36 protein-coding genes (1 of these 36 cut by a window edge) are annotated in these 47,232 nt (G+C 62.1%); 16 read left to right on the forward strand and 20 right to left on the reverse strand.

Annotation, left to right across the window (positions count from 1 at the left end; genetic code table 11):
- Positions 1-977 carry the 3' portion of an ABC-F family ATP-binding cassette domain-containing protein gene (locus VGG47_RS11105; RefSeq protein ID WP_331538460.1) on the forward strand. The gene continues 646 nt to the left of window position 1, outside the view, so 977 of the gene's 1,623 nt are visible here — the last part of the coding sequence; its start codon lies beyond the left edge, outside the window; its stop codon occupies positions 975-977.
- Positions 978-1,109: 132 nt separating this feature from the next.
- On the opposite strand, the gene VGG47_RS11110 is transcribed toward VGG47_RS11105, so the two are convergent.
- On the reverse strand, positions 1,110-3,383 hold the full coding sequence (locus tag VGG47_RS11110) for a PAS domain S-box protein (RefSeq protein ID WP_331538463.1): 2,274 nt from the start codon (positions 3,381-3,383) through the stop codon (positions 1,110-1,112).
- 338 nt (positions 3,384-3,721) lie between these two features.
- Positions 3,722-4,168 carry a DUF4865 family protein gene (locus VGG47_RS11115; RefSeq protein WP_331538465.1) on the reverse strand — a complete coding sequence of 149 codons (447 nt, stop codon included), beginning with the start codon at positions 4,166-4,168 and terminating at the stop codon, positions 3,722-3,724.
- Positions 4,169-4,494: 326 nt separating this feature from the next.
- On the opposite strand from VGG47_RS11115, the gene VGG47_RS11125 reads away from it, so the two are divergent.
- Both VGG47_RS11125 and VGG47_RS11130 read left to right on the forward strand, forming a co-directional pair.
- A complete protein-coding gene (locus VGG47_RS11125; protein ID WP_408841936.1) occupies positions 4,495-6,243 on the forward strand; it encodes a tetratricopeptide repeat protein in 1,749 nt (582 codons plus the stop codon).
- Between the two features lie 320 nt (positions 6,244-6,563).
- Positions 6,564-7,874: an MFS transporter gene (locus tag VGG47_RS11130; RefSeq protein WP_331538467.1), complete on the forward strand. Its 1,311-nt coding sequence runs from the start codon at positions 6,564-6,566 to the stop codon at positions 7,872-7,874.
- 159 nt (positions 7,875-8,033) lie between these two features.
- Here the strand turns inward: VGG47_RS11130 and VGG47_RS11135 are convergent, their stop codons facing one another.
- The 3 genes from VGG47_RS11135 to VGG47_RS11145 form a co-directional block, all read right to left on the reverse strand.
- The gene (locus tag VGG47_RS11135) at positions 8,034-9,404 is read right to left on the reverse strand and encodes an amidase (RefSeq protein WP_331538469.1); all 1,371 of its coding nucleotides are present in this window, start codon (positions 9,402-9,404) and stop codon (positions 8,034-8,036) included.
- Between the two features lie 222 nt (positions 9,405-9,626).
- A complete protein-coding gene (gene hisD / locus VGG47_RS11140; RefSeq protein ID WP_331538471.1) occupies positions 9,627-10,934 on the reverse strand; it encodes a histidinol dehydrogenase in 1,308 nt (435 codons plus the stop codon).
- 127 nt (positions 10,935-11,061) lie between these two features.
- Positions 11,062-12,138: an Ldh family oxidoreductase gene (locus VGG47_RS11145; protein ID WP_331538473.1), complete on the reverse strand. Its 1,077-nt coding sequence runs from the start codon at positions 12,136-12,138 to the stop codon at positions 11,062-11,064.
- A 151-nt stretch (positions 12,139-12,289) separates the two neighbouring features.
- Between VGG47_RS11145 and VGG47_RS11150 the strand changes: the two genes are divergently transcribed.
- The 3 genes from VGG47_RS11150 (at position 12,290) to VGG47_RS11160 (ending at position 15,310) form a co-directional block, all read left to right on the forward strand.
- A complete protein-coding gene (locus VGG47_RS11150; protein WP_331538475.1) occupies positions 12,290-13,213 on the forward strand; it encodes a LysR family transcriptional regulator in 924 nt (307 codons plus the stop codon).
- Between the two features lie 272 nt (positions 13,214-13,485).
- The gene (locus tag VGG47_RS11155; RefSeq protein WP_331538477.1) at positions 13,486-14,814 is read left to right on the forward strand and encodes an MFS transporter; all 1,329 of its coding nucleotides are present in this window, start codon (positions 13,486-13,488) and stop codon (positions 14,812-14,814) included.
- Between the two features lie 103 nt (positions 14,815-14,917).
- A complete protein-coding gene (locus VGG47_RS11160) occupies positions 14,918-15,310 on the forward strand; it encodes a cupin domain-containing protein (protein WP_331538479.1) in 393 nt (130 codons plus the stop codon).
- 158 nt (positions 15,311-15,468) lie between these two features.
- Here the strand turns inward: VGG47_RS11160 and VGG47_RS11165 are convergent, their stop codons facing one another.
- From VGG47_RS11165 to VGG47_RS11175, 3 genes are read right to left on the reverse strand one after another with little or no spacing between them, the layout of a single operon-like run.
- Entirely contained in the window at positions 15,469-16,491 is a 1,023-nt protein-coding gene (locus VGG47_RS11165) for an amidohydrolase family protein (RefSeq protein ID WP_331538481.1), read from the reverse strand.
- A 21-nt stretch (positions 16,492-16,512) separates the two neighbouring features.
- Complete coding sequence (locus VGG47_RS11170) at positions 16,513-17,835, reverse strand: MFS transporter (RefSeq protein WP_331538484.1); 1,323 nt, start codon at positions 17,833-17,835, stop codon at positions 16,513-16,515.
- Positions 17,836-17,865: 30 nt separating this feature from the next.
- Positions 17,866-18,546, reverse strand: coding sequence for an RraA family protein (locus VGG47_RS11175; RefSeq protein ID WP_331538486.1), 681 nt, complete (start codon positions 18,544-18,546; stop codon positions 17,866-17,868).
- Between the two features lie 112 nt (positions 18,547-18,658).
- Between VGG47_RS11175 and VGG47_RS11180 the strand changes: the two genes are divergently transcribed.
- The gene (locus VGG47_RS11180) at positions 18,659-19,552 is read left to right on the forward strand and encodes a LysR substrate-binding domain-containing protein (RefSeq protein WP_331538489.1); all 894 of its coding nucleotides are present in this window, start codon (positions 18,659-18,661) and stop codon (positions 19,550-19,552) included.
- Positions 19,553-19,705: 153 nt separating this feature from the next.
- On the opposite strand, the gene VGG47_RS11185 is transcribed toward VGG47_RS11180, so the two are convergent.
- The 3 genes from VGG47_RS11185 to VGG47_RS11195 all read right to left on the reverse strand — a co-directional run bounded on the left by VGG47_RS11185 (position 19,706) and on the right by VGG47_RS11195 (position 24,712).
- Entirely contained in the window at positions 19,706-21,073 is a 1,368-nt protein-coding gene (locus VGG47_RS11185; RefSeq protein ID WP_331538491.1) for an MFS transporter, read from the reverse strand.
- Positions 21,074-21,208: 135 nt separating this feature from the next.
- Positions 21,209-23,581, reverse strand: coding sequence for a tetratricopeptide repeat protein (locus VGG47_RS11190; RefSeq protein WP_331538493.1), 2,373 nt, complete (start codon positions 23,579-23,581; stop codon positions 21,209-21,211).
- Between the two features lie 243 nt (positions 23,582-23,824).
- Complete coding sequence (locus tag VGG47_RS11195) at positions 23,825-24,712, reverse strand: EamA family transporter (RefSeq protein WP_331538495.1); 888 nt, start codon at positions 24,710-24,712, stop codon at positions 23,825-23,827.
- A 53-nt stretch (positions 24,713-24,765) separates the two neighbouring features.
- On the opposite strand from VGG47_RS11195, the gene VGG47_RS11200 reads away from it, so the two are divergent.
- The 5 genes from VGG47_RS11200 (at position 24,766) to VGG47_RS11220 (ending at position 30,587) form a co-directional block, all read left to right on the forward strand.
- The gene (locus VGG47_RS11200; protein WP_331538536.1) at positions 24,766-25,728 is read left to right on the forward strand and encodes a LysR substrate-binding domain-containing protein; all 963 of its coding nucleotides are present in this window, start codon (positions 24,766-24,768) and stop codon (positions 25,726-25,728) included.
- A gap of 272 nt (positions 25,729-26,000) precedes the next feature.
- Positions 26,001-26,147, forward strand: coding sequence for a hypothetical protein (locus tag VGG47_RS11205; protein ID WP_331538497.1), 147 nt, complete (start codon positions 26,001-26,003; stop codon positions 26,145-26,147).
- 32 nt (positions 26,148-26,179) lie between these two features.
- Positions 26,180-27,298: an amidase gene (locus tag VGG47_RS11210; RefSeq protein ID WP_331538539.1), complete on the forward strand. Its 1,119-nt coding sequence runs from the start codon at positions 26,180-26,182 to the stop codon at positions 27,296-27,298.
- Positions 27,299-27,445: 147 nt separating this feature from the next.
- On the forward strand, positions 27,446-29,098 hold the full coding sequence (locus tag VGG47_RS11215; protein ID WP_331538500.1) for an FAD-binding dehydrogenase: 1,653 nt from the start codon (positions 27,446-27,448) through the stop codon (positions 29,096-29,098).
- A gap of 271 nt (positions 29,099-29,369) precedes the next feature.
- Entirely contained in the window at positions 29,370-30,587 is a 1,218-nt protein-coding gene (locus tag VGG47_RS11220) for an outer membrane beta-barrel protein (RefSeq protein WP_331538502.1), read from the forward strand.
- 107 nt (positions 30,588-30,694) lie between these two features.
- Here the strand turns inward: VGG47_RS11220 and VGG47_RS11225 are convergent, their stop codons facing one another.
- The 5 genes from VGG47_RS11225 to VGG47_RS11245 form a co-directional block, all read right to left on the reverse strand.
- A complete protein-coding gene (locus VGG47_RS11225; RefSeq protein ID WP_331538504.1) occupies positions 30,695-31,651 on the reverse strand; it encodes a DUF979 domain-containing protein in 957 nt (318 codons plus the stop codon).
- A complete protein-coding gene (locus VGG47_RS11230; protein ID WP_331538506.1) occupies positions 31,648-32,319 on the reverse strand; it encodes a DUF969 domain-containing protein in 672 nt (223 codons plus the stop codon). The genes VGG47_RS11225 and VGG47_RS11230 overlap by 4 nt, the downstream gene beginning before the upstream one ends.
- A 252-nt stretch (positions 32,320-32,571) precedes the next feature.
- Positions 32,572-33,108 (reverse strand): winged helix DNA-binding protein, encoded by a 537-nt coding sequence (locus VGG47_RS11235; protein WP_331538508.1) that lies wholly within the window; start codon positions 33,106-33,108, stop codon positions 32,572-32,574.
- A gap of 23 nt (positions 33,109-33,131) precedes the next feature.
- Entirely contained in the window at positions 33,132-36,734 is a 3,603-nt protein-coding gene (locus VGG47_RS11240; RefSeq protein WP_331538510.1) for a hydantoinase B/oxoprolinase family protein, read from the reverse strand.
- 397 nt (positions 36,735-37,131) lie between these two features.
- Positions 37,132-38,187, reverse strand: coding sequence for an alpha/beta hydrolase (locus VGG47_RS11245; RefSeq protein WP_331538512.1), 1,056 nt, complete (start codon positions 38,185-38,187; stop codon positions 37,132-37,134).
- 654 nt (positions 38,188-38,841) lie between these two features.
- Between VGG47_RS11245 and VGG47_RS11250 the strand changes: the two genes are divergently transcribed.
- A complete protein-coding gene (locus VGG47_RS11250; RefSeq protein ID WP_331538514.1) occupies positions 38,842-39,165 on the forward strand; it encodes a DUF6525 family protein in 324 nt (107 codons plus the stop codon).
- Between the two features lie 86 nt (positions 39,166-39,251).
- Here VGG47_RS11250 and VGG47_RS11255 read toward each other — a convergent pair whose 3' ends face one another.
- The 3 genes from VGG47_RS11255 to VGG47_RS11265 all read right to left on the reverse strand — a co-directional run bounded on the left by VGG47_RS11255 (position 39,252) and on the right by VGG47_RS11265 (position 42,192).
- Positions 39,252-39,545, reverse strand: a complete 294-nt coding sequence (locus VGG47_RS11255; protein WP_331538516.1) for a GYD domain-containing protein — start codon at positions 39,543-39,545, stop codon at positions 39,252-39,254.
- A gap of 496 nt (positions 39,546-40,041) precedes the next feature.
- A complete protein-coding gene (locus tag VGG47_RS11260) occupies positions 40,042-41,637 on the reverse strand; it encodes a gamma-glutamyltransferase family protein (RefSeq protein ID WP_331538518.1) in 1,596 nt (531 codons plus the stop codon).
- A 207-nt stretch (positions 41,638-41,844) separates the two neighbouring features.
- The gene (locus VGG47_RS11265; protein WP_331538520.1) at positions 41,845-42,192 is read right to left on the reverse strand and encodes a DUF952 domain-containing protein; all 348 of its coding nucleotides are present in this window, start codon (positions 42,190-42,192) and stop codon (positions 41,845-41,847) included.
- 248 nt (positions 42,193-42,440) lie between these two features.
- Here VGG47_RS11265 and VGG47_RS11270 point away from each other — a divergent pair, with 248 nt between their 5' ends.
- The 3 genes from VGG47_RS11270 to VGG47_RS11280 all read left to right on the forward strand — a co-directional run bounded on the left by VGG47_RS11270 (position 42,441) and on the right by VGG47_RS11280 (position 46,541).
- Positions 42,441-43,421: a Gfo/Idh/MocA family protein gene (locus VGG47_RS11270; RefSeq protein ID WP_331538522.1), complete on the forward strand. Its 981-nt coding sequence runs from the start codon at positions 42,441-42,443 to the stop codon at positions 43,419-43,421.
- A gap of 204 nt (positions 43,422-43,625) precedes the next feature.
- A complete protein-coding gene (locus tag VGG47_RS11275) occupies positions 43,626-44,990 on the forward strand; it encodes an NAD-dependent succinate-semialdehyde dehydrogenase (protein WP_331538524.1) in 1,365 nt (454 codons plus the stop codon).
- Positions 44,991-45,041: 51 nt separating this feature from the next.
- A complete protein-coding gene (locus tag VGG47_RS11280) occupies positions 45,042-46,541 on the forward strand; it encodes a CHAD domain-containing protein (protein ID WP_331538526.1) in 1,500 nt (499 codons plus the stop codon).
- A 135-nt stretch (positions 46,542-46,676) separates the two neighbouring features.
- Here the strand turns inward: VGG47_RS11280 and trpA are convergent.
- Positions 46,677-47,232, reverse strand: a 556-nt coding sequence (gene trpA, locus VGG47_RS11285) for a tryptophan synthase subunit alpha (protein WP_331538528.1), incomplete at its 5' end; no start/stop codon positions are given.

A 47,232-nucleotide genomic window follows, 5' to 3' on the forward strand; every position in this document is an offset into this window, starting at 1 on the left:
ACGACCGCGCCTTCATGAACCGCGTCATCAACAAAGTCATCGAAATCGATGGCGGCAGCCTGACGAGCTTTTCCGGCGACTATGAATTTTACGAGCAGCAGCGGGCGCTGAATGAGAAGCATCAGCAGGCCCAGTTCGAGCGGCAGCAGGCGATGCTGGCCAAGGAGATCAATTTTATCGAGCGCTTCAAGGCCCGCGCCTCGCACGCCGCCCAGGTGCAAAGCCGCGTCAAAAAGCTCGAGAAGATCGACCGGGTCGAGCCGCCCAAGCGGCGCCAGACACTGGCCTTCGATTTTCCCCCCGCGCCGCGTTCCGGCGAGGACGTAGCCAATCTGCGCGGCGTTCATAAGCGCTATGGCAGCCGGGTGATCTACGAAGGGCTGGATCTGCTGGTGCGACGGCGCGAGCGCTGCTGCGTGCTCGGCGTGAACGGTGCGGGCAAATCCACGCTGCTCAAGCTGGTGACGGGCACGACCGCACCGGATGCCGGCACCGTGACCCTGGGTGGCAGCGTCAAGATGGGCTATTTCGCGCAGCACGCCATGGATTTGCTGGATGGCGAACGCACCGTGTTCGAGATGCTGAACGATGCCTTCCCGCTCGCCGGCCAGGGGTCTTTGCGCGCGTTGGCCGGAGGCTTCGGCTTTTCCGGTGACGAGGTCGAGAAAACCTGCCGCGTGCTCTCAGGCGGCGAGAAGGCGCGGCTGGTGATGGCGCTGATGCTGTATGACCCGCCGAATTTCCTGGTGCTGGATGAACCGACCAACCATCTCGATATCGCGACGAAGGAAATGCTGATCGGCGCGCTCTCGCAGTATGAGGGCACAATGCTGTTCGTCTCGCATGACCGCCATTTCCTGTCTGCCTTGTCCAACCGGGTTCTGGAACTAACGCCGGAGGGCATCCACCAGTATGGCGGCGGCTACACCGAATATGTGGCGCGCACCGGGCGGGAGGCGCCCGGGCTGCACGCCTGAGCCAGAAGAAAGCGAAGGCTACTTTTTGTGAACAAAAAGTAGCAAAAAAGACTTTATGAATGCTGGGTCATGGGCGTTGGCGCCGACGACGCCCATGACCCAGCTTCGCCAAAAATTTTTGCGCCGCTTTTTTTAAAAAGCGGCCGCTTTCTGACGTTGCTCTAACGGCACAGTGAACCGAAAGATGGTGCCCCGTGGTTCATTTGCGGACGCCCACAGCCTTCCGCCTTGAGCCGCGATGATCGAGCGGCAGATGGCCAAGCCGAGCCCCATGCCCTCGGGCTTGGTCGTATAGAATGCCTCGAAAACGCGCTCCATCTGCTGCGGGTCAAGCCCTGGGCCGGAATCCTCTATGGTGACAAGAACGCTGCCTGAGACATCTCTTTCGCTGCTGATCCGCAGCTCGCGCGCCCCTTCGTCGACCCCGCTCATGGCTTCGATGGCATTGACGATCAGGTTGAGGATCACCTGCTGCGACTGGACGCGGTCCCCACACACGAATTCCAAACCCGTCGCGAGCCCGGTTCGGAGCAAGACACCGTGGCTCAGCATTTCGCTCCGACTTAGGGAAATGACGTCGAGAATGGCTTCGTTGAGATCGAAGCACTCCTTGCGCGGGGGCGCCTTCTTGGTCATGGCCCGGATCCGCTCGATGACATCGCTGGCCCGTCGTCCATTCTCGATGATCCGGCCAGCCGCCTGCCGGACCTCCTCGAGAGCGGGGGGCTGAGCCGCCAGCCAGCGCAAGGCGGCATGTGCATTGGTCACGGCGGCGGCGATCGGCTGGTTGACCTCGTGGGCGATCGAGGCGGTCAGCAGTCCCATCATCGCGACGCGGTTGGCGTGCGCGAGCTCCGCTTGCGCGACGCGCAACGCTTCGGAGGCCAGCATCTGCTCCGTCAGGTCGCGGATGATCACGAGTGCTGCCTCCACCCGCTCCGCACGCAACCTTAAAGGCGAGCAAGTGACCACCCGGTAGCGCTGCCCGGCAGGATAGGAAAACCACGCCGCGTAACTGACCTCTTCCCCAGCGAAGCACCGATCCAGGTTCGGCTTGACGATGTTCGCAAAAGCCTCCGCCCCCAGCAGATCAGCGGCGTGCTTCCCGACGACCTTTTCGGCCGACATACCGAAACTCCGCCCGTAAGCCGGGTTGACGCGCTGATATCGATAGTCCCTTTCAAACATGCAGATTCCATCGGGCGAGCTCTCGAACACGTGGGCGGTTAGATACTCTGCCCATTTGCGGTCGGTGATGTCCTCGCACACGATCAAGAGGACGGGGCTTTCCTTGAGCAGCATCGCTTTGCCCGTTTCGCGGACCCACAATGTCGAGCCGTCCTTGCGCACCTTGCGCAGTTCCCAGCTCACGGCGCGGCCGCGTTGGTCGAGGCATCTCATCATATTCCGTTGCGCCGCGGCGCGATCCTCTGCATGAAAGATCTTCAGCACGGTATCGCCCGCCAACTCGTCGACAGTGTAGCCGAGTTTCTCAGCCCCGAAGGGATTTGCGGACAGAACGGTCCCGGTGGCGTCCAACATAAAGTACATGGTCGGATTATTCTCGAATACGGCCCGCCACTTCTCCTCGCTCTCCCGCAGCGCCTCCTTCGCCCGGTTATGATCGATCAAGTTGTCCCTGAAAATCTGGACTGCCGCCGCCATCGCGCCGATCTCGTCGTTCCGACCGACCCCGGGCACTTCAACGCCGGCCTCACCTTTGGCAAGCGCTGCCATGGCGCTGGTCATGCGCCTCACCGGCACCGTGATGCTGCGCGTAAGCAGCAAACCCATCAAAATCGCGGTGACGAGCGAGGCTGTGCCGCCGAGGATCGCGACCGTGTATGCGGTCGCATACGCCTGTCTCTGCACGGCGGCGCGTTTTGCTAAGACAGCGCGCTCAATCGCGTCGACTTCATCCACTTTGGCACGGATGAGGTCCATCACGGTCTTGCCGGCCCGCGCGCCCTCCAGGCTGCGCGCTTCCTCGCGCGTCTCCGGCCTCGCCATAAGCGTGATCTCCTGCTCGGCGATCGCCCGCCACTGCTTGACCAGTGTGTCCAGTTCATCGAGCCGGCCCTCCTGGGCCGGGTTGCCCAAGGTGAGCCGCCTGGCTTTCTGGAACGCCATCGTAAAGGCGTCCCCACCCTTATGGTAAGGATCCAGAAAACTCTCATCGCCGGTGACCAGATAACCGCGCACCCCGGTTTCCTGATCCAGCATCGCCCTCATCATCGTGTGTTGAGCATCCAACACGTCGGCGGTGTGGACACGCGAGCCCGTGACCCCTTCGATGACGGAAAGTCTGCTGTAAGCGAGCGTCCCGCTCACAAATATGACGGCGACCACGGCCGCAAACGCGACCGTGAGCTTGCGCGAGATCGACAAGTTCGCAAAGGTGGACATCTGCCCCCCTAAGGCCCAGCTACGAAGCGATGAAAATGAACCGTCTCACAATGGCTTGTCCTGCGCAAACATTGGATCAAAAATTCGCGATTATGCTCCAGGCCGGCTTTCCGAACAGAAGAAAGCAGCCGCTTTTTGAAAAAAGCGGCGCAAAAACTTCTTTTATGCTGGGCCATGGGCGTTTGCGCCGACAACGCCCATGGCCCAAATTAGCAAAGTTCTTTTGCTACTTTTTGTTCACAAAAAGTAGCCTTCTCCTTCGCTTGGCCCTTGCAGGCTCAATTAGGCCAGGCAATCGCTCATGCAAACAACGCTAGAGAATGATTGCTGTACAGAAATTATCCTTTCGCGTGATAGCCAACCTCGAACCGCCGCCCCTTCACGGTCTCGCCAAAAGCCAAATCGACCTTGGCGCCGAATCGGGGATCTAACGTTTTGATCACCGGCACGTCATCAGGCAGATCGCCACAATCACCCAGAGTGGCCATCGCGACGCTCCCCGTCGGCAGTTTTATTGCCGTGGGCAGAAGCAACAGCACCTCAGGTCGGCCGAATGTTTGGCAAAGCGCATGAAAGAACGCTCCTTCAAGGAAGGAGATGGCGGCGGCCGGGGTGTTCCAAAGATAAAAGGTGCCGTACGCTGGATCCTGAGGATCCACCATGAACCATTTATGAGCCAGGCCTTGCATCCCGTCGAAAAGAGGCCCTCGCTCTGCGATGCGCTGGCGAACCGCCTGAACGTCATCTTTGGTCTTGAGGCTGATCAGATAGTGCATCGCAATCATGGAACCTCCTAACTGCCTGTTGGCGTAATTCTAAGTGGATTTTATTGTTCGATCGATGCCACACCTTAAGCGATCGCCTATCGTCCGAGAATGGTTCCGATGCGCAACGCGGTGATGCACTAAGTGCGCAACCGGAACATCCGGCCCTGCGATGGCGCTTGCTTGGGCAGGCGGCCTGCATTGGAGGTTGTAAAAGCTTTTTACTATAGCGTAGGGAGGCCGCTATTTGGCGGAGGGAGACGATGGAACCGAACCGCAAACAGTGTCGCGCACAAGTCCAAACGCCCGCGACGCCACTTCCGCTCGCGTTATCAAACCCGCAAAAGATGTTGGAAACCGGGCTTGCCCACCATCGAGCCGGGCAACGGGCCGAGGCCGAGCGGCTCTACCGTCAGGTGCTGGCGGCGGATGCAAGCCATGCCGACGCCCTGCATCTGCTCGGCGTACTCGCCCATCAGGCCGGACAAAACGACCGCGCCGTCGGGATGATTGCCCAGGCGATCGGGATAAGCCCACAAATCGCCGCCTATCACGCCAACCTGGGCACCGCCCTGAAGGCCCTGGGGCGCCTCGACGAGGCGGTTGCCGCCTACAACAATGCGCTGCGCTTGAAGCCGGATTTTGCCGAAGCCCATGTCGATCTGAGCAATGCTTTGCAGGACCTCGGGCAGCTCGACGACGCCGTTGCCGCCTGCAAAAATGCCCTTCGCTTGAAGCCCGACTTCGTCGTGGCCCACTATAACCTGGGCAACATGCTGAAGGCCCTGGGATGCCTCGATGACGCCGTTGCCTCCTACAACAACGCCATCAGTTGTAAACCGGATTTCGCCGAGGCCCATTGCAGCCTGGGCACCACCCTGAAGGCGTTGGGACGCCTCGACGAGGCCATCACCGCCTACGACAATGCCATCCTCTGCAAACCGGATTTCGCCGAGGCCCACTCCAACCTGGGCACCGCCCTGCAGGAATTGGGGCGCCTCGACGAGGCCGTTAGCGCCTACAACACCGCCATCCTCTGCAAGCCGGATTTCGCCGAGGCTCACTCCAACCTCGGCAACACCCTCAAGAATTTGGGGCGCCTTGACGAGGCCATCGCCGCCTACAACACCGCCATTGGCTGCAAACCTGACTACGCCCAGGCCCATTTCAACCTCGGGATCGGATTGCTGCTTGCCGGTGATTTCTCTAACGGCTGGACAGAATACGATTGGCGCTGGCGGGGCGGCGTCAAGGAGCAGAAACCCAAGGACGTCTCCACGCCCGAGTGGCGGGGCGAGGACCTCAACGGGCGGACGATCCTGTTGCATGCGGAGCAGGGGCTGGGTGACACCATCCAGTTCTGTCGCTATGCGCCGCTGGTCGCAGCGAGCGGCGGGCGGGTCGTGCTGGAAGCGCCACGCTCCCTGCTGCGGCTTCTCGCCGGGCTGCAGGGCGTGGATCGCCTGATCGCGACCGGGGATCCCCTCCCCGCTTTCGATTTCCACTGCAAGCTGATGAGCTTGCCCAATGTCTTCGGCACCACGCTTGCCACGATTCCGGCAAGCATTCCATATCTTCCCGTCGAGGCGGCGCTCCGCCAGCACTGGCAGCAGCGCCTCGGCCCCGTCGCCGGGCGACGGGTCGGAATCGTCTGGGCGGGCAATCCCAAACATCAGAACGACCGCAACCGCTCGCTGCCCTTCACAGCCCTGGCGCCGTTATGGAACATTCCCGGCATAGACTGGTATAGCCTGCAGGTCGGTGAGAGGCGGGCCGATCTCGATGCCGCCCTGCTTGGCACGATCGAAGACCTGTCGCCGGACCTCGACGATTTCGCCGAAACCGCTGCCGCCATCTCGCAGCTTGACCTCCTCCTCACGGTTGACACGGCGGTCGCGCATCTGGCCGGCGCCATTGGCTGCCCTGCCTGGGTGATGCTGCCTTTGGCGCCCGACTGGCGCTGGTTGACCGAGCGCCAGGACAACCCGTGGTACCCATCGGCACGATTGTTCCGCCAGGCTGAGCGCGGCGCGTGGGGAGGCGTGGTTCACAACATCGCCGCAGCCCTGGCTGAGCGATGGAACCTGAAAAAGTAAGCGAAGGCTACTTTTTGTGAACAAAAAGTAGCAAAAAAACTTTGCTATGCTGGGCCATGGGCGTTGGCGCCGACAACGCCCATGGCCCAGCATAAAAGAAGTTTTTGCGCCGCTTTTTTCAAAAAGCGGCCGCTTTTCTCTCTTAGAAAAGTCCGCCTGCCACATCGCCTTCAGTTTTGTTGGCTGAACCGCCCGCTGAGAACGCCGCTGAAATACAAAAAACCGCCGCTGCCAAACGATATTATGTTAAAGGTCGATCGGATACAAAAAAAACCCGCTTCGTCCAACGGGACAAAACAAACAACCTTCAAGGGGAAAAAATGTCCGTGCCGATACCAACCTCCGTAAGAGTCCGGAAAATCCAGCGCAGCGCGCTGACCATGCTGCTGATCTCTGGCTCGATCAACTACATCGACCGTGCGACGCTTGCGGTCGGCAATCCGCTCATCCGCCACGATCTCGGCCTATCGATCGCGGATATGGGCTTTCTGCTCTCCGCCTTCCTCTGGGCCTATGCTTTTGCCCAGTTGCCCTCGGGCGCGCTGGTCGATCGCTTCCGCCCCCGCGTGCTGCTCACCGCAGGGCTCTCGCTCTGGTCCCTGGCCCAGGTCGCGAGCGGCCTGGTCGGGAGTTTCGGGCAATTCTATGTCGCCCGCCTGTTCCTCGGCGCCGGCGAGGCGCCGCAATTCCCGACCGCGACACGGGTGACGCGCGACTGGTTCAATCCGCGGAGCCGAGGAACGGCCTCGGGCATCTGGAACAGCGCCGGGCCACTCGGCACCGCACTGGGCGTGCCGCTGTGCACAGCCCTCATGCTTGCCTTCGGGTGGCGCTGGATGTTCATCATCATGGGGCTGCTGGGCCTCGTCGTCGCCGTGATCTGGTTCAGGCTCTATCGTAATCCCACGGAGGTTACGCTCACGGAAGGCGAAGTCGCCTATTGCACCGAGGGCGACCCCGCGAAGCGGCGCAGTCCGGTGACGTTCCGCGAATGGAAGATGCTGTTCAAGTTCCGCACCACCTGGGGTATGATCATCGGCTATTTCGGCTGCATCTATATGACGTGGATCTACTTGGCCTGGCTGCCCGGCTATCTTGAGATCCAGCGCCATATGAGCGTGAAATACACCGGCATCGCCGCGGCAATCCCCTTCGCCTGGGGCATCGCCGGCTCGATGGCCGGCGGCTACCTGGCGGACCGGCTGATCCGCTCGGGGCAAACCGCGCTCAACAGCCGCAAGATCCCCGCCTCGCTCGCTTTGGTCGGCACAGCCGGCTTCACCATCGCGGCGGCCTATGTGCAGAGCAACATGCTTGCCATCGCCTGCATCTCGGCGGCGATCTTCCTGCTCTACGTGACAAGCACCTGCTCCTGGGCTCTGAGCTCGGTCGCCGTGCCGCCGAACCTCACCGCTTCTGTCGGCGCGATGATGAATTTCGGCGGCTATCTGGGCGGGGCCCTCGCGCCGACCGTGACCGGCCTGATCGTGCAACAGACCGGTTCCTTCGTCGCCGCCCTCGTGGTCGGCGCCGTCATCGCGCTCGTCTCAGCATCATCCTACATGTTCATCGTCCACCACGAGATTTCGGACGACCATCTCGACGTGCTGCACGCCTCGCTCGCGGAATAAGCGAAAGGGAAGGCTACTTTTTGTGAACAAAAAGTAGCAAAAAAACTTTATTTATGCTGGGCCATGGGCGTTGTCGGCGACAGCGCCCATGGCCCAGAGGAATAAAAGTTTTTGCGCCGCTTTTTTCAAAAAGCGGCTGCTTTCCTCTCCCGATACGCGTCACATTTGCGGTACGCTCGTGTGCCAATCGGTCGCGGCTTGATACGCCATACCGATTTGCAACGCTGTGTCTTCATCGCCGCCCCGGCAAATCACCTGAATGGAGCAAGGCAGCCCTTTCGCATCGAAACCGCTCGGCAGGGCCAAGCCGCAAAGCTCCAGCAGGTTCACGATTCGCGTGTAGCGGATCGGCGGATTGTCGTGGTTCACTTCCGTCACGGGAATGGCGGTCGTCAACGTCGACGGCGTGAGAAGCGCGTCAATGCCGTGCATCGCTTCCAGGAATACGCGCTTCCAGTGGTCGCGCTGCCGGAAGGCCTGAATATATTCAGTGGCGGAAATCGTTGTTCCCTTCAGCAGGCGCGGACGAACCGAACTATCAACCGGCAATGCCATGTCCCGTGCCTGAGCGCCGTATTCGGCCGCGGCCTCGGCGAGCATGATGGCGCTGGCCGTCGACGCGAAATCATCAAAGTCGCAAGGCATCGTCATGGTCACGATTTCCGCGCCGAGACCTGCCAGCACCTCCAGCGCTGTTTCATAAGCAGCGCGCACATCCGGCTCGACGTTTCCAAAATCCTTTTCCGCGAGCCGCGCAACACGAAAACGGCGCAGACTGGACAGTTTCTGTGCGTCTTGCTGCGGCGCGCTGATCGCCACGCCTCCGTCCGGGCCTGTCAGCACTTTATAAAACAAGGCCGCGTCCGCTGCGGACACGGACAAAACACCGACGCTGTCGAGCGTGCGGCTCAAAGGCAGCAAACCCTCCGCACTGATTTGGCGCACCGTCGGCTTGAGACCGGTAATGCCGCAAAAGCTGGCCGGAACGCGGATCGATCCGCCGGTATCGGTCCCCAGCGCGAACGGCGCCATGCGTGCGGCGACGGCGACGGCCGACCCGCTGCTCGATCCGCCCGGAACCCGATGCACCTTCATGTCCCAAGGGTTCCAGGGTGTCCCCATGTGTTCGTTAGTACCCCACGCCCCCAGCGCCACTTGCACCATATGCGTCTTGCCGATGATAACGGCGCCCGCGCGGATGAGGCGCTGGACCACATCAGCCGTCACAGCCGCAATCCGGTCGGCAAACAAGGGCGAACCGCCGGTCGTGACCTTGCCCTCTATGTCGACAAGATCCTTGATCGCGATGGGAATCCCATGCAGCGGGCCGAGGGCGTAACCTGCCCCGATCATCTTTGCAGCCGCCTGCGCCGCTGCCCGCGCGTCGGCCTCGAAAACCTCGGTGTAGGCGTGAAGTCTGGAATCCAGGCTGGCAACCCTGTCCAGATATGCCTCCAGAACCTCGACGGGCGACACCTTGCCGGAATGGATGGACTGCGAAAGTGATGTGAGGTCCGATGTATAGAGCATGCGCGTTCCTGTGAGAGAATAAAGCCTACAGGGGTGGATGTTACGGACAGCCGATCCGGCAAGAAAGAGGGAAGCGGGCGCTTTTTGAAAAAAGCGCCGCAAAAACTTTTAACTATGCTGGGCCATGGGCATTGTCACCGACAACGCCCATGGCCCAAATTAACAAAGTTTTTTTGCTACTTTTTGTTCACAAAAAGTAGCCTTTCCCTTACCTGCGCTAGGTCAGGAGGCGGTGCCACCGTAGGGAATGTTGCCGCCCCCGTAGCGGCGAACGCGGATATTGGCCTGCTCCCCATGCCCGACGAAGCCCTCCAGCGCGCAGAGACGGGAGCAATAGGCGCCGATGCTGGCCGCGGCGGCGTCGGTGACGACCCGCTGATAGGTGCAGGTCTTCAGGAACTTGCCGACCCAGAGCCCGCCGGTGTAACGCGCCGCCTTTCGGGTCGGCAGCGTGTGGTTAGTGCCGATCACTTTGTCGCCAAACGCGACATTGGTCCGCGGCCCGAGGAACAGCGCGCCGTAGTTGCGCATGTTCGTCAGGAAATAATCCGGATCCCGCGTCATCACCTGGACGTGCTCCGAGGCGATCCGGTCGGCGACTCGCACCATCTCCTCGTCGCTTTCGACGACGCAGACGCCGCCATGGCGTTCCCATGCCTGCCGGGCGATCGGCGCGGTCGGCAGGATCTCGAGCAACCGCTCGACCTCGCGCATGGTCTGCCGTGCCAGCGTCTCGGAGGTGGTGAGAAGGATTGCCGGCGAATCAGGGCCGTGCTCGGCCTGGCCGAGCAGATCGGTGGCGCAGAGCTCCGCATCCACGCTGTCGTCGGCGATCACGAGCGTTTCCGTGGGGCCGGCGAAGAGATCGATGCCGACCCTGCCGAACAGCTGCCGCTTGGCTTCGGCGACATAAGCGTTGCCGGGGCCAATCAGCATGTCCACCGGCGTGATCGTCGCTGTGCCCAGCGCCATGGCGCCGACGGCCTGAATCCCGCCGAGGCAATAGATCCCGTCGGCGCCGGCCAGATGCTGCGCCGCGACGATGGCCGGCGCCGGTTTGCCGTGGAACGGCGGCGCGCAGGTGATCACGCGCGGCACGCCCGCGACCTTGGCGGTAATCACCGACATATGCGCGGAGGCCAGCAACGGATATTTTCCACCCGGCACGTAGCAGCCCGCGGCCCCCACCGGGATATTCTTATGTCCAAGGATCACGCCTGGCAGCGTTTCCACCTCGATATCCTTCAGGGCATCCCGCTGATGCTGCGCAAACCCCCTGACCTGCGCCTGCGCGAAGGCGATATCCTCGAGATCCCGCTTCGTGAGTTGCGATAGGCAGGCTTCGATCTCTTGTGCGCTCAGGCGGAAATCATCGCGCTCGAACTTGTCGAATTTCAAGGAGAGCTCACGAACCGCCGCATCCCCGCGCGTGGCGATATCCGTGAGAATGCCTTCGACCGTCTCGCGCACCTGACGATCGACCGCTGCGGTCTGGGTGTCATCGGCACCCTGCTTAAGCCATTTTTCCATGACGTTCTTCCGGATATGTTAAGAGAAGGAGAATGCTGGGCCATGGGCATTGTCGGTGACAACGCCCATGGCCCAGCATAACAAAAGTTTTTGCGCCGCTTTTTTTAAAAAGCGGCTTCTTTCTTCATCAGGAGCTTGTCAGGCAGACCAACTTTTCGAGTGCCAGCCGGTCCGCCAGCTGATCGAGTTCGTCCACTATCGTGGCGCCGATCGGAATGCCGGCGGCGTATTCGGCACGCCTTGCATGGCTCTGTTCGCCCGGCAGCCAAATGCGCTCAACGCCCGGCATCCGCTCGCTGTCGTGGATGTCACGAACCAGCTTGTCGACAGCCTGTTTGAAGTCCGCCGGCGCACCGAAGGCGTTGAGGTCAATCACAAGAATGGCCTGCCCGGTATTCGTTGGCGTCACATGGTCTTGATTGAAATCGACGACGTCACGCCCCATCGCGGCACCATGCAATGTACCGGCCAGCAGGCCCACGATGAGGGCGAGGCCATAGCCCTTGTGGCCCCCGATCGGCAGCAGGAAACCCTCATGCGCGCGTGTCGGGTCCAGCAACGGCCGCCCCTGCCGATCGATCATCCAGCCTTCGGGCATGGCCTCGCCACGCTTGGCTTTGGCTTTCACTTTGCCGTACGCCGCCACGGTCGTGGCCATGTCCAGGACCACGGATGGTTCGCTGCCCGAGGGGATGCCGACCGCGATCGGGTTGGTCGACAACAGCATCTCCATGCCGCCCCATGGCGGCAGGTGGTTGGCATTGCCCACGGCAAAATACATGCCGATCATATCATGTTCGATCGGCATGCGCGCATAGAGCGAGGCTGGCCCCGCGTGATTGCTGGCACGCGTACCAACCCACGCGACCCCCGCCGTGCGCGCCTTCTCAATCGCCAATTTCGCGGCAAAGGACATCACCAGATGGCCCATTCCATTGTCGCCATCGACGACCGCCATCGCGGCGCGCTCAGTGACGACCCGGATGTTGGGGCGCGGGTTCATCCCGCCCGTCTGCAACCGCTTATGGTACTGCGGCAAGCGAATCACGCCATGCCCGTCCGAACCTTGGAGGTCGGCCTCGGCCATCAAGGCGGCGACCGTGCCGGCATCAGCTTCCGGCAAGCCGGAATGGCGCAGCACCGACCGAATGAACGCCTGCAACGCTCCGGCATCCACCAATCTGTGCTTCTGATCTTTTTCCATGATATCCCGTGCGCTCCCTATTTCGCCATGCCTGATCAGCCATTAGATGGCTGGTTCTCCCAACTATTGTCGGGGGCAGGATTATCGTCCAATATCAATTTTTCAGCTGACATATCATTCTGCTATCCGGCGGATCGCGAGGAACGCCTTGATGAACCTGCGTGCCATGAAATATTTCGTTGCTATCGTGGATGCAGGCAGTTTGACCGCAGCGTCCGGGGCGATTTCTATCGCCCAACCGGCGCTTACCCGGCAATTGCGGGAGCTCGAAAAAGATCTTGGCGTGCAGTTGCTGCATCGGACACCGCATGGCGTGCATCTGACACCGGCCGGTGCCACTCTGTATGAAGCCTCATGCCGCATCCTCGCCGACACGCAGCAGGTTCGCGAACAACTAACCGGCCGTCAAAATAATGCCCGAAAGGCGGCGGTGGTCCTGGGCATCTCACCAACGCTGGCGCGCTTGCTGGTGCCGGGCGTGTTCGCGCGGTGCCGGAACTCGCCCGACGACGTGAAGCTGACGATACGCGAGGCCTTCACACCGGTTTTGCTCGACGGCTTGGAACGCGGCGTCATCGACATCGCCATCGTTACAAATCCTGAGCCGAGCCGCACGCTGACGATGCACACGCTGCTGGGAGAGCCGTTCGCCCTGATGACACCCGCCAGCAAGCGGTTGAGCCAGGTGATTTCACTCAGCGAGTTGGCGCGCATCCCCGTTCTGATGACCACGCTCCATCGCGGTCTCGTCGAGTTGCAGCTGGCACCTTTAGGTGGCCGGCTGAACGTGCAGTCGGAGATCGATTCTGTCGACGCCATTCGCGAGATGGTCCTGCAAGGTCAGGGCTCTACGCTGATGCCGGTATCGGTATTCACTGACCCGCATGCGCGCCCCCCAGTGATGATGTCGGTTATTTCAGGCGCCCCTTTGAATCGCATTCTCGTCATGGCAACCCGCACCAAACATGAGAAAAATTTTGCTCTGTCCATGCTCAAGGATGTCATCATCGCGGAACTCGCCGAATTGACCCAGGCTGGCACCTTCAATTTGGCGCCGTTCCATCAACCCTCCTAGAGAAAAGCGAAGAGAAAGGCTACTTTTTGTGAACAAAAAGTAGCAAAAAAACTTTGTTAATCTGGGCCATGGGCGTGGCGATGACAACGCCCCTAGCGTCATAGCTTTCCGGTATGGGGCCAAACATATTCAGTATTTGATCATGCCCCGTCGAAATGCAATGCCAACAATACTATAGGGTTGATCGTAGGGCGCGGCTAAACATCGTCCAGCATATAAACTAGACGCGACTCCGAGATTTAAAACAATAAAACGAGTTTTGGAAAACGCCCATGAGCACGACAAGTGAGATTTCTATAAATTCTGTCGGTGAGCGCCGACTATATTCCAAGATCTTTTGGCGCATCATTCCATTATTGATGATCTGCCTGTTGTTCTCATGGTTCGATCGAATCAATGTCGGATTTGCCAAATACGACATGCAGCACTCCTTTCCGCTGAGCAACACAGCCTACGGTTTGGGTGCCAGCCTGTTCGTGGTGGGCTATATTCTGTTTGAAGTGCCCAGCAATCTGCTGTTGTCGCGGGTTGGAGCGCGGCGCCATTTTGCGCGCATTTTGATTGTCTGGGGCCTGGCTTCTGCAGCGATGATGTTCGTCCATAACACGACTGAATTTTACACGTTGCGTTTCATCATCGGAGGCGCCGAAGCCGGCTTCACGCCCGGGATATTCCTTTATCTCTCCACCTGGTTTCCTGAGCAGCGGCGCGGCCGGATCTATGGCGTGCTCTACCAGGCCGTGGCATTCTCTGGCATCTTGGGCGCCCCACTTTCGGGCCTGATCCTCACGCGCTTTGCCGGACTCGGCGGGTTGCCCGCCTGGAATTGGGTCTTTCTGCTCGGCGGCATCCCCTGCGTATTACTCGGTTTTGTTGTCCTGTTTTGTCTCGAAGACCATTTCGAGAGCGCGAAATGGTTGTCCACCGGAGAAAAGGATCAGCTGCGCAAAGAGCTGGTGGTACATATCTCTGACGTTCGGGCGCGACCGGCCAGTTCGACGCTCGAAGCTCTGCGCTCATCAGGCTTCCTGGTGGTCTCGCTGGTGTGGTTCCTGACGCAAATTGCCGCATTCGGCATGAACTATTGGATTCCCTTTATCGTTCGCGCCGCGGGCTTTTCGAACCGGGAGATCATTGGCTTGATCACGGCGGTCCCGTATCTTTGCGGCGCCATCTCAATGCTTGCGGTGGGGGTGGTCGCTGATCGCATCGGCAATCGGCGCATGGTGTTTTTCTCCTGCCTGATTATGACGGGTATCGGCTTCCTCATGGTCGGGCTCTTTCCTCATAGCTCCGTGTTTTTGATCGTCAGCCTGGGGCTGATCGGCGCCGGCGTGTTGACCGCCTATACAACCTTCTGGTCGCTGCCGCCGAAAGTTGTGACCGGAGCGGCCGCCGCCAGCGGTATCGCCGTGATCAATTGTATCGGCCAGCTGGGCGGCATCGTCAGCCCCATCATGGTCGGTAAAATTATCGATGTCACCGGGAGCATAACACCAGCACTGTACTTGATCACGGGCGTGTGCGGGGTTTGCGCGCTGGTTACGCTCTTCCTGTTCCCACGCGCGCTGCGGCGCATCGAACGACCTGCGGCGACATAAGGCCCGGTTGAAACCGCTTGATCACGTCTCCAAAGGGAAATTGAAAATGGATGTCGTTGCTGTATTTCAGGGATTTCCGCCGCGCGTCGGAACGGTTGTTCATATGGAACAGCAGCCCGTGGCCGATCGCGGCAATGGCAACCGGACAATCCCTCTGATCGGCCCGGGCAGTGGCGCCCTGCAGATGATCAATGGCATCACGGAGATCGCCCCAGGCAGCGCGATCCAGGAACATTTTCACAATTGCGAGGAATCGATCCTCATCCTCTCCGGCAATGCCATCGCCGTCATCGACGGCACGCCGCATCAGATGAAGGCTGCGGATGCAAGCTGGGTGCCCGCCGGCGTCCCGCATTTTTTCAAGAACGCGTCCGATGTCGAGCCTCTGCGTATCTTCTGGACCTACGCCTCCGTCGAGGCAACGCGGACATTGGTTGCCTCCGGAGAGACCAGGCCGATCGCCGCCGAGCATCGCAGGCTCGTTCAAACGAGCTAGAAGCGAAGGCAAAGACTACTTTTTGTGAACAAAAAGTAGCAAAAAAACTTTGCTATGCTGGGCCATGGGCGTTGTCGGTGACAACGCCCATGGCCCAGCGGACCAAAAATTTTTGCGCCGCTTTTTTTAAAAAGCGGCTACTTTCTTCCTGCCTCCCCTTACCATGACAATTGCCGCTCCAGCTGCGCCGACAACCGGCCATAAACGCGGCGCGCGTTGCCCCCAAAGATCGCTGCCCGGTCGGCCGGGGTCAGCCACGCCACCCCTTCGATGTAGCGGCGCGTGTCATCGTATTCGTGGCCGGTCTCGGGATCGACCCCGCGCACCGCACCGAGCGTCTCGGAGGCGAACAGGATGTTCCTGGTCGGGATCACCCGCGCCAGCAACTCGGTTCCCGGCTGATGATAGACGCAGGTGTCGAAGAACACGTTTCCGAGCAGGAGTTCCGTCAACGGTGGCCGCCCCATGTCCTGCGCGAGCCCGCGAAAGCGCCCCCAGTGGTAGGGAACCGCGCCGCCGCCATGGGGAATGATGAATTTCAGCGTCGGGAAATCGCGGAACAGATCAGAGGTCAGGAACTGCATGAAGGCGGAAGTGTCGCCATTCAGATAGTGCGCGCCGGTGGTGTGGAAATTCGGATTGCACGAGGAGCTGACGTGGATCATCGCCGGGACGTCGAGCTCCACCATCTTCTCGTAAAGCGGATACCACCACCGATCGGTCAGCGGCGGATCTGTCCAGTAGCCGCCCGACGGGTCGGGATTCAGGTTGCAGCCGACGAAGCCGTATTCTGTCACGCAGCGCTCCAGTTCGGCGATGCAGTTCGCGAGCGAGACGCCCGGCGCCTGCGGCAGTTGGCAAACACCGACGAAGTTGCGCGGAAACAGCCGAACGACGCGATGGATCAGCGTATTACTTAGATCCGCCCATGCCGCGTTGCCTGCTGCATCGGATTCATGATGCGCCATGCCGGCCGCACGCGGCGAAAAGATCGTCATATCGACGCCGCGCGCACCCTGCACCCGAAGCTGGCCGGTGATGACGCTGGCTCTGATTTCGTCGTCAGAAATCTGCGGGGGCGGCATGGGCGCCGCACCTCGGCCCGCCGCCACCTGCCGGCGCCGCCACTCCTCATGCGCCGGCGGCGAAGTCGTGTAATGGCCGTGACAGTCAATGATCATGATGGGTCCTTTCGTTGGTGGTCACAGCCGTCTGGCAACCGCGTCCGCGGCGTCGTTGCTCGCCGGCCGTGGGGCGACGCGCATCAGGAAGGCGATAATGGCGGCCAAGAGCAGGAAGGCGGCAAGCGCGAGCAGCGCCGCCTGGAAGCTGCCGGTGGACTCCTTCACCCAGCCGATCATCCACGGCCCGATCAGCCCGCCGAACTGGGCCACGCTGTTGATGAGCCCGATGGCCGCGGCCCCCGCGGTGCCCGTCATCATCGCCGATGACAGACTCCAGAACAGCGGATTGCCGGCATAGATTCCGAAGCCCGCGACGCAGAGCAGCAGGTAGGCGACGACCACGTTCGGGCAAACGGCGCTGGCCGCGAGTGCTGCGCTGCCGAGCAGGTACACGGCGCCGAGATGCTTCTTGCGATCGCCGGTGCGGTCGGAGCTGTGGCTCACGACAACCTGACCGACGACGCCGAGCAGCGCCGGGATCGCCGCAAGCAGTCCAACCTCTAAGAGGCTCATATGTCCCATCGCGTTAATGATCTGGGGAGTCCAGATCAGCAACCCGTAGATGCCGACCAGCGCACAGCCGAAGAGGATCGAGAGGCTCCAGACTCGTCCGTCAGAAACCACGTCGACGAGGCGGAAACGCCGCACGCGTTCCGCGGCCGCGCGCTCCGCATCGAGTGTGTTCTGCAGCCAGCTGCGCTGTTCGGCAGTCAGCCAGCTTGCTTCGGCGGGGCGTTCGGTCAGCAGCGCGAAGAAGGCGATCCCGAGCAGAACGGTGGGCAATCCTTCGATGATGAACATCCACTGCCAGCCGTGCAGGCCGAACAGATCGTTGGTCGAGGTGATCAGGAGTGCTGCCAGCGGGCTGCCGAAGATCGCCGACGCCTGGCCTGCGATGATGTAGCCGGCGATGGCACGTGCCCGATAGGCGACCGGAAACCAGAGCGTTACATAGAGCGCAAAGCCGGGAAGCGCGCCGGCTTCGGCGATGCCGAGCAGGAAGCGGATCACGTCGAAGCTTGCCGGTCCCCGGACAAAGGCGGTGGACGCCGCGACAAGGCCCCAGAAGATCAGGATGACCGGGATCCAGATGCGGGCGCCGACGCGGTTGAGCATCAGGTTGCTCGGCAGGCCGAGCAACATGTACCCGAGGAAGAAGATGCTGGCGCCGAAACCGAATATCGACGGCGTAAGCCCGAGATCATGGTTCATCCGCAGCGCCGCAAATCCGATATTGATCCTGTCCAGATAGCTCAGGAACATTCCCGCGAAGAGCAACGGGATCAGTCGCCAGTAGACGCGACGCATCGTCGCCTTCTCGAGGCTTGCATTCGAAGACATTGTTTCCTCCTTAGTTTTTTTGCGGCCGTGTCAGCCGCCGTCAAATGCGCATCCGAGGCGTTTCAGCGTCTCGTCGACCCAGGCGCGGTCCTGCGGAATGCCGGCGCGAATGGCGGCCAGGGTCTTCTCCTCCGCCACGTGTTTCGCAGACGCCGCGGCATACACGGTCTCGGCATGCTGGAACGGAACCGCGACGATCCCGTCATCGTCGCCGAGCACCAGATCGCCCGGCTCGATGATCATGCCATCCAGCGCCACGGGTACGTTGATCTCGCCGGGGCCGTCCTTGTACGGGCCGCGATGCGTAACGCCCGCGGCGAAAACCGGGAAATGCGCGGCCCGGATCGCCCCAGCGTCGCGGATCGCGCCGTCGATCACCATGCCGGCGACACCTCGCGCCGCCGCATGGCTCGCCATGATCTCGCCGAAGAGCGCATTGGTCAGGTCGCCGCCGGCATCGACGACGATGACGTCTCCCGGGGCCGCGATGTCGATTGCCTTGTGGATCAATAGGTTGTCGCCCGGGCGCGTCTTCACCGTCAGCGCCACGCCCACCATGACCCCACCGCCATGCATCGGCCGGAGCCGCGCGCCGCCGGCCACCATGCGCGCCATCACATCGCTGACATTCGCAGCCGGCAGTTTGCGGAAGCGGTCGACGAGGCTTGCCGGCACCTGACGATCACGGCGATTGATCCTGAATCCGAGCATTTTGGTATTCCCCCAATGTTTCAGGGATAGGACACAAAATCAGTTATAGAGTCCAATACGATCTTGACCGGTGATTTATCCGGTTTTTATATAAGCTATGGAACTGCGTCAGTTGCGCTACTTCGTTGCCGTTGCCGAGGAGCTCAGCTTCAGCCGCGCCGCCGAACGGCTTAACGTCAGCCAACCGCCCCTCAGCATGCAGATCAAGGCGCTTGAGGAGGAGCTCGGCGCGATGCTTTTCAACCGGACGCGACGCAAGGTGGAGATCACCCATGCCGGCGTGCTGCTGCTCGATTCCGCCCGGAAAGTACTCGGGGAGCTGCGCCGGACCGCTGAGGTGGTCGCCCTGTCGGCCAAGGGTGAGGCCGGGCTCATCCGGCTCGGCTTCACCGGCTCGGTGCCGATGCTCGACATGTTCCCTCGGCTGATGCGCGCCTTCCGGGACCGCTACCCCGAGATCGGGATCGAACTCCGGCACATGTCGACCGCACAGCAACTCCAGGCCCTGCTCAACGGCGAGCTCGACATCGGCATCCTGCGGCCGCCTTACTATTTCCAGGCTGGTCCCGGTCTGATCGCGCACCGGATCTGGCGGGACGAACTCGCCGTCTTCCTCCCGCCGAACCACCCGCTTGCCGCCACGCGCGGTGCGCTCAGGCTGGCGCAACTCGATGGGCAAACCTTCGTCAGCGTTGCACCCGACATCGGCTGCGGCATGTACGACCATTTCGTGACCCTATGCAGCCAGGCCGGCTTGGCACCGAAAGTTGCCCAGCATGCCCGCGAACTTGGTTCCGTTCTCGGTCTTGTTGCCGCCGGCATCGGTATCGCCATTCTGCCGCAATGCTATACGCGCATGGGCATCTCCGACGTGATCAGCCGCCCACTGGCGGATCCTGATGCGGTGAGCGAGCTTCTGCTCACGGTCAAGGCGAGTCCAGTCGCGTCCCGGATCCAGCGCTTCGTCGATATCGCGCGCGAGGAAGCGGCAATGCTTCCCGCGTAAGGCAAGCCAAAGAGAAGGCTACTTTTTGTGAACAAAAAGTACCAAAAAAACTTTATAAATCTGGGCCATGGGCGGTGTCGCCGACAACGCCCGTGGCCCAGCGGAGTAAAAATTTTTGCGCCGCTTTTTTTAAAAAGCGGCTGCTTTCTTTATTTACTTGCTTTTCCCATACCTGGCGACGCTGACGAAGGCCGCGACGAAGGCGAAGGCGGCGCCGGTCAGGAGGGAGATTCTCGCGCCTTGGGCGCCGGCGACATGGGCGAGGATGAGGGCGACCGAGGCCGCGCCTAGTGCCTGGCCGAGGAGGCGGGCGGTGCCGAGCATGCCGCTGGCGGCACCGGAGCGAATGCGCGGGGCCGAGGTGACGATCGTGCGGTTGTTGGGCGCCTGGAACGTGCCGAAGCCGGCGCCGCAGAGGGCCATGCGCCAGGCGATATTGGCCGCGCCGGCATGGGCGGGGACGAAGGCGAGGAAGAGCAGGCCGACGACCAGGAGCAACAGGCCGACGAAGCCGAGGAGGGCGGAGGAGAAGCGGTCCGAGAGGCGGCCGGCGATGGGGGCACAGACCGCGACCGCCAGGGGCCACGGGACGATGAGGAAGCCTACTGCGGTGGGGCTGAAGCCGAGGCTCGTCTGCAGCATGAAGGGCAGGGAAACGAAAGCGAGCATCTGGGCGCAGAAGGAGCAGACCGAGGTGCCCATTGAGAGGGCGAAGACCGGGATCTTGAGCAGGTCGATCGGAAGAAGCGGGGCTGGGCGGTGGGCTTGGCGACGGATGCACCAGAGAGCGGCGGCGAGACCGATTGCGACCTCCGCCACCGACCGGGGCCAGGCGCCGCCGCGCGAGAGAGAGTCGATGGAGGTGAGCAGCATGCCGAACATCACCGCCGCCAGGAGCGCGGAGATGATGTCGAATTTTTGCGGGGCGCGGCGGCTGTCAGGCAGGGTTTTCGCGCCGAGGACGTAAGCGATGATCCCGAGCGGGACATTGATGGCGAACAGCCAGTGCCAAGAGACTATGGCGAGCATGATTCCGGCAAAGCTAGGGCCGATGGAGGAGGAAATGCCGACGGCGAGCGTGTTGAGGCCGAGCGCCTGGCCGAGCTTGGCGGTGGGAAAGATGTAGCGGATGAGGGCGGTGTTGACGCTCATGATGCCGGCGGCACCAATGCCCTGGAGGATGCGGGCGGCGGTGAGAAGGTCGAGCGACCATGCGCAGGCGCAGCAGAACGAGGCGACGGTGAAGACGGCGACGCCGGTGCTATAGACGCGGCGGTAGCCATAGATGTCGCCGAGTGCTGCGAGCGGCAGCAGCAGCATGACGATGGCGAGCTGGTAGAGGCTGACGATGGCGATCGACTGCGAGGGGGTGGCGTGGAAATCCCCCGCGATGGTCGGCAGCGCCACATTGGCGACCGAGGCGTCCATGACCGCCAGGACGAGGGTGGTGATGATCGCGCCATAAGCCCAGTAGCGGCGGGGAATGGACATGCCGTCCCGCTCGATTGCCTGCTCCGTCAAACCCACACCCCTCGCCTGTTGCGCCATACATGGTGTCATAGCCGCGAATGTGTGGGAGCGAGAACAGGAGGGCCCGCAGGAGGCGCGATATATGCCCCGGCCGGACGATGGCGGGGCTGGATTTGCCAACGGGGGTTATGGTGACGTCACGCGGTCATCCGCCGGGTCCGACCGTTCGCTCTGTGTGGTTTGGCACCAATTCTGCCACATGGAGCGATAGGCTGCCTCGACCTGGCGAGCAAAGCTTTTGCCGTCACAAAGAGGGGAGGATGCCATGCGTTGCCGCTGGCCGGCGCGCAGCGCCGCAAGCCCGCCTTTGTCCGCAGCCAAGGAAGCGGCAATGCGGATATAATCCTCCGGCGAGGAGGCCGCCCATTCGGTTCGTTCAATGGCCCGCAGGAAGCCCAGCGTCTGTCGTGACACCGCCTCGGTACCCGGCAGCGTGACGACAGGCAGCCCCATCCACAGCGCTTCGCAACTCGTCAGCCCGCCGGAGAAGGGGAATGGGTCGAGGGCAATGTCGATATCCCCGTATTCTTTCAACATAACTTCGTGGGGCGACTGGCCGCGCAGGATCAGCCGGTCCAGCCCGATCCCCGCCGCGGCGAAGTCGCTCGTCAGTTGTTGCCGTGTACCCTCATCGGCTAGGGATTTCCATTTGAGACATAGCTGAGAGTCGGGAACCGCGTGCAGGACCTGTGCCCAGAGCCGGATGACTTCGGGGCCAACTTTCGTCAGGTTATTGAAACTGCCAAACGTCACACCACCCCCAGCCAGGGATGGCGGAGCCACTGGTTGCGGCGCGTAGTCTGGTGCCTCGTAGCAGAATCGGCTCCCCGGAAGACGGAGAACGCGTTCACTATAGAAACGCTCCTGTTCCGGCGGGATGGTGTCTTCATCAGAGAGGATATAATCCATGGTCGAGAGGCCGGTGGTCCCCCAGAAACCAAGCCACGTTGCCTGAACCGGTGCCGCCCGGCCGGCGAACATCACGAGCCTGTTGCCTCCCGTATAGCCGGAGAGATCGACCAATATGTCGATACCGTCCGCAATGATTTGCGCTGCGGCTTTATCATCCGGAAGACCAACCAGGCTGCGCCAGTGATGGGCCGCACCGCGCAGCTTTGCGGTCACGTCATCTTCGTCGCGGCTGTTGCTGTAACAGTAGATTTCAACGGCGTCGGGGTCGTGGTTCGGCAGTACCGGACTCAGAAAATAACCGACGGGATGGCTCCTGAGATCTGCCGAGACATAGCCGATCCGAAGCCGACGTCGGGGCTCGGCCGCATTCATGAACGAGGCTCGGGGCTTGGCGACGATTTGATCCGCGAAGCGCCGGGTCGCTTTTAGGATGCTGTCTTCGTCGTTTCCCGGCTGATAGTACAAGCACATCACCAGGTTGGAGTGTGCCTCGGGGTAGTCCGGCTTAAGACGGAGGGCGGTGTTGAGGGCAGAAATAGAGCCGTCGCGCTGCCCTAGGTCATGGAGGACGACGCCCAGATTGTAGTGAGCCTCAGCTAAGTCCGGCTTAAAGCGGAGGGCGGCATTGAAGGCAGCAGCAGCGTCGGCAAGGTGGCCCAAATCCTTCAAGGCGGCTCCCAAGTTGGAGTGGGCCTCGGCGTAGTCCGGCTTAAGACGGATGGCGACATTGTAGACGGCGACCGCATCGGCAAGGCGCCTCAGGTCACGTAAGATGACACCCAAGTCCGAGTATGCTTCGGCGTCGTCAGGCTTGCAGCGGATGACATTGTTGTAGGCTGCAACGGCCTCATCGAGGCATCCCCGATCCTTTAGAGCCCTGCCTAGGTTGAAGTAGGCCTCGGCATAGTCCGGCTTAAGGCGAACGGCATTGTTGTAGGCCATAATGGATTCGTCGAGGCGGCCCAGGCTATACAAGATGGCACCTAGATGGTGGTGGGTGTCGGCGGCATCCGGCTCAATGCGGATGGCATTGTTGAAAGCCACAATGGCGTCTTCAAGGCGGCCCAGCTTTTGCAGGGCGTTGCCTTTATTGGCGTAGGCCTCGGGGTAGCCCGGCTCAAGCCGGAGGGCGGCGTTGTAGGCCACAATGGCGTCTTCGTCGTGGCCCTGCTCTTTTAGGGCGTTGCCCTTGTTGTAGTGGGCACTCGCATAGTCCGGCTTAAGAAGAATGGCGGTGTCGAAGGAGGCAATGGCTTCGTCCAGCCTTCCCAATTCTTGCAGGGCGCAACCTTTGTTGGAGTGATAGGCCGCGGCCGACGGCGTGATTTCGATTGCTTTGTCAATAAATTCGACCGCTTTTTCATTTTGCCCGACCCGATGGGCAATGAGGCCAAGAAGATGCAGAGCGTCGGCATGGCGAGGGTCAACCGCCAAAACTTGACGGAAAAACCACTCGGCCTCCGCCAATTGCCCGGTCTGGTAGCATCGAAAGCCGTCCTCCATCGCCCCCCGCAAGTTCGGTAATGCAGGCCGCCGCAGAGCAGATGCAGTCTTGGTTTGTGCTCGACGCTGTTGGCGGTTCATCATCACCTTCCTTCGACTTCGGCTACTGGGAACGGTAGGGAAGTATTGCAATGTCCCGCAACAATCAAACTGACCCGGCCAAGCCGGCCGGGTGTGTCTGCGTTCGCCTCCTGCTCAGGCAAGCGAAAGGGAAGGCTACTTTTTGTGAACAAAAAGTAGCAAAAAAACTTTATTAATCTGGGCCATGGGCGTTGTCGGCGACAACGCCCATGGCCCAGCATAACAAAAGTTTTTGCGCCGCTTTTTTCAAAAAGCGGCCTCTTTCCTTCGTTGCCATCCGGGGATCAGCGAGCACCCCAGCCCAGCCAGAACCAGCAGCGCCGCCAGCAAGTCGCGCGGTCCGAAGCGCTCATCCAAAAGCACGGCCGATAGAGACATCCCGAATATTGACACCAAGAGGGAGAGAGGCGCCACGCGGCCAGCCGGGTGCCGGGATAGCAACCACGCCCAGATCCCCGTCGCGGCCAAGGTCGACCCGATCGCGGAGTAGGCTATCGCCGCTGCCGCGATAGCCGGCATCTTCAGGGCCGCCAGGGCGCGAATTGGCGAGCCTTCCAACCCCCAAGAGGAAACCAGAAGAGGCAGCGCCGCTACGGCCGCCATCCATATGGCAATGGCCAGCGGATGGGAGCTTCGGCCAATCCGGCGCAGCAGCAGATTTCCCGCAGCCCAGGACAACGCGGCTGCAAGAATCAAGACCAGGCCGACGAGCGGCACGCCCCCCGGGCCAACGCCACGGCCGAGGGCCAACAGGGCAATGCCTAGGCCCGCCACGGCCGATCCCATCAGGTTCCGTCGGCTTGGATGCTCCCCGAACACAAAGGCTGCCAGCCCGATCGTGAAAAACGCCTGCATCTGCATCGCCAACGACGCGATGCCAGGGGACAGCCCGGCCGCGACAGCAAGAGTGGAAAGCCCGAACTGGCCCAAACCTATAAGACCACCAAGCGCCAGCAACGGACCCCAGCCGCAGGGGCGGGGTACAAACGGTGTCAACGTTGCGACAACCAGGAAGCGAAGCGCCGTCAACAGCAACGGCGAAAGTCCGGCATCGAGACCGAAACGGACGGCAACGAAGTTCGCGGCCCAAATGAAGGCGACGAGAACGCCGAGGAGAAGATCGCCGATAGGCATATGCAGAAGACCCTGTCAGTATAAATCTACATTGCAGCCAACCACAGTTGATCATGGATAAGAAACGATATCTTCGAGGCCTTAGCCAAAGCACAGCTTATAGCGATGCCGGCCGCGACACCCTCCACATCCCCCTGGAGGCCGTGCGTATTTTCGAAGCGGCGGCCCGTCATCTCGGATTCAGTGCGGCAGCAGAAGAACTCGGCGTCACGCAATCGGCCGTCAGCCAACGGATGAGGCGCTTGGAAACGGCGCTGGGCGTCGCTCTGTTCCGGCGGCTTCCGCAGGGCCTGCGTTTGACTGAAGCGGGGCAATCCTACCTGCTTGACGTGCGGCCAGCCCTGCAACGTCTGCGCGCCGCCTCGGGGCGGGCTGCCATACAGGGAGCCCGTCGACTAGGCGCGGCGGAACGTGTCTTGGCGATCGGCACCACATCCTCGATCGCCCTTCTTTGCCTCGCACCCCGCCTTGCCGGATTCCGCGAGGCCTTTCCGGACGTTGTTCTCAGTATCAAAACAAACATGGCGCTCGTGGACCCTGCGGAGGCGGGGCTCGATTGCTGCCTGCGATACGGCGCCGGCGACTGGCCCGGTGTGGCGGTGGAACATTTGGCGGGGGAAGAGCTGTTTCCAATCTGTGCGCCGAAGCTCATCCCGGCCGACTCGCCGCTGCTCGGCGCTGCCGATTTATGCGCGTTGCCTTTGGTGCACGACCTGGGGCCGGTGACCTGGGTGGAGTGGCTCGCTGAGTTTGGCGCGTCACCGCCGCGACAAGGCGAAGCGCTTGCCGTTACCGACAGCGCGTTAGCACAACGGGCCGCCGTCGAGGGCATCGGCGTCGCTCTTGGCCGATCTCGACTGGCCTACTGGGCGCTGAAAGAAGGGCGACTCATTCGGCCCGTGCGAGATGCCATACCGTCGCCGTTCAGCTATTTTTTGGTCCGCCCCAAAGATCGCCGCAATGACCCGTTGATCCATAGGTTCAGGGATTGGCTGTTGGCCGAGATATTCGTGTGACTGCCGGTGGGAAGCGGTTAAGCGAAGGGGAAGGCTACTTTTTGTGAACAAAAAGTAGCAAAAAAACTTTTACTATGCTGGGCGGGGCGTTGTCAGCGACAACGCCCATGGCCCAGCATAGTAAAAGTTTTTGCGCCGCTTTTTTCAAAAAGCGGCCGCTTGCCTAACACGGAAAGCCGGGCGTGGCGGCGCGACGATCGAGTTGACCGATCCGGTGCTTGGCCGCACGATCCGGCACACTGCCTGTCGTGGCCTAAACGAGGGATTTTGAAATGACGTCGATACGCAACAAGGTCGAGCAGGCGCTCGCAAAGATTTCGGCCCAGCCGGCGGAAGCGCCCGCCTTTACGCTTGTCTATGCCGAGCAGGTTCGCGCGGAGGCCGATGCGGCCGACGCACGGCGCGCCGTGGGGGCGTAAGCCTCGGGCCGCTCGACGGCACGATCGTCTCGATCAAGGACCTGTTCGACGTCGCCGGCGAACCGACGACCGCGGGCTCGGCGCTGTTGCGTGCGGCAGCCCCTGCCCTGCGCGATGCCCCCGTCGTCACAAGGTTGCGCCGGGCCGGGGCGCTGATCATCGGCAAGACCAACATGTCCGAGTTCGCCTTCTCCGGTCTCGGCCTCAACCCGCATTACGGGACCCCGGCCAATGCGGTCGACCCGACGCGCATCCCCGGCGGTTCGTCGGCAGGTGCTGGCGTATCGGTCGCCGAAGGCACGAGCGAAATTTCGATCGGCACCGACACCGGCGGTTCGGTGCGTATTCCCGCCGCTTTCAATGGCGTGACCGGCTTCAAGCCGACCGCGCGGCGTGTCCCGACCGATGGCGCGTTTCCGCTCTCCTATACGCTCGATTCGATTGGCCCGCTGGCGCGGACGGTGCAGCAATGCGCCGATGCCGACGCGATCATGGCAGGCGACGAGCCAAAACCGGTGCAGGAATTTCCCCTGGCGGGCCTGCGCCTCGGCATCCCGCAGGGCGAACTCCTTGGCGATATGGATGAAACCGTGGCTCGCGTGTACGCGGCGGCGCTCAAGAAACTCGAGCAGGCGGGCGCCCGACTCATCGACGTCGTTGTCGACGATTTGCGGGCGTCGATGCAGCGTGCGGCTGCGGCGGCGTCCATCTCCTCGGTTGAAGCCGCGTCCATCCACGCGCCGTGGCTCACAACATGTGCCGATCAATATGATCCGCGGGTGCTGCAGCGCATCCTGGCGGGCACGCAGATCACGGCCCCAGCCTTTATCGCCACACTGCGCGAGCGCCACACGCTGCTCGCCGTGATGGACGCGCGGCTCACCCCGGTCGACGCTTTGATCCTGCCGACCGTGCCGACCGTCGCCCCACCGCTCAAACCACTGCTCGGCGACGATGCGCTCTTTGGCGCGACCAATCTGCTGACCCTGCGCAACCCGAGTTTCGGCAATTTGTTCGATCTTACGGGGATCTCCCTCCCGGTCAGGACCGAGACTTTGCCGGTCGGGCTCATGCTCGTCGGACGGAGCGGCTCGGACGCGAGCCTGCTTGCGATGGCCGCTGGTATCGAGAAGGAAGACTTCTTTTTGTGAACAAAAAGAAGCAAAAAAACTTTATTTATGCTGGGCTATGGGCGTTGTCGCCGACAACGCCCATAGCCCAGCATAACCAAAAATTTTTGCGCCGCTTTTTTTAAAAAGCGGCTGCTTTCCTTTCTTCAACCAAGGGGGAACAGGGGCATGGACGCGGATGCTATCGTCATTGGCGCCGGCCTCGCCGGCCTCGTCGCCGCCGGCGAACTCGCTGATGCGGGGCGGCGCGTGATCATCGTCGACCAAGAGGGCGAACAGAATCTCGGGGGACAGGCGTTCTGGTCGCTGGGCGGCCTGTTTCTCGTGGACAGCCCGGAGCAGCGGCGCTTGCGCATTCGTGATAGCCGCGACCTCGCCTGGCAGGATTGGCTCGGCACGGCCGGGTTCGATCGCGACGAGGATCACTGGCCCCTTCGTTGGGCCGAAGCCTATGTCGATTTCGCCGCGGGCGAGAAGCGCGCCTGGCTGCGTGCCATGGGCCATCGTATCTTCCCCGTGGTCGGCTGGGCGGAGCGCGGCGGCTATGGCGCCATCGGGCACGGCAATTCGGTGCCGCGGTTTCATCTGACCTGGGGCACTGGGCCTGGCGTCGTGGCGCCATTTGCTCACCGCGTGCGTGAACACGAAGCCGGCGGCAGAATAACGCTCCGTTTTCGCCACAAGGTGAGCCAGCTGACCATGACCAATGGCGCGGTCGACGGCATACACGGACAAATTCTTAAGCCCGATACCGGCGCGCGCGGCAAAAGCAGCAATCGCGATGTGATCGGCGATTTCGCGCTCCGCGCCCCGGTCGTTGTCGTCGCCTCCGGCGGCATCGGCGGCAACCACGCGCTGGTGCGAAAAAACTGGCCCACCCGTCTCGGCACCGCGCCGCAGACCATGGTCTGCGGTGTGCCCGCCCATGTCGATGGCAGCATGATGGCAATCACCGAAGCCACCGGCGCGCAGCTGATCAATCCTGATCGTATGTGGCATTATGTGGAAGGTTTGCAGAACTGGGATCCGATCTGGCCGTCGCACGGGATCAGGATTCTGCCCGGCCCTTCATCGCTCTGGCTCGACGCAGATGGCAAGCGCCTGCCGGTGCCGCTCTTTCCCGGCTATGATACACTCGGCACGCTCGCGCATCTGGCGCAGACCGGCGCGTGGTATTCCTGGTTCGTGCTGACGCAAAGCGTGATCCGCAAGGAATTCGCTTTGTCGGGCTCAGAGCAGAACCCGGACATCACGGGGAAGAACTGGCGGATGGTGCTGGGCCGGGTGTTCAACAAAAGTGCGCCGGGGCCGGTCGAGGCCTTCAAGAAACACGGCGCCGATTTCGTCGTCGCGGACACGCTTGAAACCCTGGTCGCCGGCATGAATCGCGTCGCGGGGAATGACCGCATCCGACTCGACGCATTGCGCGCGGAGATCGAGGCGCGGGATCGCGAAATTGCCAACCCCTACACGAAGGATACGCAGGTGGCGGGCATCCACAATGCGAGGCGGTATATTGGGGACCGGCTCGCGCGCACCGCCAAACCGCATCGCTTCCTCGATCCGGCGCACGGTCCGCTGATCGCGGTGCGGCTCAACATTCTGACCCGAAAAACCCTCGGCGGTTTTGTCACCGATCTGCACGGACGCATGCTGCGCGCCGACGGGACACCTCTGCCGGGGCTGTATGGCGCCGGCGAAATCACCGGCTTCGGCGGCGGCGGCATGCATGGCTACCGTTCGCTGGAAGGCACGTTCCTGGGCGGATGCCTGTTTTCGGGGAGAACCGCCGGGCGCGCTGCCGCGGCGGCGCTGAGTTAGCGAAGGCAAGACTTCTTTTTGTGAACAAAAAGAAGCAAAAAACTTTGTTGTGCTGGGCCATGGGCTGTGTCGCCGACAACGCCCGTGGCCCAGCACAACAAAAATTTTTGCGCCGCTTTTTTTAAAAAGCGGCCGCTTTCCTATCTCCAAGATGCATCACAGCGCCCCGTCTTTATGACGCATTTATGTGGATGCCGGCCAATCTATCTCGCCAATTTATGAGCGTAAGCTCATTGCCCCGGGGGCTTCACTAACTGAGATAGGAATAGATATGACGACTCTTCGTCAACGGCTTTTAGGCGCAGGCCTGGTCGTGGCGTGCCCGCTGATCGGCATTCAGGCGGCTCATGCGATGAACGGCCCGAGCGCGATACAGATCGACGGCGGTCCGCTTGGGCAGCTCGAACTTTCCGGCGGGATGGACGGATATTTCTATGGGATGACCGGCACCGGCACGTCCAACTCGCCCAACTATGGGTATCTGGGCGACAAGGCGGGCGGCGCCAATCTTGCGAACGGGCTGATCGAGCTCCAGAAGACAAGTGGGCAGCTGCAGTTCACCATCGAGGTGGGTGCAAACGCACCGCCGCCGACGCTCGGCCTCAAGCCGCAGCAGGCCTCGGTGAACGGTTTCAGCACCGGCCCGCTCTATATGGGCTATGTCACGCTCGCGCCGAACAACTCGCCGTTCACCCTCTCCGCCGGCCAGTTCGCCTCGCTCGAGGGCTATGAGGGCGACATCGACTGGAACAACGCGAACATATTCTCGACCATGCTGTTCAACGTGGAGAACACGCAGAGCACCGGCGTCGAGGCGAGTTTCACGAAGGGGCCTGTCGCGGCGACGGTGCAGTTCGGCGACGGCTACAATACCGGCGTGTTCAACTTCCTCCAGGCCGAGGCAACCTATACGTTCAACAAGAACAACGCGCTCACGGTGTACTACGGCGGCAATCTCGGCGCCACCGGGGTGAACGCGCATACCTATGCGGCGTCGCCGGCTTCGTATGATCAGACGTCGCTCTCTGAGGCCGGCGCGTATTTCGACAATTCGCAGCTGTTCGGCGCGTACTACACGTTCACGGCGGGCAACCTGACCCTCGTGCCCGAGGTGCAGTACCAGTACTCGACGGCGAATCATCGCCTCGCCGCGGCGAGCGGCACGCCAGGCTTGGACAAGTATTCCAGCAATTTCGGCGCCGCAGTGTTCTCCGACTACGCGTTCGGCTCGTCGCCCTATTCGATCGGCGCCTGGGCGGAATATTGGACGAGCAACGGCAACAACGACTGGTTCATCTCGCCGGGCAGCTCGGGCGAGGGCATCTCGATCACGCCGACCTGGCAGTACAAGGATCTGTTCGCGCGGCTCGACGGCGGTGCGCTCTATCTGAACCACACACGCGACGATGGCGAGAGCTTCGGCTACGGCAATTCCGGACGGACGCCGTATCAGTTCTCCGGCCTGCTCGAAGCCGGTCTTCTGTTCTAAAACTTTAAGGCAATGGGCGTTGTCAGTGACAACGCCCATACCCCAGCATCGTAAAAATTTTTGCGCCGCTTTTTTTAAAAAGCGGCTGCTTTCTACCTAGAGCATGATCAGTGCCGGAAGGCGAAGAAGTACATCAGCAGCGTATTAACGACGAGCATGATCCCACCGGTTGCCGCCTGCACGCGAATGACCCCGTAGCGATCCTTCAGTTCCAGCAGCGCCGCCGGCACGATATTGTAGTTAGCCGCCATCGGCGTCAGCAGCGTGCCGCAGAAGCCCGACAGCATGCCGAGTGACGCAACGACCACGGGATTGCCATGGAACCCGGTGACGAGCAGGGGCAAGCCGATGCCGGTGATCATCACCGGGAACGCGGCAAAAGCGTTGCCCATGATGATCGTGAACAGCGCCATGCCGACCGTGAAGGTGGACACTGCGACGAAGCTGCTGGTCATCGGCACATAATCCGTGACCAGCTTGGCCACGACATGCCCCACGCCGGCGATGGCGAACAACGCACCAAGCGCCGCCAGCATCTGCGGCAATACGGCCGCCCAGCCGACGCTGTCGATCAACCGCCGCCCCTCTTGCAACGGTGCTCCCAGCGACGGCCGCAGCATCACGATCCCGACGATGAGCGCGCAGATCACACCGAGTGCAAGCGCCACGATGGTCACCTGGGCCGGGCTGACCAGCGGCACGCCATCGAACTTGATATATTTCAAAAACAGCGTGCCAAGCACGGCAACCGCCGGGATCACCAACGCCGGCAGGAACAGCCAGTTGCCCGTGCGAGCCGCACTCACCTGCCGTTCCTCGGGGCTGGTGCTGCGCGCAGCACCCGGCTTCAATCCCCCGACGCCGGCCAGCAGCACCATGACCAGCACCAGCACGCCGTTCACGGTATCGGGCAGATGCGAGCCGACCAAAAAGGTGATGGCATAGGCTCCCCAGAACACAGCGCTGCGCCAACGCTGTGGATTGGCACGGTCCAACGCGTGCTGCACGCTGAAGGCGCCGAACATCAGCCCGGCAAGGATGTAGACATATTCAAGACGGATCATGAGCGCACCTCACGGGCGCGCTGCAGGCGCCGATCAAGCAGCAACAGGCGCGCACCATGAATGAGGAACGTCAGGACGGCCGTAGGAATCGCCCAGACTGCCAGCGAGATCGGCTGGACGTTGATACCGTTCAGCTGCAATACGCCCCTGATCAACAGGATCGAGCCCATGGCGACGAAAATATCCTCGCCGAAAAAGGCCCCGATATTGTCCGCCGCCGCCGCGTTGGCGCGGATGATCATGCGGGTGTCCTCGTCCAGCGGGCCGTTCTTTTCCGCGGCCGCCTCAGCCATCGGCGCGATCAGCGGGCGCACCATCTGCGCATGGCCGCCGATCGAGAGGAGCCCAAGCGCCGCGGTGATCTGACGGAACAGCAGATAAACCAGAAGCAGCCGCCCGACGGTCGCCGTGTGGAAATTCGCGATCAGCGTCTGCGCGCGCTCGCGCAGGCCGACACGCTCCAGCAGGCCGATCACCGGCACGACGAGCCAAACGATGGCGACATAGCGGGAGGTGATGAAAGCATGCCCAAAATCGGCAAGCACCGCGAGCGGGTGGATGCCGGCCGCGATCCCCGTCACGAAGCCCGCGACGGTAACGACAAGCAAGGGATTAAGGCCGACGGCGAAGCCGACAATCACGACAAGAACGCCCGATAAGACAAGCATCGACGATAGACCCTTTCTGGAATGAAGATGGGGGTTAGAGCACGATAATTTTAGATTAATCGTGCTCCGGGCTGAGGACACGGATGGAAGAAAGCAGCCGCTTTTTGAAAAAAGCGGCGCAAAAACTTCTGTTATGCTGGGCCATGGGCTGTGTCGGCGACAAAGCCCATGGCCCAGCATAAATAAAGTTTTTTTGCTTCTTTTTGTTCACAAAAAGAAGTCCTTCCCTTCGCTCGCCTGAATAGATCATGCTCAGAGCGTGGCGGCCGCGCGGGCGGCCTGGTTATAGAAACCGGACAAGCTGCGCAGCAGAGACGCTATGGCGGACAAGCGATCCTCCGCCACACCGCTTTCGCTCAGGGCGCTCACCAATAATTTTTCGCGCAGCGCGCCGTAGCGGTCGCACAGCGCGATCCCCTCGGCGGTCGCCGTGACGATTTTCTCCTGGCCACGGCGTGTCGTGGTAACCAGGCCCAAACCGTTAAGCTTGCGAATTGCATAGGTGGCGAGATGGGTTTCCTCGATGTCCAGCACGAGCGCGATGTCGCCCATGCTTTTCGGGCGGTCGCGATGGCGCACCGTATGCAGGATCAGCACCTCGAGTGGCGAGAGCGATGGCATACCGGCTGCCGTCATGCAGCGCACCATCCAGCGATGATAGGCGGTGACTGCGAGCGTCAGGCTGAACTCCACCTCGGACAGCCCCGGAGACGCTCCCGCCGCCAGATGCGCCGACGACACGATCCGATGCGTGTCGTGGGTTTTTTCATTGGCGACGGGATTTTTCATGGACGTTCCTGGTTCTCTGGTTGTCAGGCGGTGCCGAAACCGCCGCCGCTGGGCGTGGCGATCCCGAAGATGTCGCCCGGCTCAAGCTCGACCCGGGCGGTTCCCTCAAGCTCGATCCGCGTGCCGTCGGCCCGCTCGACCCATTGCCGGCCGGCCTCGCCGTCGGCCCCGCCGGCCAACCCGAAGGGCGCAATGACGCGCCTTGATGCCACGATCACCGCCGTCATGGGCTCCAGGAAACGCAGGCGGCGCACCGCACCGTTGCCGCCGTGCCATTGCCCGGCCCCGCCCGAACCGCGGCGGATCGAAAACTCTTCCAGCCGCACCGGATAGCGCAATTCCAGAATCTCGGGATCGGTCATGCGGGTGTTCGTCATATGCGTCTGCACCGCCGACTGCCCGTTGAAGCCCGGCCCCGCCCCGGTGCCGCCGCAGATCGTCTCGTAATATTGGCGCGTGGCATCGCCGAACAGGAAATTGTTCATCGTCGCCTGGCTGCAGGCGATGGTGCCGAGCGCCCCGAACAGCGCGTTGCAGACCGCCTGGCTGACCTCGGTATTGCCGGCGACGACCGCCGACCCCGGTTCGGGCGACAGGAACGTGCCCGGCGGAATCACGATGCTGATCGGCTTGAGGCAGCCATCGTTGAGCGGGATATCGGTCCCGACCAGGCAGCGGAACACATACAGCACCACCGCGCGTGTCACCGCCGGCGGCGCGTTGAAATTATCGGGACTCTGCTTGCCCGTGCCGGTGAAATCCACCACGACGCTGCGCGCGGCGCGGTCGACGCTGACGCGCACGGCCAAGGGCGCGCCATTGTCCATCACATAGGCGAACGAACCGTCATGGATGCGGTCGAGGACGCGCCGCACGCTATCCTCGGCATTGTCCATCACGTGGCGCATATAGGCGCGGACGACGTCCCAGCCATATTGCTCGACCACGCGGCCCAGCTCCTGCACGCCCTTCTCATTGGCCGCGACCTGCGCCTTGATATCGGCGACGTTGACGTCCGGCGAGCGCGCGGGATAGCGCGCGCCGTCCAGCAGCGCGCGGAACTCCACCTCGCGGAAACTGCCCTGATCGACGAGCAGGAAGTCGTCGATCACCACCCCCTCCTCCTCGAGCGTATGCGAGTTGGGCGGCGTCGATCCGGGCGTGATGCCGCCGATATCGGCGTGATGGCCACGCGAGCCGACGAAGAACAGAATCTCCGCTCCCGCTTTGTCGAACACCGGCGTGATCACGGTGATGTCCGGCAGATGCGTGCCGCCATTATACGGATTGTTCAGCGCCACCACGTCACCGGGCCGCAAGCTCGCACCCCGCTGCCGCAGCACGGTCTTCACGCTCTCGCCCATCGCGCCGAGATGCACCGGGACATGCGGCGCGTTGGCGACCAGGTTGCCGGCAGCGTCGAAAATCGCACAGGAAAAATCAAGGCGCTCCTTGATGTTCACGCTCTGCGAGGTGTTCTGCAGCACGACGCCGGTCTGCTCGGCGACATGCATGAACAGATTGTTGAACAGTTCCAGCAGCACCGGGTCCGCCTTGTCGGTGCCGGCGGCGATGCGGGCGGTACGCGGTTCGGTGCGCCGGAGCAGAATATGGTTCAGCTCCGTGACTTCGGCAGTCCAGCCGGACTCGACGACGATGGTGCCGATCGTCTCGCGGATCAGCACCGGTCCGGCCAGGCGATCCCCGGCGCGCAAAGTTGCGCGATCGAAAATGCCGGTGGGCAGGCTGCGCCCGTTGCTCCAGATTTCCGCGCTGTCGATCGGAGCCAGCTTCTCGTCCATGCGCGCGGCCAGCGTGGTTTCAACCAGTGCCTCGCCCGCCGACGTTGCCTCCACCGCCACCGCCTCGACAATCAGCGGACGCTCGGGTGTCGCGAAGCCGAAGCGCGCCTGATGCGCGCGGGTGAACGCGGCGACGAGCGCCTCAAGCGGCCCGAGCGGCACAGGCAGGGCCGCGTCTGTGCCCTGGTAGCGCAGATGCACTAGGCGCGAGACCTCGACATCGCCCGAAGCCGCACCCTGTTCGGCGAGATCCGCGGCGGCGGCGGCGGCCAACTCATCGGCCAGCGCACGGACGCGCGGCAGCATCGCTTCCTCGAGCCGCAGCTCGATCGCCTGTTCGCGCAACACCGTCTGATCGGCGAGGCCCATGCCATAGGCCGACAGCACGCCGGCGAACGGGTGCAGGAACACACGGTCCATGCCGAGCTCGTCGGCGACCAGGCAGGCATGCTGGCCGCCGGCGCCGCCGAAGCATTGCAGCGCGAAGCGGCTCAGATCATGACCTTTTTGCGTCGAGACCTGCTTCACCGCATTGGCCATATTGCTGACGGCGATGCGCAGGAAGCCCTCCGCGACATCGCGCGGGTCGCGGTGTTCGCCGGTCGCCGCCGCGATTTCCTTGGCCAGGGCGGCGAATTTTTCACGCACCACGGCGACATCGAGCGGCTGGTCGGCGTCGGGGCCGAAGATCGCCGGGAAATGCGCGGGCTGAATCTTGCCGACGCAGATGTTGGCGTCGGTAACGGTCAGCGGTCCGCCGCGGCGATACCCCGCCGGACCCGGCACCGCGCCCGCGCTGTCCGGTCCAACCCGGAAGCGCGCGCCGTCGAAATGCAGGATCGAGCCGCCACCGGCGGCGACCGTGTTGATCGCCATCATCGGCGCACGCATCCGCACGCCGGCCACCTCGGTCTCGAAGCTGCGCTCGAAGGCGCCGGCATAGAGGGCGACGTCGGTCGAGGTCCCGCCCATGTCGAAGCCGACCACATGATCGATGCCCGCCATGGACGCGGTGCGCGCGGCGCCGACGATGCCACCGGCCGGCCCGGACAGAATCGCGTCCTTGCCGCCGAACCGCGCCGCCTCGGTGAGGCCGCCATGGGACTGCATGAAATAAAGCCGCGTGCCGCCCAGCTCTGAGGCCACCTGGTCCACGTAGCGTTTCAGGATCGGCGAGAGATAGGCGTCGACCACCGTGGTGTCGGCGCGCGGGATCAGCCGCAGCAAGGGGCTGACCTCATGGCTCGCGGAAACCTGTGCGAAGCCGGCGGCGCGGGCCAGTTCGGCGAGGCGCCGCTCATGCTGGGGATGCTTCCACGCATGGATCAGCGCGATCGCGCAGGTGCTGATGCCGTCCGCCTTCGCCGCTTCCAGAGCGGTGCGCACTTCTGCCTCGTCCACGGGCTCCACCTCGGTGCCGTCGACATCCACACGGCCACCGACCTCCACGACGCGCTCATAGAGCAGGGTCGGCAGGGTGATCTCGAGGTCAAACAGGCTCGGGCGCCCTTGATGGCCGATCCGCAACGCATCGGCAAAGCCCCGGTTGACCAGCAGCAGCGTGCGCTCGCCCTTGCGCTCCAGCAGCGCGTTGGTGGCGACGGTGGTGCCCATCTTCACGGCATCGATCGTCCCCGGCGGGATCGGCGCGCCAGGCGCGAGGCCGAGGATCTGGCGGATGCCGGCGACGGCCGCATCGCGATAGCGGCTGGGGTTTTCGCTGAGCAGCTTATGCGTGGACAGCGTGCCATCCGGATGACGGGCAACGATGTCAGTAAACGTGCCGCCGCGGTCAACCCAGAACTGCCAGCCCGCATCGTTCATGTTTCGCCCTCCGGTTCGCCACAATAATGTAATCGTGGCGGCCGACATAAACGAATTATCTACAAATCGTCAACAATAGAACGCCGAAAAATGACGCAAAGCCCTTCGGCCATACAACCTCCGGCTTAAAAGAGCCCATTTTTTATTCTTTTGGCTAAATTTTGCGCGAAGTAGAAGACTATTTTTTGTGAACAAAAAGCAGCAAAAAAACTTTATTAATCTGGGTCATGGGCGTTGTCGCCGACATCGCCCATGACCCAGCATAACAAAAGTTTTTGCGCCGCTTTTTTCAAAAAGCGGCCACTTTCTTTACTTGAAAAACCGCCCACAAAAAAAGCCCCGCGCGCCGAAGCGCACGGAGCCTGCTTGAGGTTGAGCCTTGATCAGTTACGCGTGATCAGTGACCCAAATGCTCGTTCATGAAGGCGCCTTCTTCCGCGAAGGCCTGACGGTCCTCGGGAATGCGGTCGTCCATGGCGTACTGGACATGGGACATGCCCTCGAACACCAGCAACTCCGCCGTCACCCCGGACAGGAGCAGCTTCTGATGGGTACGGACCGTATTGCTCAGCATAAGGTCGCGCGTGCCGGTGGCCAGGATGGTCGGCGGGAAACCGTGGAAATCGCCATTAAGGGGCGAGATCATCGGGTCGGCCAAGTCGTGTCCATGGGCGTAGAAACTGGCCGCGGCGTCGCAATACCCGCCAGGCGCCACCAAGTTGTTGTCGACCAGGGCGTTGGTATAGGCGGAATCGCCTTCATCCACATCATCCGACATCGGGGAGTTCACCGCGAGGGCGCCCGGCATCGGCAGGTGCTCCTGCTCCGCGCGCAGCATCATCGCCAGCGTCATCGCGCCGCCGGCCGACCGGCCGAACACGCCGATATCCTGCGGCTTCGTCATCTTCAGGGCGGCCTTGTAGACCGTCATCGCGTCGTCGAGCGCCGCGGGGTAATAGGCCTCGGGCGGCATCCGGTAATCGACGGAGATGACCCGGATATGGCTCATACCCGCCATCAGCAGCGCCTCGGGCAGCGCCGCTTCGCCGCCGCCCAGCACGTAGCAGCCGCCATGGACATGGACGAGCAGGCGATGGGCGTTGCTGGCCGGGATCACATCCGGCGTGAGGCGATAGACGTGCACGCCGTCGATCATGCCGGACTGAATCTTGACGTGCAGACGCTGCGCCATCGGCCCGACCTGGGCGGCGGTGGCGGCGTCGAGCTTGTCGGCAAGCTGCTTCCAGCCCTGCGGCGTGGTCGGCGGCGTGTTCCAGCCGGGGGTCAGAGGCCTGGCGATGACGGCCTGCAATTGCGGGCTGACATCGGCGGGAACAGGAATAACCTTCGCGGGCACGTCACGCGGCGCCAGGGTTGTCTGCGCCATGGCGACAGGAGCGAGCAGCGTGAAAGCCGCCGCGGCGAATGCGCGTGCTACATCTTGTTTGTGCATCAAAGCCTCTCTTTATCCATCTTGGTCTAGTTTACAGCGCTGCGTGGCATTGCATGGAATGTTCCACGCGGCGTGTCGCAATTGGGAACGTTATTCTGGGCTGCCTAACGCGCTTGCGGCATGCGCTGCTGCCACCAAAGCGCCGTCCGCGGCGCCGGCCGCGAGGGTCTTTCTTCCGGAAAAACTGGACATCGTAGCCTCGTTAGACATCAGGCCGGAAAGATTCGGTCTGCGGAGTGCTTGCAGCACGCGCGACTGAGGCGAGGCACCCAAACGGACGCATAACTGCCATCACGTTTTATCACTCCTGCTTATCAATCAATCAATTTCCTTGATTTTTTAAGTCATCGCCGCGCCTGATCCCTGCACGACGGCCGTAGTCTTCGCTGCCGAATTTGATTTGATCTCGATATAAATTACCCTGATGAGATCAATGAATATAAAATGGCAATTTCATTTCAGCTTCAAGATGTTCCGGTACCCGCATACCGCCAGGTTCCAGCCCAGCGCGTATGGCTCCAACTCAGGCCCCGGGGGCTTGCGTACGGCGGCAATATAGTATGATATAACATATCATTTTATTCCTTATGCGAGGCCCTCTCTTTGCCGCACGCCACGTCCACCCGGTCTCTCTCTCCAGAGCCGCCAAACCCAATGCGCGGCAACACTCCCTCCGCAGCCGGACCGGCGGCGTTCGATCAACTGCCGCCGGCCATCCGCCGGCGCCTCAGCGAACACGCCTACGATGCCTGGTCGATCAACACGCTGATCCTCTGGCGGCGTTATCGCCGGCTGCACGGCTCGGCTGAGAAAGCGCAACGCGCGCTGCTGCGCTACCTCGATTTCTGCGAGCGCCTGGAACGGCGCGCTTTCGCAGACAGCTATGCCCGCGAACACGCCGCCACCCTGCCGCACATCGCGGCGGAGGTTCCCGTGCTGCGCTACGGAGCGGGGCCCGACCGGCGCGCCGCCGCATGAGAAAAGCAGCCGCTTTTTGGAAAAAGCGGCGCAAAAACTTTTGGTCCGTTGGGCCTGGGGCGGTGAAACAGCACGGGCCTATCGCTCTAAACGAGGGTCCGCATGATCTCTCGATAGGCGGGCTCGGGGAACGCCTTCAACGTTTCCGTCCGGATATTGCCGAGCATGCCCATTTGCAAGTTGAAGCGCGCCGCCACGGCATCGTCCGGCGCCTCGTAGATCGCGGCCATGTCGTATTCGCCCATGGTCAGAAAGAAGTGTTTAAAATCCCCACCCATGTCTTTCAGAAGTTGCCGCATTTTATCGAGACGATGAGGGGACTCCTTCGCGTTGCGAATGCCCTGTTCGGTCCACGTGGCCAACATGATATAGGTTGTCATGGCACATTGCTCCCGATGACCACCCGACCGTCTCCTCAAGGCTGTCGCTGGGCATATCTCGGCCCGGAGCGATCCGTCGGCCATCGAAGCCATTTTAGCACAAAGCGTCGCTCTCGCCAGATGACTTACAACCCCGATGGAAGGTCGCACCAGCGCGCGATCATGAACGCCGCGACCATGAACGCAATCCCCGCGATCCAAAGATAGAGTCTAACCCGAGACATGATGCCCTCACATGCCGATCCAAGCGTGGTTCACCCAGCATAAACCCGCCGGGCACCTTAGCGCATCGGAAAAATCCCCCGCCAATCACAACAGTGAGGCTGATCCATAAACCGATCGGCGGAAGCGGCCAGGAAGAAGACTACTTTTTGTGAACAAAAAGTAGCAAAAAAACTTTGCTATGCTGGGCCATGGGCACTGTCGCCGACAACGCCCACGGCCCAGCATAACAAAAGTTTTTGCGCCGCTTTTTTTAAAAAGCGGCTGCTTTCCTTTAGAATCCGGCGACGCCGCCATTGCTGCGCGGGTCCGCGCCGCCTTCGAAGGTGCCGTTGGGATGGCGCAGGATGGCGCCGGCATGGCCGACGCTTTCGTCGAAATCGGCGATCAGTTCCACGTCATGGCCCAGGGCTTGCAGGCGCGCCACCATCTCGGGGCTGAAACGGCCTTCCAGTTTCAGGCTTTCCGAGGCCAGCCCCCAGGTGCGGCCGAGCAGCCAGCGCGGCGCGGTGATGGCCTGTTGCGGATGCTGCCCGAACACCGCCACCCGGGTGAACACCGCCGCCTGGGTCTGCGGCTGGCCGTCGCCGCCCATCGTCCCATAGACCATGACGCGGCCGTCACTGAAGGTGGCGAGCGCCGGGTTGAGCGTGTGGAACGGCTTCTTGCCCGGCTCCAGCGTATTGATATGCACCGGGTCGAGCGAGAATGAGCAGCCGCGGTTCTGCCAGGTGATCCCAGTTTTCGGGAGCACGATGCCGCTGCCGAACTCATGATAGATGCTCTGGATGAAGGAGACCGCCCTTCCCTCGCCGTCGATCACGCCCATCCACACCGTGTCGCCCGGGCCCTTGCCCTGGCCCCAGGGCAAAGCGCGATCGGTGCGGATCGCGGCGACATAGGGAGCCAGGAAGGCGTCGGTCAGGCAGTCCTGGGGGATGACCTTCATGTGGTCGGGGTCGGTGATGTATTTGTCGCGGATCAGGAAGGCCTGCTTGGTGGCCTCCACCACCAGATGCACATGTTCCGGGCTATCGGCCTGATATTGCCCGACATTCAAGCGGTCGAGCAGGGCCAGGATGATCAGCGACACGAGGCCCTGGGTCGGGGGCGTCATGTTATAAACATCGCCGATCGAATGCTTCAGGTGCAGCGGGGTCACAAGCTGAGCGTGATAGGCTGCCAAGTCCTGCATAGAGACCGGGCTGCCGACCGCGGCGAGATCCGCGGCGATGTCCTGCGCCAAGGCGCCCCGGTAGAATGAGTCCAGACCATCCGCCGCGAGCCGCTCCAAGGTCGTGGCCAGGCGGGGCTGGCGAAACAGCGCGCCCTGTTCCGGAACGCGGCCTTCCTCGGTGTAGGTTTCCCGGAAACCGGGCTGGTCAATCAGCTCGGCGAGCTTTTTGCGGGTATTCTCCGCCTGCGATTCGGTCACCGCCACGCCGTGCCTGGCATAGTGAATGGCATCGCTGAGCAGCCGAGAGACCGGCATTTTGCCGCCGATTTCCCGCGCATAGGCATAAGCGACGTCCCAGCCGGAGATGGTGGCCGCGACCGTATTGGCCGCCAGAGAGCCGCGATGCGGGATCGTGGCGAGGCCACGAGACTTATAGAACTCGCGCGACACGGCCTGGGCCGCCCGGCCGGCTGCTTCGATGCCCACGGCCGGCTGGCCGGGGACGGAAATGGTCCAAAAACCATCGCCGCCGATGCTGTTCATATGCGGATAGGCCACGGCAATCGTGGCGGCGGCGGCGATCATGGCTTCGACGGCGTTACCGCCCTCGCGCAGAATGGCGAGCGCCGACTGGGCGGCGAGGGCGTGCGGGGCGACGGCCATGCCGCGGGTCGCTTGCAGGGAGTTAAGCATCTGCTGGTCCTTGGATGACGAAAGGCGAAAATGCCGGGACCAGGGGATAACGGAAGATCCCGGAAACCGAAAGACGCCCCGGAGGGCCGCTCCTACCCAGGAAAGCGGCCGCTTTTCGAGCCAAAGCGGCGCAAAAACTTCTGCTCCGCTGGGCCTGAGGCGCTGAAACACCACGGGCCCAAAGAGGCTTTCCTCTTCACTTACGCGTCAGGGCACGCTGGGAAGCCGCGCCGAGCCATCCTCATGCCGCGCCAACGGGCCGTGCGCGACCACCGCGCTGAGCGGCAGCATGCCATAGAGATGAGGAAAGAGCGCACCACCCCGCGACGGTTCCCATCGCACCAAATCGCCGAGGGCAGCGAGATCGACGGCGGCAATCCACAGCCCATCGAGGCCGACGAAATGCTTACGCAGCGTCTCATCGAGCTGCGTCGCCGTCGACATATGGATGAAGCCGTCCGCGATATCCACCGGTGCGCCCGCAAAGCCGCCGTCACGCGCCAGCGCCGCCCATTCGCTCGGTAATAAGATCTTGTAGGCAATCGCGTCCTGCATTTTGAGCTCCATCCTGATCGGGCTCCCCGATAGCACAGCCTAGAAGGAGGCTTCTTTTTGTGAACAAAAAGAAGCAAAAAAACTTTATGAATCTGGGCCATGGGCACTGTCGCCGCCACCGCCCACGGCCCAGCATAGCCAAAAGTTTTTGCGCCGCTTTTTTCAAAAAGCGGCTGTTTTCTTGTGCCCCGCATTCCCGCCATCCGTCCGATCTTGTATGGCCATGCCCATTCCAACCGGAGATTTTCATGGCACCGATCAAGCTTGGCATTCTCGGCGCGGGCATCATGGGCGAGCGCCTGTTGCGCGCCGCCCTCGAGCACGCATCCGACAGCGTCACCATCAGCGGCATTTGGGACCCGGCGGAAGCGGCGATGGCCCGCATCACCGCCGCCCTGCCCACCGTCCCGCGCGCGGAAAGCGCCACACAGGTGATCGCCGGGTGCGATTGTCTCTACATCGCCTCGCCGCCCGCCACCCATCTCGCGCATATGCAAGCCGCCCTGGACGCCGGCAAAGCCATTTTCTGCGAGAAGCCGCTTGCCGTGGATGTCGCCGCCGCCCGGCAGTTCGTGGCCACGGCCGCGGGCAAGCGCGCCGCCGTGAACTTTCCGATGGCCTCCGCCTTCGCCGTGGAAGCGTTGCAAACCTGGATCGCCGAGGGCGCCGTCGGCACCCCGCGCACGCTGGATATCGAGGTTGCCTTTAAGACCTGGCCTCGTCCCTGGCAGCACGACGCCGCCTCCTGGCTCGACCGGCCGGAGCAAGGCGGGTTTACCCGCGAGGTCGTCTCGCACTTTCTGTTCCTCACCTTGCGCCTCGCCGGCGCCTTCACGCTCGGCGAGCGTTTTGCGGCGTTTCCTGACGCCGGACGTAGCGAACGGGCGATCCGCGCGCATCTTCAGGCCGGCAACCTGCCGATCACCCTCACCGGCGCCGTCGGCACCACCGCGAAGGACGACCACAATACCTGGACGTTACAGGGCAGCGCCGGGGCGATCCGGCTGCGCGATTGGTCCAATGCCGAGCGCCTCGGCCCCGACGGCAGCTGGCAGCCGGTGGCGAACGCGCTGCCGCATGAGATGATGCGCCCCCTCGTCCTACGCCGCCAGCTCGAGGGCGTCGCCGCCATGACGCGCGGTGCCGCGCATCCGCTCGCCACACTTGCCGAGGCCTTCGCGGTGCAAGAAGCAGTCGAGGCCATCCTCGCGCCTGCCGCGCCGCGCTGAAGGAAGCGGCCGCTTTTCGAGCCAAAGCGGCGCAAAAACTTTTGCTCCGCTGGGTCATGGGCGTTGTCCCCGACAACGCCCATGACCCAGATTAACAAAGTTTTTTTGCTACTTTTTGTTCACAAAAAGTAGCCTTCACTTTCGCTTCCTGTTGAACAGCCCGGGCATGGTTCCCAGTTCTCGTCCAAAGACGGAGGACCGTTCATGTTCAAAAGCATCAACCCCGCGACCGGCCAGGAAATCGCCACCTATCCGGAGCTTTCCAAAACGGAAATCGCGCAGAAGCTCGACGCGGCCATGGCTGCGTTTCAGGGGTGGAGTCGTACCCATCCGGCCGAACGCGCCCAGCTTCTGAGCCGTATCGCCGACGGTTTCGAACAGAATAAAGAGCGGCTAGCCGCCATGGCCACGGCGGAAATGGGCAAGACCCTCAAATCATCCCTGGCCGAAGTCGAAAAATGTGTGTCCGGATTTCGCTATTATGCCCAGCATGGACCCGAAATGCTGGCGCCGGCCCGCACCCCTTTGAACCATGGAACTGCGGAAACCCACTGGCTGCCGCAAGGCGCCGTTCTTGCCATCATGCCGTGGAACTTTCCCTACTGGCAGGTGGTGCGCTTTCTGGCGCCGACCATCATGGCCGGGAATGTCGCGCTTTTGAAGCATGCCAGCCTGGTCCAGGGTGTGGCAAATCTTATGGAAGAGACGGTCCGCGCTGCCGGCGCGCCCGCCGGCGTGTTCCAGAACCTCGCCGTCACGTCAGCTTCCGTGGCGGATCTCATCGCCGACCGCCGGATCGTCGCGGTCACGCTGACGGGCAGCGAAGGCGCCGGCATAGCGGTCGCGGAACAAGCGGGACGCAACCTCAAAAAAGTCGTTCTGGAGTTGGGCGGATCCGATCCGTTCATTGTCATGCCCTCGGCCGATCTCGACCTCGCGGTTCGCCAGGCGGTCACGGCGCGGATCCAGAATACGGGGCAATCCTGCATCTGCGGCAAAAGGATGATCGTCCACACCGCAGTCTATGACGCTTTCCTGGAGCGCTTTGCCGCCGCCATGCGCGCCGTCAAAGCCGGCGACCCGCTGGATCCCCAGTCGGACATGGGGCCGCTCTCCAGTTTCGGCCAACGCGACACCGTCCTGCAACAACTGGCCGAGGCCAGGAAGGCCGGCGCCAAAATGCTCTGCGGCGGAGACCAACCGGAGGCCCCGGGCGCCTATCTGACGGCCGGGATTCTCACCGATGTTCCTGCCGGCAGCGCGACGACCCGCGAAGAAATTTTCGGCCCGATCGCCATGATGTTCCGCGCGACGGATCTTGATGACGCCATCCGCATCGCCAATGACATTCCCTTTGGCCTCGGCTCCTCGGTCTGGACGCAAGATGCGCGGGAGCAGGCACGCTTCATCGCCGACATCCAAGCCGGCATGACGGCCATCAATCAGATTCTCGCCTCCGTGCCGGAAGCCCCCTTTGGCGGCATCAAACGCTCGGGTCACGGGCGCGAGCTGGGTCCCTACGGCCTGCACGAATTCATGAATTTGAAGTCCGTTTTATATACCGCGTGATCACGCATGGACGGCGTCTCCCCGTCTCATGCCACGCATACAACGCATGAAATGACGCTTGGCCTGGCCTTGACCGAACGTGGCGCAAAGCATCTCGACCATCACCCTGAATTACGGGCGCCTGGCGCTTCCGACACAAAAACACAGCATCTTCTACGCCGCTACTACGATACCTCATCCTACGACCTGGCACGGGCCGGCCTCAGGCTGTGTGTGACCCGCAGCGGGAACATGATCTTTCAGACCATGGAAACAACCCGAACCTCCGGCGTGGCAATGCGACGGGACGAATGGGAATGGGAGCTGCAAAACGACCAACCGGACTTCACATTGCTGACAGCCGTCTTGACGGCAAAGCCGCTGCCGCCGCCGACCGACTTACAGGAGATTTCGGTCACGGATCTCAAGCGCGTCGTGCGCACGCTGCACCTCGCGCCGGACACCATTGTCAGGGCCTCGTTCGACGAAGGAACCATGGAAGCTGGCGCCACAGTCGAGCCGGTCAGGGATCTGCAACTTGAATTGCTGAACGGAGAGGCCGGCGCGGTCTATCGTCTCGCCTTGCGTCTGCATGCGGAAAATCCGCTTTCGGTGATGATCGACAGCCCAGCCGCACGCGGTTTTCGGCGCGCCGCCGGCAAATCACCTTCCAGCCAACAATCCGGGTCGATCAAGCTTTCCGCCGCCTCCTCCGGCGCGGAGGCGTTTGCCCGGCTCGTCGCGGCCTGTTTGAACCATTTGCTCGTCAATCAGCCCGCCGCTTTGGCCGGAAGCGTCGAAGGCATCCATCAAATGCGCGTCGCCATTCGCCGCCTCCGTGCGCTCCTGGCGCTCTATAAGCCAGCACTTGACCCGCGCCGCCTCGAACATTTCGATAAGGAACTCAAGCGGATCGGCCGCATTTTTGGGCAGGCCCGCGATTGGGACGTGTTCTGTACCGAGCTCTTGCCGCAAGCAAGCCGGCAAACCGACCTTGGCGACGTCGTCACGGCTCTCAAAGCCGCCGCAGAGCATCGACGTCACGCCACCCGCGAAGCCTTCATGACCGAATGCCGGAGCCAAAAATTCACCGCGACAGTTCTGGAACTGGCCGCCTGGGTCGAGGCGGGACGGTTCAGGCCGGACCTCCTGGGCCGCGCGAAACTGGCGCAGAAGCTACAACTCCTGGCACCGCGATGGCTCGACCGGCTCGCCCGCAAGGTCAAATCCAGAGGACAAAATATATCCCGCCATAACAACACAGAACTTCACGAACTCCGAAAATCGATCAAGAAGCTCCGTTACGGCATCGAGTTTACCGAAAGCCTTTTCCCGCTCGCAAAAACACGCCCGTATCAGAAACGATGCAAGGCGCTCCAGGAGACTCTGGGCCTCATCAATGACAGCTTCACCTCGGTCGAACTGGCCAGGACATTGGTTCGAGACGCGCCGATCGATCTTCCCGCCCTCTCCGCCCTGGCCGAATACCAAAAAAAGCAACGCCAAAGCGGCTTGGACGACCTCACAAAAACCTGGAAAGCGTTCCGGCGCGAAAAGCGCTTCTGGTCCTGAAGCAAAGGAAGGCTACTTTTTGTGAACAAAAAGTAGCAAAAAAACTTTGCTCCTTTGAGCCCGTGCCGTTTCAACGGCCCCCGGCCCAGAGCCAAAAAAAATTTTGCGCCGCTTTTTTAAAAGCGGCCGCTTTCTTCAGGCTACCTTACTGACGCTGCGCACGCCCTGGGCGAGTGCTGCAACATCGTCCAGCACCGCCGGCACGCCGGCCAGCACCAGTTTCTCGATCAGCGCGGAGGCGACGATCGCGCCGTCGGCATATTCGGCGACGATGCGCGCCTGCTCCGGCGTGCGCACGCCGAACCCGACCGCGATCGGCAGATCGGTGGTGGCGCGGATGCGCGGAATGTCGCGCGCCAGATCCTCGGCCGTGGCGGTGCGCGTGCCGGTGATGCCGGTGATGCTGACATAATACACAAAGCCTGAAGAGCCGCTCAGCACTTTCGGCAGGCGTTCGTCGCTGGTGGTGGGCGCGATCAGGCGGATCACGTCGAGCCCGTTCGCCGTCGCATCCGGCAAGAGCAGGTCGGCTTCCTCGGTGGGCAGATCAACGACGATCAGCCCGTCGACCCCGGCCTGCGCGGCGTCGGCACAGAAGCGCTGCACGCCGTAGGAGAGGATCGGGTTCAGATATCCCATCACCACGATCGGGGTCTGGCTGTCGGTGGCGCGAAACTCCCGCACCAGGCCG

It is taken from the genome of Acidocella sp. (assembly GCF_036489515.1).
GTDB lineage: Bacteria > Pseudomonadota > Alphaproteobacteria > Acetobacterales > Acetobacteraceae > Acidocella.

Bases quoted from the DNA above. Each gene is read 5' to 3' on its own strand.
- VGG47_RS11220 (WP_331538502.1), top strand. From the start codon at position 29,370: ATGACGACTCTTCGTCAACGGCTTTTAGGCGCAGGCCTGGTCGTGGCG.
- VGG47_RS11135 (WP_331538469.1), bottom strand. From the start codon at position 9,404: ATGCTCTATACATCGGACCTCACATCACTTTCGCAGTCCATCCATTCC.
- VGG47_RS11165 (WP_331538481.1), bottom strand. From the start codon at position 16,491: ATGATCATTGACTGTCACGGCCATTACACGACTTCGCCGCCGGCGCAT.
- VGG47_RS11240 (WP_331538510.1), bottom strand. From the start codon at position 36,734: ATGAACGATGCGGGCTGGCAGTTCTGGGTTGACCGCGGCGGCACGTTT.
- VGG47_RS11150 (WP_331538475.1), top strand. From the start codon at position 12,290: ATGAACCTGCGTGCCATGAAATATTTCGTTGCTATCGTGGATGCAGGC.
- VGG47_RS11130 (WP_331538467.1), top strand. From the start codon at position 6,564: ATGTCCGTGCCGATACCAACCTCCGTAAGAGTCCGGAAAATCCAGCGC.
- VGG47_RS11125 (WP_408841936.1), top strand. From the start codon at position 4,495: ATGTTGGAAACCGGGCTTGCCCACCATCGAGCCGGGCAACGGGCCGAG.
- VGG47_RS11145 (WP_331538473.1), bottom strand. From the start codon at position 12,138: ATGGAAAAAGATCAGAAGCACAGATTGGTGGATGCCGGAGCGTTGCAG.
- VGG47_RS11110 (WP_331538463.1), bottom strand. From the start codon at position 3,383: ATGTCCACCTTTGCGAACTTGTCGATCTCGCGCAAGCTCACGGTCGCG.
- VGG47_RS11235 (WP_331538508.1), bottom strand. From the start codon at position 33,108: ATGAAAAATCCCGTCGCCAATGAAAAAACCCACGACACGCATCGGATC.
- VGG47_RS11255 (WP_331538516.1), bottom strand. From the start codon at position 39,545: ATGACAACCTATATCATGTTGGCCACGTGGACCGAACAGGGCATTCGC.
- VGG47_RS11245 (WP_331538512.1), bottom strand. From the start codon at position 38,187: ATGCACAAACAAGATGTAGCACGCGCATTCGCCGCGGCGGCTTTCACG.
- VGG47_RS11275 (WP_331538524.1), top strand. From the start codon at position 43,626: ATGTTCAAAAGCATCAACCCCGCGACCGGCCAGGAAATCGCCACCTAT.
- VGG47_RS11230 (WP_331538506.1), bottom strand. From the start codon at position 32,319: ATGCTTGTCTTATCGGGCGTTCTTGTCGTGATTGTCGGCTTCGCCGTC.
- VGG47_RS11190 (WP_331538493.1), bottom strand. From the start codon at position 23,581: ATGATGAACCGCCAACAGCGTCGAGCACAAACCAAGACTGCATCTGCT.
- VGG47_RS11215 (WP_331538500.1), top strand. From the start codon at position 27,446: ATGGACGCGGATGCTATCGTCATTGGCGCCGGCCTCGCCGGCCTCGTC.
- VGG47_RS11265 (WP_331538520.1), bottom strand. From the start codon at position 42,192: ATGCAGGACGCGATTGCCTACAAGATCTTATTACCGAGCGAATGGGCG.
- VGG47_RS11155 (WP_331538477.1), top strand. From the start codon at position 13,486: ATGAGCACGACAAGTGAGATTTCTATAAATTCTGTCGGTGAGCGCCGA.
- VGG47_RS11260 (WP_331538518.1), bottom strand. From the start codon at position 41,637: ATGCTTAACTCCCTGCAAGCGACCCGCGGCATGGCCGTCGCCCCGCAC.
- hisD (WP_331538471.1), bottom strand. From the start codon at position 10,934: ATGGAAAAATGGCTTAAGCAGGGTGCCGATGACACCCAGACCGCAGCG.
- VGG47_RS11160 (WP_331538479.1), top strand. From the start codon at position 14,918: ATGGAACAGCAGCCCGTGGCCGATCGCGGCAATGGCAACCGGACAATC.
- VGG47_RS11170 (WP_331538484.1), bottom strand. From the start codon at position 17,835: ATGTCTTCGAATGCAAGCCTCGAGAAGGCGACGATGCGTCGCGTCTAC.
- VGG47_RS11205 (WP_331538497.1), top strand. From the start codon at position 26,001: ATGACGTCGATACGCAACAAGGTCGAGCAGGCGCTCGCAAAGATTTCG.
- VGG47_RS11195 (WP_331538495.1), bottom strand. From the start codon at position 24,712: ATGCCTATCGGCGATCTTCTCCTCGGCGTTCTCGTCGCCTTCATTTGG.
- VGG47_RS11200 (WP_331538536.1), top strand. From the start codon at position 24,766: ATGGATAAGAAACGATATCTTCGAGGCCTTAGCCAAAGCACAGCTTAT.
- VGG47_RS11225 (WP_331538504.1), bottom strand. From the start codon at position 31,651: ATGATCCGTCTTGAATATGTCTACATCCTTGCCGGGCTGATGTTCGGC.
- VGG47_RS11270 (WP_331538522.1), top strand. From the start codon at position 42,441: ATGGCACCGATCAAGCTTGGCATTCTCGGCGCGGGCATCATGGGCGAG.
- VGG47_RS11280 (WP_331538526.1), top strand. From the start codon at position 45,042: ATGACGCTTGGCCTGGCCTTGACCGAACGTGGCGCAAAGCATCTCGAC.
- VGG47_RS11115 (WP_331538465.1), bottom strand. From the start codon at position 4,168: ATGATTGCGATGCACTATCTGATCAGCCTCAAGACCAAAGATGACGTT.
- VGG47_RS11250 (WP_331538514.1), top strand. From the start codon at position 38,842: ATGCGCGGCAACACTCCCTCCGCAGCCGGACCGGCGGCGTTCGATCAA.
- VGG47_RS11175 (WP_331538486.1), bottom strand. From the start codon at position 18,546: ATGCTCGGATTCAGGATCAATCGCCGTGATCGTCAGGTGCCGGCAAGC.